This window comes from Tepidimonas sp., from assembly GCF_036824975.1.
Classification (GTDB): Bacteria; Pseudomonadota; Gammaproteobacteria; order Burkholderiales; family Burkholderiaceae_C; genus Tepidimonas.
Genome location: NZ_DAISZC010000004.1, coordinates 1 through 53,537, shown reverse-complemented (window position 1 = coordinate 53,537; position 53,537 = coordinate 1). Strand labels below are relative to the sequence as shown.

Genomic DNA, 53,537 nt, shown 5'->3' with positions numbered 1-53,537 from the left:
GCCAAGCGCGGGATGCAGCGCTCCGGCGCGAACGGTCGTTCGCAAAACCGCGCTTTGGTGCAGAATGCAGCCCAAAGGGAAGGAAAAGTCTAGGCGTGCATTCCAATCCGTGAGCCGCTGGCGCCGCCAAACGAGGAGACCCATGCCACCGATGAACCCGCCCGCTGTCTCCGGAACCGACGTACCCCACCTGCACTGGCGGGATGCATTGCAGCAAGATTACACGCTGGCCGTGATCACCTTGGGTGGCGTCGTGGCCGCGCTGTGGTTGGCGCCGTTTGCCGTCTGGCGCGCCCTGCAGGGCAACTGGATCGCCATGGCCAACGACGCCATCCTCACCGTGGTGTTGGGCGGCGCGGCGATCTACGCCTGGCGCACGCGCCAGACTCGGGTGCCGGGCTGGATCATGGCGGTATGCGTGGTCGGCGGCATCTGGGCCATCGGCGTGTCCGCGCAGTTTGCGGCGTTGTTTTGGGTCTACCCCGGCGTACTGATGCTGTTTTTCCTGGTGCCGCCTTTGGCCGCCATCACGCTGGGGGTGACGGCGGTGGCGGGGGCAGCGGCGCTGTCGTGGCAGGAGCTGGGTGGCACCGAGGGCTTGCCGTTTTTCGTCATCACCAATGTGCTCACCGGCGTGCTGGGCTTCATGGTGTCGCAGCAGGCGCATCGGCGCATAGGGCGCTGGCAGGCGCTCAGTCTGCTGGACCCACTGACTGGCGTGGGCAACCGGCGTCTGATGGAGGTGGAGTGTGCGCAGGCCTTCGGCGGCGCACGCTCGGCCGGGGCGCTGGCCGTGCTCGATCTGGACCACTTCAAGTCCATCAACGACCACCACGGCCACGATGTCGGCGACGCCGTGCTGCGCGACGTGGCGGCGGTGATGTCGGCCGTCCTGCGCAAGACCGACCGCCTGTATCGGTTGGGCGGCGAGGAGTTCGTGCTCTGGCTCGCGCCTGGCGAAGCCGAGGCGGCCGCCGCGGTGCTGGAGCGGTTGCGGCAGATGGTGCGTCAGCGGGTGCGGGCGGGCGACACGCCGGTCACCTTCTCGGCGGGCTTAGCGACGCACCAGCCCGGCGAGTCGTGGCAAGCGTGTTTGGCGCGCGCCGACGCGGCGCTGTACCGCGCCAAACGCGCCGGCCGTGACCGCGTGTGCTTGGCCGACCCCAGCGACCCGCCACCCCGTCAGTGAACCGGCTCCGGCCGCACCTCGCAAACCTGTCGCGCCGTGCGCCATCTCCCGCAGGAGGAGAGGGGCTATCGGGGTCGGAGCATGGTGCTTGGCGCCGGCGGCGTCGTTCAGGGGCGGCAGGGTGCGTCACTGCGCCGCCGTGCTGGCGGGTGTTGTTCGTAAAAGCGCACCTTGTCGCCGTACATGGCGCGGTCGGCCGCTTGCAGCGCGGCTTCCAGTGAGCCACCCGCCGGACACACCGCCAGGCCCATCGACAACGACAGCGTGCGCCCGGGATAGAACTGGTTGTTGAGTTCCAGCACCTGCTGGATCTGTGCCTGCACATCGTGGGCGGCCGCCTCGTCGCAACCGGGCAACAGTACCACGAATTCGTCGCCACCAATGCGTGCCGCCACCCCAGGCGGGTCGACCGCTTTGGTCAGCACCTCGCCGGCGCGGCGCAGCAGGGCGTCCCCAGCGCCATGACCCAACTCATCGTTGGCCAGCTTCAAGCCGTTGACGTCGATCGCCAGCACCGCCACGGGAAACGGCCCCTTGCGCGCCAAGCGCGCCAGTTCCTCGTTGAAGAAAGCGCGGTTGCGCAGCCGTGTCAGCACGTCGTGCTTGCCCAGATATTCCAGATACGCCTCGGCCTTCTTGCGCGCCGTGATGTCCACCAGCGACACCAGCACCAAGTCCCAACGCTGCAGTCGGTCCTCCAAGATGGCGAACTGCATGTGCAGGTGCAGCGGATCGCCTTTGAGCGAGTAGTTGACCACCTCGCGCTCCTGCGTGTAGTGTCCAGCCCACAGATCGCGCAGCTGCTCGGCGAACGACTCGCGCATTTCGTCGCGGAATATTTCGTGCAGACGGGCCAGCAGGGTCGCCTTGTCGGAGGCGCCGAAGAGCGTCAGTGTCTGTCGGTTGACGTCGATGACGCGGATTTCTTGCAGGCAGCGATCGATGAATTCCGGGTGCACCTTCAGGAAAACCGTGAAGTCGTCGATCCCGCTGGCGCGCACCTCGTCCAGCAGCGTTTTGACGGCAGAGAAATCTTCCACCCATAGCGAAACCGGCGAGCGCTCGAACAGATCGCGCGCATAGCGCTCGCTGGCGCTCAAGTTCGATTCGGCGCGCACCCGCGCGGTCATGTCTTCCAGCGACACCAGCACGCGGTCCCAGGTGTGCTCATGCCCAGGCAGGATACGAATGCGCACCAGCACGTCCAGCCGCTGACCATCGAGCGCATAGTTGACGGTCTGGTTTTCCACCAGAGAGGCGCCATGCCACAGCGCCAGCAGTTCACGCACCACGTTGTCGCGCATGTCGTCGCGAAAGACCTCGCCCAGGCGTTCGCACAACGTCATCTGGTCAGGCGCCCTGAACAGTGTCAGTGTGCGCTGGTTCACGCGCAGCACGCGCAGGCAGCGCATACAGGCGGCGATGCGTTCGGGGTCGGCTGCGAGGTGAGCCGCCAGGTCGGTCACGCCTTCGGTGCGCCAGCGCTCGAACAGCGCGCGCAGAGCGCTGAAATCTTCCAGCCACAGCGACACCGGAGCCAACTCAAAGATGGTTTCGAAATCGGCGTCGGCCGTGTGGTGGGGCGTGGGGCCGGGTGGCAGGCGGGACGGCGTCATGGTCGAAGATCGCACAGCTCGGATGGGGTCGCCGCGGCGCACGAACAGCGGCGTCCTGTTCGACATCCGAGGGGGGCAATCGCCACGCTGTCCACTGTCGGCGGGCATCGGCGCGAGGGCACGCGTGCAGAGATCGACACGAGGAGCCGCGCGAAGGGCGCGTCATCGCGCACAATAGCTCCCATGACGACGACCCCGTCCCCCACTTCCCCGGCCCCGTCTCAAGCACTCAGCGGCGTGCGTCTTGCGTTCATCGGTGGCGGCAACATGGCCGGCGCTTTGCTGGGCGGGCTGATGGCTGCAGGAGGGCGCCCGGCCGACGTGATGGTGGTTGACCCCAACGCCGACGTGCGCGCCCGCCTGCAGCAGCAGTGGGGGGTGCGTGTGCTGGCAGCGCCCGACCCTGCGCTGGCCGAGGCGGCACTGGTGGTGTGGGCGGTCAAGCCGCAAACCTTTCGCGACGCGGCGCTGGCCGCCGCGCCCTACGTCAGCGCGGCGTTGCAGATCAGCGTCGCCGCCGGCATTCGCTGTGCTGCCATGCAGGCGTGGCTGGGCACTGCCCGCATCGTGCGCACCATGCCCAACACGCCGGCGCTGGTAGGCCGCGGCATGACGGCGCTGTACGCGTTGCCTGCGGTCGGCGCCGACGATCGCGCGCGGGCGCAGGCGCTCATCGCCGGCACCGGCCGTTGGTTGTGGGTGGAGGACGAGGCGGCGCTGGACGCGGTGACGGCACTGTCGGGTTCGGGGCCGGCGTACGTGTTCTACGTGCTGGAGGCGATGCGCGACGCCGGGGTGGCGCTGGGGCTGCCGCCCGCGGTGGCGCTGGAGCTGGCGCTGGCCACATTCGACGGCGCCGCGTATTTGGCCGCGCACAGTGGCGAGCCGCCGCAGGTGTTGCGGGAGCGCGTCACCTCTAAAGGGGGGACTACCGCGGCGGCGCTGGCGGTGCTGCACGAGCGCGGCGTGCGCGACGCGTTCGTGGCGGCCATTGCGGCAGCGCACCACCGCGCCCGGGAGCTGGGCGAGCAGTTCGGGGCCGATACGGTCGGCCCAGCCTGAGCGCCGATGCCGCGGCGTCAGCGCGAGGCCAGCTGCAGCGCCAGCCCGGCAAACAAGCTGGCCCCCAGCCAGTGGTTGAGTCGAAAAGCGCGGAAGCAGCCGGCGCGCGAGCGGTCGCGGATCAGCCGTGCGTGCCACAGCACTTGCAGGGCGGCGGCCAGCAGACCCGCAGCGAACCACGGTCCACCGGCGAGCGGCCACAGCAGCGCCGCCCACAGCAGCAGGTGCAGCGCGTAAAACACCAGCACCGCGGCCACGTCCCACCGCCCCAGCGTGATGGCCGAGGTGCGAATGCCGATGCGCAAGTCGTCGTTGCGGTCCACCATCGCGTATTCGGTGTCGTAGGCCAGCACCCAGAATGCATTGGCTAGCAGCAGGCCCCACGCCAGCGCTGGCACCTCGCCCTGCACCGCGGCAAACGCCATCGGGATGCCAAAGCTGAAAGCTACGCCCAGCACCGCCTGCGGCATGGCAAAGAAGCGCTTGGTGTAGGGATAGAACACCGCCACGCCCAGCGCCGCGAAGGACCATGCCACCGCTTCGCGCCGTGTGGTCAGCACGAGTGCAAACGCCAGCAGCGCCAGCACCGCGCCTACGGCCAGTGCCTCGCGTGGCGTGATGCGGCCGCAGGTCACCGGCCGCTGCGCGGTGCGCTCGACGTGGCGGTCGAAGTCCCGATCGGCCACGTCGTTGACGCAGCAGCCCGCACTGCGCATCAGGATGGTGCCCAGCACGAACACCGCCAGCAGGTGCCAGCCGGGCCAGCCGCCCGCAGCCAGCCACAGGGCCGACAGGGTAGGCCACAGCAGCAGCAGCCAGCCGGCCGGGCGGTCCCAGCGGATCAGGTCCAGGTACAGCCGCCAGCGCTGGCGCCAGGGCGACAGCGCAGGGGGACGAGTAAGAGGCAGCTGTGCAGACATCAGCGATTCATTCTCCGGTCAGACACGACAGCAAGCCGCAGCCCACCGCCCGCCAGGGGCGAGCGTGGCGCAGCCATCCGCGTCGCCGGATGCCTGCCTGCGGTCATGAGCATGGCGTTCCTCGCTCCAGTCTCCCGAGGCGCCGGCGTCACGTCAGGCGCTGACAGCCCGGCAGCTCGCACGCGTAGACGGCATTGCGCAACGCGGCGATGGCTTCGTAGCGGGTGAAGCTGCGCCGCCACACCAGCACCACCCGCCGCGTCGGCGGCTCACCGGTGATGGGCACATAGCGCAGGTGTTGAGCGTCGCCGCCCAGACTGGCCGCCACCGCTTCGCGCGTGGCGGCATCCAGCGCCCCGCGCGGCACCGCCAGCCGCGGCACCAGCGTCACCCCCATGCCAGCGGCCACCATGTGCTTGATGGTCTCCAACGACGAGCCCTCGAAGCTTTTCTGGATGCCCTCGGCACTGTCCGACAGGCGCGCGAACTCGGGGCACACCTGCAACACGTGGTCGCGAAAGCAATGCCCGGCGCCCAGCAGCAGCATGGTCTCGCGCTTGAGCTCGTCGATACTGACCGCCTCGCGCGCCGCCAGCGGGTGGCTGGCCGGCAGCACCGCCACGAACGGCTCGTCATACAGCGGCGCCACCGCCAGGTTGGTGTCGGGGAACGGCTCGGCCAGGATGGCGGCGTCGATCTCGCCCACCCGCAGCTGCTCCAGCAGCCGGGCGGTGAAGTTTTCCTGCAGGATCAGCGGCATCTGGCGCGCGCGCTCGATGACCTGCTTGACCAGATCTGGCAGCAGGTACGGCGCGATGGTGTAGATGAGCCCCAGGCGCAGGGGAGCCGCCAGTGGATCTTTACCCCGCTTGGCGATTTCTTTGATGGCGGCGGCTTGCTCCAGCACCACCTGCGCTTGGCGCACGATCTCCTGCCCCAGCGGCGTGACGGTGACCTCGCTGGCGCTGCGCTCGAAGATCTTGACATCGAGCTCCTCCTCGAGCTTCTTGATCGCCACCGACAGCGTCGGCTGCGAGACGAAGCAGGCTTCGGCGGCGCGGCCGAAATGGCGCTCGCGCGCCACGGCAACGACGTATTTGAGTTCGGTCAGGGTCATGGTGATCGCGGCACGAACTACGAACGGGCCGATGAGACCCAACCCACCGCCCGTCGGCACGCGTTCGATTATCGGCTCAAGCCTTCAGATAGTCCAATTTTCCGCCCAGCCAGCGCTGAACGTGCCGCTGCGCCAGCTGCGGGTGGTGCTGCCACAACCGGGGTGCCCAGCGGCGCGCCCACTCGATCAGCGGTTCGTCGCGGTCGAGCTCGGCGAAGCGCCACAGGGGCGTGCCCGACTGGCGCGCGCCCAAAAACTCGCCCGGGCCGCGCAGCGCCAGGTCACGGCGCGCGATCTCAAAGCCGTTATGGGTTTCGACCATCGCGCGCAGGCGCTCGCGCGCACCGTCACTCAAGCGGCCAGACTCGCCCGGGCTGTACAGCAGCAAGCACACCGACGCCACCGTGCCGCGCCCGACGCGCCCGCGCAGCTGATGCAGCTGGCTCAGGCCGAAGCGCTCGGCGTGCTCGATCACCATCAGCGAGGCGTTGGGCACGTCCACGCCGACCTCAATGACCGTGGTGCTGACCAGTACCGCCAGCTCGCCGCGCGCAAAGGCCCCCATGATGGCTTGCTTGTCGGCGGCCGGCAGACGGGCGTGCAGCAGCCCGGCGCGCAGCGGGCGCCCCTGGGGGTCGCACGCCCCCTCCAGCGCCGCCTGCAGCTCGGCATGGGTAGCGGTAGCCGCGCGCAAATCCAGCGCCTCGCTGTCTTCGATCAGCGGGCACACCCAGTACACCTGGCGTCCCTGCGCTGCCTGGGCGCGGATGCGCGCGATCACCTCGCCGCGGCGCTGCGCGCTGATCAGCTTGGTCACCACCGGGGTGCGCCCGGGCGGCAGCTCATCCAGTGTCGAGACGTCCACGTCCGCGTACAACGTCATGGCCAGCGTGCGCGGAATGGGCGTGGCGCTCATCATCAGCAGATGGGGCTCGACCGCCTGCGCGCCTGCCTTGTGGCGCAGTGCCAGCCGCTGCGCTACGCCAAAGCGGTGCTGCTCGTCGACGATCGCCAGACCCAGCCGGGCAAAGGCCACGCGCTGCTGGATGACGGCATGCGTGCCCACCACCAGCGCCGCCTCACCGCAGGCGATGGCCGCCAGTGCCGCCGCCCGTTCGGCGCGCCGCTGACTGCCGGTTAGCCACACCACCCGCCGACCCAAGGGCGCCAGCAGCGGCTCCAGCCACTGCGCCAGCTTGCCGAAATGCTGCTCGGCCAGGATCTCGGTGGGAGCCATCAGCGCGCATTGCCAGCCGGCATCGATGACGTGCGCCGCCGCCAGCGCCGCCACCACTGTCTTGCCGCTGCCCACGTCGCCCTGCAGCAGGCGGTGCATCGGGGTCGGGCGGGCCAGATCGGCCGCCACTTCGGCCACGGCGCGCTGCTGCGCTCCGGTGAGCGCAAACGGCAGGGCCTGCTGCAGTCGTGCTGGCAGCCCGTCAGGGTGTGCGCGCAACACGGGCGCGCGGCGGGCGTGGCGCTGGCGGCGCGCCTGTTCCTGTGCCAGCTGCTGGGCCAGCAGCTCCTCCGCCTTGAGCCGTGTCCAGGCCGGGTGGCGGCGATCCTGTAGCCGTTGCGGTGCGACGTCTGGGGGCGGCTGGTGCAGGAACGCCAGTGCCGCCTGCAGCGTCCAAGCGGTGCCGCTGCCGCCGGGCAGCTGTGCCAGCGCTTCGGGGGGGATAGTCTCGCTCAAATCGGCCTGGGCCAGCGCGCGCGTCACGGCCGCTCGCAAGTAGGCTTGCGGCAGCCCCGCCGTGGTCGGGTACACCGGGGTCAGTCCCGTCGGCAGCGGGGCATCGGGCTTGAGCAGCCGCGGATGTACCATGGTCCAGCCGGCCCAGCCGCCGCGCAACTCGCCGTGGGCGCGCACCCGCGCCCCCGGGGCGAGCGCCTGCAGGTGCGACGGGTAAAACGTGAAAAAGCGCAGCGTGCAGCGCCCGCCGCCGGTCACGGCCAGCGTGGCCAGCAGCTGCCGCCGCGGGCGGGTCTGTACTTCGCGCACGATCACCTCGCCCTCGATCAGCGCCTCGTCGCCATCGCGCGCATCGGTGAGTGTGCGCACGCGCGTCAGGTCTTCGTACCGTAGCGGCAGGTGCAGCGCCAGGTCGATGGGCCGCGCCAGCCCCAGGCGGCGCAGCGCGCGCTGTGGGCCGCTGGCGCGCCCGGTGCCGCTGTCCGGTGTGGACTCTTCGGTGGGAGGGGGGGCGACGCCGCTCATCATCACGGGCGCGCCGTGGGGGCGGCGTATCGTGCCCGGCGTCGCGGGTCACTGCGTCCGCGCGCGCCCCGCAGGCGCAGCGGGATGCCATAAACCGGGCGCAGGTAGCGACGGGGCATGGTGTCCATTGTACGCAGGCCGTGCGCTGCCCCGCCGCAACCCCGTCGTCGTGCCGCTAAACAGGCGCTGTGTGCCCCCGTTGTCGCCGTGGAGCACTAGGTGTTGACACGCGGGATGCAACGTGTCACAATGATGAGCTTCGCCCGATAGGGTGAAGCCATCTGCCCACCGAAGCACGGGCAGTGTCCTGTGGCAGTGCAGCGCGCCCAGCATGGGGCGCAGCAAGGCTGCAGTCGCTGCGCCGGCAACGACGGGCCCAAGACTGATCGCCTCGGCCATGGTGGCCCTGGGAATCAAGTTGGGACGACACAATCATGATCCAAACGCAAACTCGACTCGATGTTGCTGACAACACGGGTGCTAAGTCCGTGATGTGCATCAAGGTGCTGGGCGGCTCCAAGCGCCGCTACGCCAGCGTGGGCGACATCATCAAGGTCAGCATCAAGGAGGCTGCGCCGCGCGGCCGCGTCAAAAAGGGCGAGGTCTACAACGCGGTCGTGGTGCGCACGGCCAAAGGTATCCGTCGTCCGGACGGCGCGCTCATCAAGTTCGACGGCAATGCGGCCGTGCTGCTCAACAACAAGCTGGAGCCGATCGGCACCCGCATCTTCGGCCCGGTCACGCGTGAGCTGCGCACCGAGCGCTTCATGAAGATCGTGTCCCTGGCGCCCGAAGTTCTCTGAGGTACCGTCATGAACAAGATCCGTACAGGCGACGAAGTCATCGTCATCGCGGGGCGCGACAAGGGCAAGCGCGGCCGCGTGCTGCGCCGTGCCGATGAGCAGCGCGTCGTGGTCGAAGGCGTCAACGTGGTCAAAAAGCACGTGCGCCCCAATCCGCTCAAGGGTGTGCCTGGTGGCATCGTCGAGAAAACCCTGCCGATCCACCAATCCAACGTCGCCATCTACAACCCCGCCACCGGCAAGGCCGACCGCGTCGGTATCAAGGTGCTGGCCGATGGCAAGAAGGTGCGCGTCTACAAGTCCAGCGGCGAAGAAATCAAGGTGGCATGACCATGGCACGCTTCCAACAGCTCTACCGCGACAAGATCGCTCCCGCGCTGAAGGCGCAATTCGGCTACCGGTCCGTCATGGAGGTGCCGCGCATCACCAAAATCACGCTCAACATGGGTGTGGGTGAGGCGGTGGCCGACAAGAAGGTGCTGGAAAACGCCGTTGCCGATCTGACCAAGATCGCTGGCCAAAAGCCCGTGGTCACGCGTGCCCGCAAGGCGATTGCCGGCTTCAAGATCCGCGAAGGTCAGCCCATCGGCTGCATGGTCACGCTGCGCGGTGCGCGCATGTACGAGTTTCTCGACCGCTTCGTCACCATCGCGCTGCCGCGCGTGCGCGACTTCCGCGGCATCTCGGCGCGCGCTTTCGACGGGCGTGGCAACTACAACATCGGGGTCAAAGAACAGATTATTTTCCCCGAAATCGAGTACGACAAGGTCGATGCGGTGCGTGGGCTCAATATTAGCATCACGACGACGGCCAAGACCGATGAGGAGTGCAAGGCGCTGCTCGCCGGTTTCCGTTTCCCGTTCAAGAACTGAGGTGGTCCGTGGCTAAGCAAGCTTTGCTCCAGCGTGAACTCAAGCGCGACAAACTGGTCGCCAAGTTCGCGAACAAGTACAACGAGTTGAAGGCCATCGCCAAGGACGCCAAGCGTTCGCCCGAAGAGCGTGAGGCCGCCCGTGCCGCGCTGCAGAAGCTGCCGCGCAACGCCAACCCGACGCGCCAGCGCAACCGCTGCGGCATCACCGGCCGTCCGCGTGGCACGTTCAAGCAGTTCGGTCTGGCCCGCACCAAGATTCGCGAGCTGGCCTTCGCCGGTGAAATCCCCGGTGTCATCAAGGCCAGCTGGTAAGGCGCGAAGGAGAACCCCAAATGAGCATGAGTGATCCGATCGCCGACATGCTGACCCGCATCCGCAATGCGCAGATGGTGGAGAAGGCCGTCGTGACCATGCCCGCCTCGAAGCTGAAAACCGCCATCGCGCAGGTTCTCAAGGAGGAAGGCTACATCGATGGCTTCCAGGTCAAGGAAGAGGGCGGCAGGAAAGAGCTGGAAATCGCGCTCAAGTACTACGCCGGTCGTCCGGTCATCGAGCGCATCGAGCGCGTCAGCCGCCCGGGTCTGCGTGTCTACCGCGGTGCTAAGGCCATCCCCCAGGTCATGAACGGTCTGGGCGTGGCCATCGTCACGACGCCCAAGGGCGTCATGACCGACCGCAAGGCGCGCGCCGCCGGCGTCGGTGGCGAAGTGTTGTGCTACGTCGCCTGACGCGGGGCAGGAAGGAGCAGGACAAATGTCTCGTGTAGCGAAAGCCGCTATCACCATCCCGCAGGGGGTGGAGGTGGCCATTGGTCAGGACAGCATCCAGGTCAAGGGTGCGTTGGGGGCGCTGTCGATGCCGCTGAACCCGCGCGTCACCGTCGCGCAGGACGGCGGCAAGCTCACCGTCACGCCGGTCGATGCCACGCGCGAGGCCGACGCCCTCAGCGGCACGGTGCGCCAGCTGGTCAACAACATGGTCGTCGGTGTCAGCAAGGGTTTCGAGCGCAAGCTGACGCTGGTGGGCGTGGGCTACAAGGCTGCCGCCCAGGGCAACAAGCTCAACCTGAGCGTGGGTTTTTCTCACCCAGTGGACATCGAAATGCCCGCCGGCATCAAGGTCGAGACGCCGAGTCCGACCGAGATCGTGATCAAGGGGGCCGACCGCCAGCGCGTTGGCCAGATTGCCGCCGTGGTCCGTGCGGTGCGGCCACCCGAGCCCTACAAGGGCAAGGGCATCCGGTATGCGGATGAGACGGTCGTCATCAAAGAGACCAAGAAGAAGAAGTAAGGACTGCGAACATGTTGAACAAAAAAGAACAGCGTTTGCGTCGCGCGCGGCAAACCCGCATCCGCATTGCCCAGCAAGGCGCCGTGCGCCTGGCGGTGCACCGCACCAATCTGCACATCTACGCCAACATCATCTCGCCCGACGGCGCGCGTGTGCTGGCCTCGGCCTCGACGCTAGAGCCCGAGGTGCGGGCCCAGCTGGGTGGGCAGGGCAAGGGCGGCAACGTGGCGGCAGCGGCGCTGATCGGCAAGCGCATTGCCGAAAAGGCCAAGGCCGCTGGCATCGACAAAGTGGCGTTCGACCGCTCGGGTTTCGCGTACCACGGCCGTGTTAAAGCCCTGGCCGAAGCCGCGCGTGAAGCCGGCCTGCAATTCTGACGAAGCGGGTGACGCAAATGGCAAAAATGCAAGCGAATGTGAAAACCGAGGCCAACGACGACGGCCTGCGGGAAAAGATGATTGCGGTCAACCGCGTGACCAAAGTGGTCAAAGGTGGCCGCATCATGGGCTTCGCGGCGCTGACCGTGGTGGGCGACGGCGATGGTCGCATCGGCATGGGCAAGGGCAAGGCGCGTGAAGTGCCGGTGTCCGTGCAAAAAGCCATGGACGAGGCGCGCCGCAGCATGTTCAAAGTCGCGCTCAAGGGTGGCACCCTGTACCACGAGGTCAAGGGCCACCACGGTGCCTCCACCGTCATCATGATGCCGGCGCCCAAGGGCACGGGCATCATCGCCGGTGGCCCGATGCGCGCGGTCTTCGAGGTGATGGGTATCACCGACATCGTCGCCAAGAGCCACGGCTCGACCAACCCCTACAACTTGGTGCGCGCGACGCTGGACGCCCTGCGCAAGTCGACCACGCCGGCCGAAGTGGCGGCCAAGCGCGGCAAGTCGGTCGAAGAGCTCGTGGGCTGATCGGGAGAGAAGCGATGACCACCCCCAACAAAGTCAAAGTCAAGCTGGTGCGCAGCCCCATCGGCTGTAAGGCATCGCACCGCGCTACGGTGCGCGGCCTGGGCCTGCGCAAGCTGGGTAGCGTGCGCGAGCTGCAGGACACCCCGGCCGTGCGCGGCATGATCAACAAGGTGAGCTACCTGGTGCAGGTGCTCTGAGCGGAGTCTCGTGATGGAACTCAATACCCTCAAGCCCGCTGCGGGCTCGAAGAAGCCGCGCCGCCGTGTCGGTCGTGGCATCGGTTCCGGTTTGGGCAAGACCGCCGGCCGTGGCCACAAGGGGCAGAAGTCGCGCTCCGGCGGCTTTCACAAAGTGGGCTTCGAAGGCGGCCAGATGCCGCTGCAACGCCGCTTGCCTAAGCGCGGCTTCAAGTCGCAGACGCTTAAGTTCAACGCCGAAGTCACGCTGGCCGACCTGCAGGCGCTGGGTCAGGCCGAGGTCGACCTGCTGACGCTCAAGCAGGCCGGGCTCGTGCCCCAGCTCGCCAAGAAGGTCAAGGTCATCAAGACCGGTGAGATCAGCATCGCCGTCAAGCTGACCAACGTCGCCGCCACCGCGGGTGCCAAGGCCGCCATCGAGGCGGCGGGCGGCTCGGTGGCCTGATCGGTCGGACCCTGCATCCGGATTCGCTCGTGGCCAGCAACGCAACGACCCTCGCCAAGACCGGCAAGTACGGCGACCTGCGTCGCCGCTTGACGTTCCTGCTCCTGGCACTGGTGGTGTACCGCATCGGCGCGCACATCCCGGTGCCGGGCATCGACCCAGCGCAGCTCGAGCAGCTGTTCAAGGGCCAGCAGGGTGGCATCCTGAGCCTGTTCAACATGTTCTCGGGCGGGGCGCTCTCGCGTTTCACCGTCTTCGCGCTCGGGATCATGCCGTACATCTCGGCGTCGATCATCATGCAGCTGATGACCTACGTCGTGCCGACGTTTGAGCAGCTCAAGAAGGAAGGCGAGGCTGGGCGCCGCAAGATTACGCAGTACACGCGCTACGGCACATTGGTGCTGGCGATCTTTCAGTCGCTGGGCATTGCGCTGGCGCTGGAAGCATCGCCGGGGTTGGTGATCGACCCGGGGCTGGCTTTCCGGTTCACCGCGGTGGTCAGCCTGGTGGCCGGCACCATGTTCCTGATGTGGCTGGGTGAGCAGATTACCGAGCGCGGGTTGGGCAACGGCATCTCGATCCTGATCTTTGCCGGGATCGTGGCCGGCTTGCCCAATGCGATTGGCGGCCTGCTGGAGCTGGTGCGCACCGGTGCGATGAGCATTCTGGCGGCGATTTTCATCGTCGCCTTGGTGGTGGTCGTGACCTACGGCGTGGTGTTCATTGAGCGCGGCCAGCGCCGCATTCTGGTGAACTACGCGCGCCGCCAGGTCGGCAACAAGATCTACGGGGGTCAGTCGTCGCACCTGCCGCTCAAGCTCAACATGGCCGGCGTCATCCCGCCCATTTTCGCCTCGTCCATCATCCTGCTGCCCACCACGCTGGTGAGCTGGATGAGTACGGGCGAGGGCACGCGCTGGCTGCGTGACCTGGCCTCGGCGCTGTCGCCGGGACAGCCGATCTACGTGTCGCTGTACGCCGCCGCCATCGTATTCTTCTGCTTCTTCTACACGGCGCTCGTCTTCAACAGCCGCGAGACCGCCGATAACCTGAAGAAGAGCGGGGCGTTCATCCCGGGGATCCGGCCGGGGGATCAAACGGCGCGCTACATCGACCGGATTCTGATGCGATTGACGCTGGTGGGCGCCATCTACATCACGCTGGTGTGTCTGTTGCCGGAATTCCTCATCCTGAAGTACAACGTGCCGTTTTACTTCGGGGGCACATCGCTGCTGATCATCGTGGTGGTGACGATGGATTTCTGGGCCCAGGTGCAGAACTACCTGATGTCGCAGCAGTACGAGTCGCTGCTGAAGAAGGCCTCGTTCAAGGCTTCGGGTGCGTAAGAATGGCGAAGGACGATGTCATCGAGATGCAGGGCGAGGTGATCGAGAACCTGCCCAATGCCACGTTCCGGGTCAAGCTGGAAAACGGGCACGTCGTGCTGGGACATATCTCGGGCAAGATGCGCATGCACTACATTCGTATCTTGCCGGGGGACAAGGTCAAGGTGGAGCTCACGCCCTACGACCTGACGCGCGCCCGCATCGTGTTCCGCGCCAAGTGAGCGACCGGTTTTCGTTTTTAGGAGAGCAACATGCGAGTTTCGGCTTCGGTCAAGAAAATGTGCCGCAACTGTAAGATCATCCGTCGCCATGGCGTCGTGCGCGTGATTTGCACCGACCCGCGACACAAGCAGCGTCAAGGCTGATTCGAGTAGAGGACCACCATGGCACGTATCGCTGGTATCAACATTCCGCCGCACAAGCACGCCGAAATCGGCCTGACGGCGATCTACGGCATCGGCCGCAGTCGGGCGCGCGAGATCTGCGACGCCTGCGGCATTCCGTACTCGAAGAAGATCAAAGACCTGACTGACTCCGAGCTGGAGAAGGTGCGCGAGCAGGTCGGAAAGTTTACCATCGAGGGCGATCTGCGCCGCGAGGTGACGATGAACATCAAGCGCCTGATGGACATCGGCTGCTATCGTGGTTTCCGCCATCGCCGGGGCCTGCCGGTGCGTGGTCAGCGTACCAAGACCAATGCGCGCACGCGTAAGGGTCCGCGCAAGGCCGCCCAGCCGTTGAAGAAGTAATCTGCCGCATAAAGGACAGTCATGGCCAAGTCTCCCACCGCCAACGCCGCGGCGCGCGTGCGCAAAAAAGTCCGCAAGAACATTTCGGACGGCATCGCGCACGTACACGCGTCGTTTAACAACACCATCATCACCATCACCGACCGCCAGGGCAACGCGCTGGCCTGGGCGTCGGCCGGTGGCCAGGGCTTCAAGGGTTCGCGCAAATCGACCCCGTTTGCCGCCCAGGTCGCCTCGGAGGCCGCCGGCCGCGCCGCGATGGAGCAGGGCATCAAGAACCTCGATGTCGAAATCAAGGGCCCCGGCCCGGGACGCGAGTCGTCGGTGCGCGCGCTGGGCGCGCTGGGCATCAAGATCACGTCGATTTCAGACGTGACGCCGGTGCCGCACAACGGCTGCCGACCCCCCAAGCGTCGGCGCATCTGACTCCGCGCTCTGTTGTGGCGCGGATTTGTGGTTCGCGCTACAATAAAAAGCTTTGTCTAGTGGGCCTTGCCTCATGGTGCGGCCCAACCCGTTAGACCACCGCCAGCGCGGGCTGGCGTGAGGCGGCAAGCAAGACCAAGCGGTCTGCGCCGCCATCAGGCCCACCCGCTGGCTCCCGCAATGGCTCATCCTGAGTCGGTTGCGGCAGTACGGAAAGGATAACCAGTGGCACGTTACCTCGGCCCCAAGGCCAAACTCTCCCGCCGCGAAGGCACCGACCTGTTCCTGAAGAGCGCGCGCCGCTCCATCAGCGATAAGGCCAAGTTCGACTCCAAGCCAGGCCAACACGGCCGCACGTCAGGGTCGCGCACCTCCGACTTCGGCTTGCAACTGCGCGAAAAACAAAAGGTCAAGCGCATGTACGGTGTACTGGAGCGGCAGTTCCGCCGTTACTTCGCCGAAGCTGACCGTCGGCGCGGCAACACCGGTCAAAACCTGCTGTCGATTCTGGAGTCGCGCCTGGACAACGTTGTCTACCGCATGGGCTTCGCTTCCACCCGTGCCGAGGCGCGTCAGTTGGTGTCGCACAAGGCCATCAGCGTCAACGGCCAGACCGTCAACATCCCGTCGTACCTGGTCAAGCCCGGTGACGTGGTGGCGGTGCGCGAGAAGGCGCGCAACCAGACCCGCGTCAAGGAAGCGTTGGAGTTGGCCAAGCAGATCGGCTTCCCCGGCTGGGTCGAAGTGGCGGCCGACAAGTGTGAGGGCGTCTTCAAGAAGGTGCCCGACCGCGATGAGTTCGGTGCCGACATCAACGAATCGCTGATCGTCGAACTGTACTCGCGTTGATCCTTGGGTGTGCTCTCTTAAGAGCCCGGATGCCGCAATGGCGGTGTCCGGGATTTTGTGCTCCATCGACCTGGATCGGCTCACGAGCCGAGGGTAGTGAAGGAAGTCCGAATGCTGAATAACCTGCTCAAACCCAAGACCATCCACGTCGAGCGCCTGTCGGCCAATCGCGCCGAGGTGACGCTCGAGCCCTTCGAGCGGGGCTATGGCCACACGCTGGGCAACGCCCTGCGGCGCGTGCTGCTGTCGTCGATGGTGGGGCACGCCCCGACCGAGGTGACGATTGCTGGCGTGGTGCACGAATTCTCCACCATCGAAGGCGTGCAGGAGGATGTGGTGCACATCCTGCTCAACCTCAAAGGCGTGGTGTTCAAGCTGCACAACCGCGACGAGGTGACGTTGAGTCTGCGCAAGGAAGGCGAAGGGGTGGTCACCGCCGCCGACATCCAGACGCCGCACGACGTCGAGATCATCAACCCCGAGCACCCGATTGCGACGCTCGCCCCCGGCGCCAAGCTCGACATGCAGATCAAGGTCGAAAAGGGTCGCGGCTATGTGCCGGGTAACGTGCGCAAGGGCGACGATCACCGCAACAGCATCGGCCGCATCGTGCTCGATGCGTCGTTTTCGCCGATCAAGCGCGTCAGCTACGCGGTCGAAAATGCCCGCGTGGAGCAGCGTACCGACTTGGACAAGCTGGTGCTGGACATCGAGACCAACGGCGCCATCGGGCCGGAGGAGGCGGTGCGTGCCGCCGCCAAGATTCTGGTGGAGCAGCTGTCGGTGTTCGCGCAGCTCGAGGGCGGTGCAGCGTTCGAAGGGGCGGCCCCGGCCAAGAGCGGCACCCCGGCGTTCGATCCGATCCTGCTGCGTCCGGTCGACGAGCTGGAGCTGACGGTGCGCTCGGCCAACTGCCTCAAGGCCGAAAACATCTACTACATCGGCGACTTGATCCAGCGCACGGAAAACGAGCTGCTCAAGACGCCGAATCTGGGCCGCAAGTCGCTCAACGAAATCAAAGAAGTGCTGGCTTCGCGCGGCCTGACGCTGGGCATGAAGCTTGACAACTGGCCCCCCGCCGGGCTGGAAAAGCGCTGACCGGCTCTGTTTTCATTTCCTCCCAGTGACCCCCGGCGGTACCTGATCCGGCCGCCGGTGACAAGACAGAAAGGAACTCATCATGCGTCACGGACACGGACTGCGCAAACTCAACCGCACCAGCGCCCACCGGCAGGCGATGCTGCGCAACATGGCCAACTCGCTGCTCAAGCACGAGGCCATCAAGACCACGCTGCCCAAGGCCAAGGAGCTGCGGCGCGTCGTCGAGCCGCTGATCACGCTGGCCAAGAAGCCGTCGCTGGCCAACCGCCGCTTGGCGTTCGACCGCCTGCGCGACCGCGAGACCGTGGTCAAGCTGTTCAATGAACTGGGGCCTCGCTACGCCAACCGCCCCGGCGGCTACACCCGCATCCTGAAGATGGGCTTTCGCGTTGGCGACAACGCCCCGATGGCTTACATGGAGCTGGTCGACCGTCCCGAAGCGACGGCGCAAACGAGCGAGCAGGCCGGTCAACAGTCGGAATGATCGTGCTATAATTGCATTTTCTGACGCGCGGTGGAGCAGTCTGGTAGCTCGTTGGGCTCATAACCCAAAGGTCGGTGGTTCAAATCCACCCCGCGCAACCACATGCCTAACCCGCTGGCCTTTGCCAGCGGGTTTTTTGTTGGCGCGCAACGGCGCCGTGCCATCATGGCCGAGCCCGGCCCGGGCAGAAACGGCTGAAAGCGGCGGCTGCCGGCGCGACCAGCGCCGCTGTGGCGCCGCGGCAGCCGCCGCCCCGCTCAGTCGGCGCGCGCCGGCCAGTGCGGGGCCGCGCGCACGTCGGCGTCGTGCTCACCCAGGCGCGGGGCCGGGTGGCGCAGCGCCCCCGGCGTGGCGCTGAGTTTGGGCACGATGCCGGGCACCTTCAGCGGTCGGCCTTCGCGGTCGGTGGTCTGCACCACCATCTCGCGCGCCAGGTACTGTGGGTCGGTGGCGATGTCGGCGGCGGTGTAGATCTTGCCCACCGGCACGTCGGCAGCGTCCAGTGTGGCGATGACCTCGTCGACGGTGCGTTGGCGGGTCCAGTCCTCGATGGCTGCGTCGAGCTCGGCGGCCCGCCGCGCGCGGCCGTCGTTGTGGGCCAGTTCGGGGTCGTGCGCCAGGTCATCGCGGCCGATGGCGTGCATCAGGCGGCGGAAAATCCCGTCACCGTTGCCGCCGATCAGCACGTAGGCGTCCTGTCCTTCGGCGTCGGGCCGGCAGCGGTAGGCATTGGACGGCGCGATGCCGGGCAGGGCGCTGCCGGCGCGCTCGCGCACCACGCCGAAAGCGTCGTATTCGGGCAGCAGGCTCTCCATCAGGTTAAAGACGCTCTCGTACAGCGCCACGTCCACCACTTGGCCGGTGCCGCCGCGCGCGTCGCGGTGGTACAGCGCCATCAGCACGCCAATGACGCCGTGCAGCCCCGCTATGGAGTCGCCGATCGACACCCCGGTGCGCACCGGCACGCGTCCCGGCTCGCCGGTGAGGTAGCGCAGGCCGCCCATGGCCTCGCCCAAAATGCCAAAGCCGGGTTTGTGCGCGTAGGGCCCGGTTTGCCCGTAGCCGGACAGACGCAGCATGATCAGGCGCGGGTTGAGGGCGTGCAGCGCCTCCCAGCCCAGCCCCCAGTCCTCCAGTGTGCCGGGCTTGAAGTTTTCGATCAGCACGTCGGCCTCGGTCGCGAGCCGCCGCACCAAGGCTTGGCCGTCGGGCTGGCGCAGGTCGGCCACCACCGAGCGCTTGTTGCGCGACTGCACCTCCCACCACACCGAGGTGCCGTCACGCAGCAAGCGCCACTTGCGCAGCGGATCGCCGGTGCCGGGCGGCTCGATCTTGATCACGTCGGCGCCAAAGTCGGCGAGGGTCTTGGCCGCAAAGGGGCCAGCGATGAGTTGCCCCAGTTCCAGCACTCGAATGCCGGCCAGGGGGCCGTGGCGCGCCGCGGGTGGAGCGTCGGTGCCCGCAGCGCCACCATCAGCAGGTGGGAGGGAGGGTTGGCGATGAGCGGGGCGGTCGTTCATGGTGGGCAGGATCGGTAATCAGGGCTAGAGGCGGGCAGACGCGGTGCCACCACAGCCACCGCTGTCGCGCCGTACCCCGGAGCAACACCAGCGGGTGCTGCGGGCGCCACACGGAGGAGGTGCCCATGCTGCGGCGCGCTGGCGGTTAGGAATGCGACGCGGGCGGCACGGCCAGCCCGCGCTGGGCCAACACGCGCCCGATGTGGTCCAACAGTCCTTCGGTGGCGTCCTCGACCAGGTCCAGCACGTGCTCGAAGGCGTCGGCCCCGCCATAGTAGGGGTCCGGCACGATGGGGCTGTCATGGTGGCGGCAGAATTCGGCCAGACGCCGGATTTTGTGCCGGTACGCCGCAGGGCAGGCGGCTTGGGCCAGGGCCAGGTTGTCCCAGTCCATGCCCAGCAGCAAGTCGGCGTGCTCAAAATCAGATGCCGAGAGTTGGCGCGCCCGCAGATCGGACAAGTCGTAGCCGCGCAGACGTGCGTGGTGCTGGGCGCGCGGGTCGGGCGCATGGCCCACGTGGTAGGCGTGCGTGCCGGCCGAGTCCACCGTGACCCAAGTGTGCCAGCCGCGCTGCTGCACGCGTTGGCGCAGCACGGCGTGCGCGGTGGGGCTGCGGCAGATGTTGCCCATGCAGAAGACGACGATGTGGTAGGGGCGGCTGGCGATCATGTGCGGATTGTGCCGCGGCGTCGTCAAGCTGCGCCCAACGCGGGAAACAGCCTTACCAATCCGCTGGCCATCACCTCCACCGCCAGCGCGGCCAGGATCAGTCCCATCAGGCGCGTCATCACGTTGATGCCAGTTTTGCCCAGCACGCGCGCAATGGGCTCGGCCAGCGTAAAGCACACCCAAGTGGCCAGCGCCACCACCAGTCCGTAGCCCACCAGCGCTGCGTGCTGCCAGAAGGTCTGCGCCTGGTCGGCGTAGATGACGACCGTGGACATGGTGGCTGGGCCGGTGAGCAGCGGTATCGTCAGCGGCACTACCGCAATAGAGGCGCGCCCGGCAGCATCATCCACTTCGTCGCGCGTGGCCTTGGCTTCGGCCGGCTGCGCGTTGAGCATCGACAGCGCCGACATCAGCAGCAACATGCCGCCGCCGACCTGAAAGCTCGCCAGCGAGATGCCGAAAAAGTCCAGAATCTGCAGTCCGGCTAGCGCGGAGACGGCGATGACGAGGAAGGCGGTGGTGGCCGAAATGAGCACCGTGCGCCGCCGCTGCGCGCGGGTAAAGCCCACCGTGTAGTGGATGAAAAAGGGCACGATGGCCAGTGGGTTGACGATGGCCAGCAGCGTGATCAGCGGCTTGAGGTTCATGGCGCGATGGTAGCGCCTGGGCGCGCGCGCAGGCAGTGGGCGCCGGCGTGTGTCCAGCGTCGGGATCGGAGAATGTCACGCGCCGCTGGCCGCCACCGGCGCCTGGTGCACCCGCAGCCAAGCCAACAGGTCCTCGGGTGCGAGCGCGCGCGCGTACAGCCAACCCTGCACCGCATCACAACCGTGGCGGCGCAGGAAGTCGCACTGCGCGGGGGTCTCGACCCCCTCGGCCACCACGGTCAGTTCCAGGTCGTGCGCCATCGACAGTGTGGCGCGTACGATGGCGGCATTGTCGGCGTCATCGGGGATGCCAGCGATGAACGAGCGGTCGATCTTGAGTTGGCTGATCGGCAGGCGTTTGAGGTAGCCTAGGCTGGAGTAGCCGGTGCCGAAATCATCCAGGCACAGCCGCACACCCATGGCGGTCAGGGTATGCAGCCGCTCGATGAGCTCGTCGTCGGCGTGCAACAGCAGGCCTTCGGTGACCTCTAATTCCAGCCCCTCGCCGCGGCCGTTGAAGGGCTGCAGCGCGGCGCGCACCTGGTCCACGAAGCCGGGTCGGGTAAATTCGATAGGCGAGACATTGACCGCCAGGGTGAGTGAGGCAAAGCGAGCGCCGAGCGGCCCGCTGCGCCACGCAGCCAGTTGGGCGCAGGCGGTGCTCAGCACCCAGCCGCCCAGCCGGTCGATGAAGCCGCCCTCTTCGGCCAGCGGAATGAATTCGACGGGCGAGATCGCGCCCAGCGCGGGGTGCGTCCAGCGCAGCAGCACTTCCAGCCCGCGCACCTGGGTGCCGCTGGCGTCGAGTTGCGGCTGGTAGACCAGCGAGAGCCCCCCCTGCTCGGGGTCGTCCAGCGCAGCACGCAGCGCGTTTTCCAGCGCCAGCCGGCGCGCCGCCTCGGCCTGCATCGACGCGTCGAAAAAGCGCCACTGGTTGCGCCCAGCCGCCTTGGCGGCGTACATCGCGGTGTGCGCCTGGTGCAGCAGCTCCTCGACGCTGTCGCCGTCGTCCGGAAAGACCACCAAGCCCTGGCTGGCGTTGAGGCGCAGCGCCTGCCCCTGTACCTCAATGGGCTGGTCGAGCGACGCCGCGAACTTGCGCGCCACGGTGGCGGCGCCCTCGCGGCCGCGCACGCGCCGCAGCAGCGCCACGAATTCGTCGCCACCGAAGCGCGCCAGCGCATCGCGCTCGCGCAGCGCATCGCGCAGCCGCTGCGCCACGGTTGCCAGCACCTGGTCACCGCAGGCGTGGCCGAAGCTGTCGTTGACGCGCTTGAAGCGGTCCAGGTCGAGCAGCAGCACCGCAAACGCTTCGCCACGGGCGCGCGCGTGCTGGATTTCCGCCTGCACCAGAGCCGTCCAGCGAGTGCGGTTGAGCAGGCCGGTGAGCGGGTCGTGGTGCGCCAGGCGCTCCAGTTCGGCCTGCTGCTGGATGAGCTCGGCGGTGCGCTCGCGCACCATGGCCTCGATGCGCCGCCGCTGCCCGGCGCCCACGAGCAGGAAGGCGCCCAGCATGCCCACCGCTACGAAGCCGGTCACCGCCATGGTGTGCAGGCGGCTGGCGGGTAGCGCCTCGCGCCAAAACGCCGGCTGCGGCGTCACGCGCAGCTCCCACTCGCGCTGGGCGAAGCGCAGCGGCCAGACGGTGCGCGCGCCGCTGGGTGCGATGGCCTGGGGCTCGTTTTCGCACCCCGCGGGGCCGACCAAACGCTCCGCGCCGCGGCGCGCATGCCGATCAATAAGGCACAGGGTCAGCCCGGCTAACGGCAGCCCGTCCCAGGCGGCACGCGTCAGATCGTCCATGCGGAACGCCGACGCCACGATCCCCAGCGGCGCGTGCGGAGGCTGCGGCTGGTGCACCGCATGGTAGGCGACGACCCCGCGTTGTTCTCCGGTTTCCTGCACCAGCCGCACCGGCTCGGTAGCCTGTGGGCGTCCGGTGGCGACGGCGCGTTCCACCGCCTGCCGCAGCGGTGCGTAGGACAAAACGTCCAGGCCCAGCGCCCGGCGGTTGGACTCCAGCGGCGCCAGGCGCGTGATGACGATGTGCTCCGGTGCAGGCGGCGCCGGGAAGGTCTGTCCCTGGGCGTCGCGCCCCAGGATGGGCCAGCCGGGCTCGCAGCACTCGTAGCGGGCGCGACCGGCGGCGTCGACGCGCCAGTTGAAGCTGAAATTCTGTGTGCCTGGGTAGCGCCGCAGCCACACTTCGGTGACCCGCTCGAAATCTGCCTGCGTCATCCAGGGCTCGCGCGCCATCACCAAGCCCAGCGCCTCCACCGTATCGAGCTGGGTGTGGAGCCGACGCTGCAGCGCGCGTGCCGCCTGTTCGCTGATCTGGTCGAGCCGCACCGCCATCTGCTGTTGCTGGCTGTCGATGGCGATGCGCACCGCGGCCACCACTGCCAGTAGCCCGGCCAGCAGCGGCAGCCCTACGCTCGTACGGCGTGATCGCCACGCCGGGCGCGGCTCGCCCAGCAGCAGCAGGGCCAGGGGCAGCACCAACACGGTGCCCAGCGCATCGCCTATCCACCAGATTAGCCATTGGTCCAGCGCGTCAGCCGCAGGCACGACGCCCCGCCACACCAAGGCCGGGATCATCAGGCTGGCTTTGACGACGGCGGTGGCGGGAAGCACCACGAAGAGCAGCTGTGCTACGGGTGCAGGCGCATCAAATGCCGAGGGGTAGCCGACCCAGCGACGCACGGCCCACGCCGTCAGGGCAGCCATCAAGGTCGAGCCGAAAGCGGCGTACAGGACGAGCCCGTCAAGCCAGGGCAATCCCAAGGAGTGTTGGTAGGAGGCGTTGAAGATCGCCGTGCCGAGAAAAACCCCGGGCCAGGCGAGGCGCCCGTAATGCAGGGCCGCCGCTGCCGCTACCCCGGCCGGAAAGAATACGATGAGCGCATAGTCCTGCGGTGTACGCAGCCAGGTGGCCAACTCGCCCGCCACGACGTAAGCACCGGCGGTGGCCAGCGTCACGAGGGCGGCGCGCAGCAGCAGCATGCGGGCGTCGCCAGTGGCAAAGAGAGAGGCCATGATGTACCGAGACCCAACGACTTCAGCAACTGTAACACCGCGCGCCCGAGTCTGGACGGAAAATGGACACGAGGGGTGCGCAGGTGCGCACCAGATGCGGATTTACCCGCAGTGAAGCCCTTGCGGCTGGCGCGGCGCGGCAACCCTCCGTACACTGTGGGCCGTGTGCGGACGGTGCCCCGTGGGGCGTGCGGTGCGCCGGTGATCCCGGTGTGGCGCAGTGGGCGATGCTGGCAGGCCCGCCGTCCGGTATCCGTGGCTTACCGGCCACTTGTCCTGACGAGGAGACCCTGCCATGACTGCTCCCCTGCCCGAGCATGTACAGCATGCGCTGCAGACGCTGTCGCTCGACGACAAATATGCGCTGGAGCGCGGCCGCGCCTTCATGAGCGGCATCCATGCGCTGGTGCGCCTGCCGATGTTGCAACAGCAGCGCGACCGGCTGGCTGGCAAACGCACCGCCGGCTTTATCAGTGGCTACCGCGGCTCGCCGTTGGGCGGCTACGACCAGGCGCTGTGGAAGGCGCGCGAGCATCTGAAGGCGCACGATATCGTCTTTCAACCCGGCGTCAACGAGGAACTGGCCGCTACCGCCGTGTGGGGCACGCAGCAGCTGGGCTTTGCACCGCCGGGCAGCGCCACGTTCGACGGCGTCTTTGGCCTGTGGTATGGCAAAGGGCCGGGGGTGGACCGCTGCTCGGACGTCTTCAAGCACGCCAACCTGGCCGGTACCACGCCCTGGGGCGGGGTGATTGCGGTGGCCGGCGACGACCATGTGGCCAAGAGCTCCACCGCCGCGCACCAGAGTGACCATATTTTCAAGGCGTGTGGCCTGCCGGTATTTTTCCCCGCCAGTGTGCAGGAGATTCTGGACCTGGGCCTGCACGCCTGGGCCATGAGCCGCTACGCCGGCGTGTGGACCGGCATGAAGACCATCCAGGAGATCGTCGAGTCTAGCGCCACGGTGGAGATCGACCCCGAGCGCGTGCGTATCGTGCTGCCTGAGGACTTCGAGATGCCGCCGGGGGGCGTGCACATCCGCTGGCCCGACGCGCCGCTGGAGCAAGAGGCGCGTCTGATGGACTACAAGTGGTACGCCGCGCTGGCCTACGTGCGTGCCAACCGGCTCAACCACAACGTCATCGAGGGACCCAATGACCGCTACGGCATCATCGCCAGCGGCAAAGCCTACAACGACCTGCGCCAGGCGCTGCACGACCTCGGGCTGGACGACGACACCTGCCGCCAGCTGGGCATTCGCGTCCACAAGGTGGCGGTGGTCTGGCCCCTGGAGGCGCAAATCACGCGCGCGTTTGCCACTGGCCTGCGCGAGATCCTGGTGGTGGAGGAAAAGCGCCAGGTCATCGAGTACCAGCTCAAAGAAGAGCTGTACAACTGGCGCCCCGACGTGCGCCCGGACGTGCTGGGTAAGTTCGGTGAAATCGAGGGCGACCACAGCGGGGGCGAGTGGTCGATGCCCAACCCCAGCGCCAACCAGCTGCTGCGTGCCAACGCGGATCTGACGCCGGCCATCATCGCACGCGCGCTGGCCAAGCGGCTGGGCAAGCGCGGCCTGTTGCCCGAGGGCAGCGACGTCGCCGCGCGCGTGCAGGCCCGCCTGGCCCTGATCGAGGCGCGCGAGCGCGCGCTGCAGACGCTGCAGGTGCGCACGCTGGATGCGCAACGCCTGCCGTGGTTTTGCTCGGGCTGCCCGCACAACACCTCCACCCGCGTGCCCGAGGGCTCGCGCGCCATGGCCGGCATCGGCTGCCACTACATGGCCATCTGGATGAACCGCAATACGGTCGCGTTTACGCAAATGGGCGGCGAGGGCGTACCCTGGGTGGGGCAGCAGCCGTTTTCGCGCGAAAAGCACATTTTTGCCAATTTGGGCGACGGCACGTACTTCCACAGCGGGCTGCTGGCGATCCGGCAAGCGATTGCCGCCGGGGTCAACATCACCTACAAGATTCTGTACAACGACGCGGTGGCGATGACCGGTGGCCAGCCGGTGGGCGAGCGGCCCGAGGGTCACTCGGTGCTGCAGATCGTGCACAGCCTGCGCAGCGAGGGCGTGCGCAAGCTCATCATCGTGACCGATGAACCCGGCAAATACACCCACGCCCGCCACACCACGCTGGGCGGTGTGACGCTGACGTTGCCCACCGATGTGCCCGTGCTGCACCGCGACGAGCTGGACCGCGTGCAGCGCGAGTGCCGCGACACCGAAGGCGTGACGGCCATCATTTACGACCAGACCTGCGCTACCGAGAAGCGCCGTCGGCGCAAACGCGGCCTGATGGCCGAGCCCGACCGGCGGGCCGTCATCAACGAGCGCGTGTGCGAAGGCTGCGGCGACTGCGGGGTGCAGAGCAACTGCCTCAGCGTGGAGCCCCTGCAGACGCCGCTGGGGCGCAAGCGCAACATCAACCAGAGCACTTGCAACAAGGATTTTTCCTGCATCAAGGGCTTCTGCCCCAGTTTCGTTACCGTCGTGGGCGGCACGCTGCGCAAGCCGGTGCGCGACGCTGGCCTGCCCGAGGGGGCTGCGCCTTCGGCGCTGCCCGAGCCGACGCTGCCCGAGCTGCAGCCCGGTGCCGGCACCTGGGGCATCGTGGTGGCCGGCGTCGGCGGCACGGGCGTCATCACCATCGGGCAGCTGTTGGGCGTGGCGGCGCACATCGAGGGCAAGGGCATCGTCACGCAGGACGCAGCGGGCCTGGCGCAAAAGGGGGGTGCCACTTGGAGCCACGTGCTGATCGGCGCGCGCCAGGACGATATTTTGACCACGCGCGTCAGCACGGGTGCCGCCGATCTCATCTTGGCCTGTGATCCCATCGTTGGCGCCAGCGCCGAGACGCTGGCGCGGGTGGCGCCCGGTCGCACCCACGTGGCGCTCAACGCCCAGGCCACGCCGACGGCGGCCTTTTTGATGGACCGTCAGTGGGAAAACCCGGCGCAGCGCTGCGTGGCCGCGATCACCGAGGCCGCAGGCGCCGACGCGGTGGCGGCGTTTGACGCGGAAGCGCTGGCGTTGCGCGTGCTGGGCGACACCCTCTACGTCAACCCGATGGTGCTGGGCTACGCGTGGCAGAAGGGCTGGATACCGCTGCGGCGTGAATCGATCGAGCGGGCCATCGAGCTCAACGGGGTGGCGGTGGCGGCCAACCGCGCCGCGTTCGACTGGGGCCGACGCGCGGCGCACGATCCGGACGCCGTGCGGCGGGTGCTGCAGCCGACGCAGGTGGTGGTGCTGCACCGCCGCCCGACGCTGGAGAGCGTCATTCGCGCGTGGAGCGAGCACCTGCGCGGCTACCAGAACGCCGCTTACGCCGAGCGCTACGAGGCGCGGGTGCGCCGTGTGCAGCAGGCCGAGGCGGCGCTGGGCGGCGGCAGCACCGCGCTGGCGCTGGCGGTGGCCGAAAACCTGGGTGCGCTGATGGCGTACAAGGACGAGTATGAGGTGGCGCGCCTGTACACCGATGGAGCTTTCTTGCAGCGGCTGCGCGAGCAGTTCGAAGGCGACTTCATGTTGCGCTTCCATTTGGCGCCACCGCTGCTGGCGCGTCGCAATGCACGCGGCGAGCTCATCAAGCGCGAATTCGGGCCCTGGATGATGCCGGTGTTTCGCCTGCTGGCTCGCCTCAAGGGGCTGCGCGGCACCCCGTTCGATCCGTTTGGCTACACGCAAGAGCGGCGCACCGAGCGTGCCCTGATCGCCGAGTACGAGGCCGCCATCGAGGCGGTGCTGCGCGACCTGCGCACCGAGCGGCTGCCGCTGGCGCTGGAGATTGCGCGCTGGCCAGCGCGGGTGCGGGGCTTCGGGCACGTCAAGGAGCGCAACCTGCAGGCGGCCCGGCCGCTGTGGGACGAGCTGCTGCGGCGCTGGCAAGCCGGCGACAACACCGCGCAGCCGCCAGCGGCTGCGCGGGCGGCCTGACACTGCTGGCCGGCACGCCGGCCTGTCGTGCGCGAGACGGCCCCGGCGCGCCGGGGCGCTGCGGATGCGTACACTCCAGGGTTTTCCGGTCATCGTGGGAGGCGCAGTGCAGTCAGGGGGTAGCGTGGCATGGGCGGGCGGGCGCATCGGCAGCGGGTTGGCATGGGCACTGGGGGCCGGGGCCCTGTGGGGCCTGGTGTTCGTGGTGCCGCTGATGCTGCCGGAATATCCGGCGCTGTTGCTGTCCGTCGGGCGCTACCTGGCGTTTGGCCTGCTGTGTCTGCCGCTGGCGTGGTTCGACCGTGCCGAGCTGCGCGCCCTGTCGCGCGCCGACTGGTGGCACGCGACCAAGCTGGCCTTCGTCGGTAACCTGCTGTATTACGCGCTGTTGGCCAGTTCCATCCAGCGCACCGGTGGGCCGCTGTCCACGGTGATCATCGGCACGCTGCCGGTGGTGATCGCGCTGGTGGCCAACCGGCGCGATGCCGCGCGCGATGGTCGGCTGCCCTGGGCGCGTCTGTGGCCGGCACTGGCGCTGATCGGCCTGGGCATCGGGCTGGTCCACCACAGTGAATGGCAGGCGCTGCATGCCGACCCGGCGCGCGATGCGGCCGCCTATCTGTGGGGGGCGCTGTTGGCGGTGGGCGCGGTGGCCTGCTGGACCTGGTACCCGCTGCACAACGCCGACTGGCTGCGCGCGCACCCGCAGCGCAGCGCGCGCGCGTGGTCTACTGCCCAGGGGCTGGCAACCCTGCCCCAGGCGGCGCTGGGCTTTGCGCTGGCGCAGGCTGGGCTGGCCTGGGCAGGCGGCAGCGGCTTTACGCTGCCGTTTGGGCCCCGCCCCGAGGTCTTCGTGGCGCTGATGATCAGCGTCGGGCTGCTGGCGTCGTGGCTGGGCACGCTGTGCTGGAATGCGGCCAGCCAGCGCCTGCCCAGTGCGCTGGCTGGGCAGCTCATCGTGTTCGAGACGCTGGCCGCGCTGCTGTATGCGTATCTGTGGCGTGGCGAATGGCCCGCCGCGGCGTCGGCGCTGGGGGTCGCGGCGCTGGTAGCGGGCGTGTGGTGGGGGGTGCGCGTGCGCCCGCAGCGGGAGGTGGCGCAGGCGCACCCGGGCCGAAGCCGACGGGTGCGCTGCGCCAGCCAGTGCAGCGGGAACAATGCACCCTAGGGGGTGGCTGCTCAGCCCCAGTGGCGCGGCTGTGGGCAGGCGCCCTCTGCTGCGCAGTATTGACAGCCGGTGGTGCACGCGTGGGTACAATGGCCGTTTGACGTGCCGAGGGGGTAGTGCGGGCTGGCGTGCAACGCCGGTTGTACGTGGCTCCGACCCGCCCCGACATTTTTCAGCTTTGATTCGCTTGAGGAATCGACGTGTTCATCTCCACTGCCTATGCCCAGGCCGCCGCTGGCGGCGACGCGCCTTCCACGCTCATGAGCCTGCTGCCGCTGGTGCTGATGTTCGTGGTGCTGTATTTCGTCATGATCCGGCCGCAGATGAAGCGCCAGAAAGAGCATAAGGCGATGATCGACGCGCTGGCCAAGGGGGATGAGGTGGTGACCGCCGGCGGCCTGCTGGGCCGGGTGTCGCGCCTGGGCGATCCGTACATCGGCATCGAGCTGGCCGACGGCGTCGAGGTGCAGCTGCAGCGTACCGCGGTGGTGCAGGTGCTGCCCAAGGGTACGCTGAAGTCGGTGTCGTGAGCGTCGTGCCGGTCCGGCCCGCAAGCGTGCGGCGCGCGCTGCAGCAGAAAGCCTCGTCATGAACCGCTACCCCTGGTGGAAGTACGCGGCCCTGGTGGTCGTGCTCGTCGTTGCGGCGTTGTACACGCTGCCCAACTTCTTTGGTGAGGCGCCGGCGGTGCAAGTCTCGTCGGCTCGGGCCGGGCAGCGGCTGGACGATGGCGTGGTGGCGCGTGTCGAGCAGGCCCTGACGGCAGCGGGTTTGCGTGCCGAGGCCGTGCAATTCGACGGCCAGACGCTGAAGGCACGCTTCGACAGCACCGACGCACAAATCAAGGCGCGCGACGCCATCGAACGTGCACTCAACCCGGACCCAGCGCAGCCGACCCACGTGGTGGCGCTGAACCTGCTGCCGCGCACGCCGGCGTGGCTGCAGGCACTTCACGCGCAGCCCATGTATCTGGGGCTGGACCTGCGTGGCGGCGTGCACTTTTTGTTGCAAGTGGACATGGCGGCGGCCGTGGACAAGCGGCTTGCCGCGCTGGTGGGCGAGGTGCGCACCGTGCTGCGCGACCGCGGCGTGCGTCATGGCGGGGTGCGTCGCGAGGGCTCGGCCCTGATCGTGCGTGCGCGCGATGCCGACACCGCGCGTGCGGCCGCCGACACGCTGGCGCGCGAATTCCCCGATCTGGCCAGCACTGAGCGCGCCGATGGGGCCGAGACGTTGCTGGTGCTGACCCTGCGTCCCGAGGCGGTGCGCCGCGTTCAGGAGCAAGCGCTCAAGCAAAACATCCTGACGTTGCACAACCGCATCAACGAGCTGGGCGTGGCCGAGCCGGTGATCCAGCAGCAGGGGCTGGACCGGGTGGTGGTGCAGCTGCCGGGTGTGCAGGACACCGCCAAGGCCAAGGACATCCTGGGCCGCACCGCGACGCTGGAGGTGCGCATGGTCGATGAGAGCCCGGAAGGGCTAGCGGCCGAGCGCGGCGACGGCCCAGTGCCGTTCGGCTCCGAGCGCTATCCAGACCGCAACGGGCACGCCGTGATCGTCAAGCGTGAGGTGATTTTGACCGGCGAAAACCTCACCGACGCGCAGGCTGGCTTTGACAGCCAGACGCAAGAGCCGGTGGTCAACCTGACGCTGGATGCCAAGGGGGCGCGCATTTTCCGTGATGTTACGCGCGACAACGTCGGGCGGCGCATGGCCATCTTGTTGTTCGAGCGCGGACGCGGCGAGGTGGTGACCGCGCCGGTGATCCGCACCGAAATTGGCGGCGGTCGGGTGCAGATTTCCGGCCGCATGACGACGCAAGAAGCCAACGACGTGGCGCTGCTGCTGCGTGCCGGCTCGCTGGCGGCGCCCATGGAGATCGTGGAGGAGCGCACGGTGGGCCCCAGCCTGGGTGCGGACAACATCCGCATGGGCTTCAACAGCGTGGTGTGGGGCTTCGCGGTGGTGGTGGCCTTCATGTGCGTGTACTACCGACTGTTTGGCGTGATCTCCAGCGTGGCGCTGGCGGTCAACCTGATGCTGCTGGTGGCGGTGCTGTCGATGCTGCAGGCCACGCTCACTCTGCCGGGCATTGCCGCGATGGCGCTGACGTTGGGTATGGCCATCGACGCCAACGTGCTGATCAACGAGCGCGTGCGTGAGGAGTTGCGCAACGGCTCGGCGCCGCAGACGGCCATCCACAAGGGCTACGAGATGGCGTGGGGCACGATCGTCGACTCCAACCTGACCTCGCTGCTGGCGGGACTGGCGTTGCTGACGTTTGGCTCGGGGCCGGTGCGCGGGTTTGCCGTGGTGCACTGCATCGGCATCCTGACCAGTATGTTCTCGGCCGTGTTTTTCTCGCGTGCGCTGGTCAATCTGTGGTACGGCCGACAGCGCAAGCTGCGCTGGGTGTCGATCGGCATCGCGCCGCCGCGCGCCGACGGTCAGGCCCGCTGAAGGGGCGCTTGAGGGGGTTGCATGGAGCTGTTTCCCATCCGCAGGGACATTCCCTTTACGCGCCACATGCTGGTGCTGAACCTGCTGTCGGCGCTGACCTTCGTGGCGGCGGTGTTTTTCCTCGTCACACGCGGGTTGAACCTGTCGGTGGAGTTCACCGGCGGCACGGTGATCGAGGTGGCGTACGACCACAGCGCCGATCTGGCCGAGGTGCGCGCGGTGGTGGCCGAGCTGGGCTACACCGATGTGCCGGTGCAACACTTTGGCAGCGCGCGCGAGGTGATGATGCGTCTGCCCCTGCGCGAGGGGCTGTCGTCGGGCCAGCAGTCGGAGCAAGTGCTGGCAGCGCTGCGCGCGCACCACCCGCAGGTTGAGCTGCGCCGCACCGAATTCGTGGGCCCGCAGGTGGGGCGCGAGCTGGTGGAAAACGGGCTGCTCGCGCTGGCCTTCGTCATCGGCGGCATCATGGTCTACCTGGCCGTGCGCTTCGAGTGGAAGTACGCGGTGGCGGCGATTGTGGCCAACCTGCACGACGTGGTCATCATTTTGGGCTTCTTCGCCTTCTTCCAGTGGGAGTTTTCGCTGGCGGTGTTGGCCGCGGTGCTGGCGGTGCTGGGCTACTCGGTCAACGAGTCGGTGGTGATCTTTGACCGTATTCGCGAGACCTTCCGCCGCCAGCGCAAGATGACGGTGCGGCAGGTCATCGATCACGCCATCACCTCGACCATGAGTCGCACCATCATCACCCACGGCTCCACCGAGGCGATGGTGCTGTCGATGCTGCTGTTTGGCGGGCCAACGCTGCATTATTTTGCGCTGGCGCTGACCATTGGCATTCTGTTCGGCATCTATTCGTCGGTGTTCGTGGCCGCGGGCGTGGCGATGTGGCTGGGCATCAAACGCGAAGACCTGGTCAAGCCGACCCAAAAAGCCGCTGGCGGTGGCGACGACCCGAACGCCGGCGCGGTGGTTTGAGCCGCGCGGGGGTGCAGGCGGCCGTCTCCGCTGTCTGTCATCACATATCGAATCCTGTGGGAGCCGCAGCCAGGTTGGTGTCCATCCAGGGCCATGCGCGGGAGCGATGGCGACAGCAGCGGCGCGGCTGGGGTGGTGCCTGCGACGGCCCCCCTGCCGCGGTCAGGCGCGGGCGCAGCGCTGCAACAGGCCGCCGGGCAGGCGCTGCACGCGACCTTCCAGCTCCAGGGTCAGCAGATGCGCCTGCAGGCGCGCCGTGTCCCAGCCGCAGCGTACCTGTAGTACATCCAGCGGCGTCGGGTCGAAGCCCAGGGCGGCGAGGATCGGGTCGCGCTCCTCTGCCGGTGCGGGGGCGCTGTCGGCCGCGCGCGGCGACCGTGTTCCGCGTGTGTCCGCCGCGCCCACGTGGGGTGCGGCGGCAGTGTGTGCGCCATGTGCGTCATTCGGCACGGCAGCCGCCGGAGATGTCCCCGTGTCGGCTCCAGACGGCTGAGCAGCCGCAGGGCGAGGCATCCCCCACAGCGCCTCTAGCTCCTCGGTGATGTGCTCCACCGTCTCCACCAGCTTGGCCCCCTGGCGGATGAGGGCGTGGCAGCCGCGCGCCAGGGGTGAGTGGATCGATCCGGGGATCGCAAACACCTCACGCCCCAGCTGGGCGGCCTGCCCTGCGGTGATCAACGAGCCCGAGCCCAGCGCCGCCTCCACCACCAGGGTGCCGTGACCAAGCGCCGCAATCAGTCGGTTGCGGCGCGGAAAGTGCGCGGGCAGCGGTGGTGTGCCCAGCGGCCATTCGCTCAGCACGCAGCCCTGTGCAGCGATGGCATGCGCCAGTGCCCGGTGCCGCGCCGGGTATACCCGGTCGACGCCGGTGCCCACCACCGCCACCGTCGGCCCAGCGGCCGCCAGCGCGCCGCGGTGGGCGGCCGCGTCGATACCGCTGGCCAGGCCGGAGATCACACTCACGCCCGCAGCAGCCAGCGCACGCGCAAACGCTTCGGCGTTGTCAAGCCCCTGCGGCGTTGGGTTGCGGCTGCCGACGATGGCCAGCCGCCGCGGCGCGGCAGCGGCCCGCACGTTGCCCACCGCGTACAGCACGGGCGGCGCATCCGCCAAGTCGAGCAGGGCGGTCGGGTAAGCGGGGTCGCCCAGCGTCAGCAGGTGGTGGTTGTCGTCGGCTAGCCAGGCGCGCAGCCGCTCGCGTTGGGTCGGCCAGTCCGGTGGGGTACCCACCAGGCGCGCCGCCAGCGTGTCTCCGACGACGCGCGCCAACGCGACAGGACGTTGCGCGAAGACCGCCGCTGGCGGGCCGAACGCGCGCAGCAACTGGTGCGCGGTCGTGGGGCCTACGCCCTCGGTCGCCATCAGGCGCAGCCACGCCTCCCAGTCGTCGGGTCGCATTGCCACGGTCGCTAAGGTCAGGGGTTGCCGAAATGGTCGCCCACGCGTACAGCGTCGGTGATGTGCAGCACCAGGGCATAGGAGACGCGCTCGAAGGTGCGAAACACCATCATCACGCCGTTGCGCTCGGCAGGCAGCAGCAGGTCGGGTTGCCGTTCGTCGGTACGGTCGACCACCCGGGTACGCCCCTTGAACAAGGCCAGTACGTGGCCGGGCTGCAGCCCGTCGGCGGCACCCCGGTTGAGCACCACGATCTGGTTTTGTCCTGCCATCTGCACCGCGTCGCCATGTACCTTGACGATGCGGCCGGTGAGGACGGTGCCAGGCGCATGCGGAACGTAGGTGCGGCTTTCCTCGGTGGTGGGCTGTAGCAGCCGGTCACCGATGCGCACTTCCTCACGTGTCTGCACGATGTCGATGGTGGCGGGCACCAGCGCCGCGGTGCCGTCGCGCTCCTCGACGACGCTCTCTCCGCGTACCAGCGTGGCACGGCCCACCGCGTAGGTTTCGTAGCCCAGCAGCTCGCCCGTGTCGGGGTCACGCAGCGGCTGTGCATGGCGGTAGATGGTCAGCCGCTGCTGCTGCCGTGCATCGGCCTCGAGTGCATCGCCGCTGAGCGCGGCCGCTGGTCCGTACTGGCTGCGCGCGTAAGCGCGGTCTCCGCGCGCCAGCAGCACACGGTTTTCGGGGCCGGCCACGATGCGCGGGGCCTGTTCGTGCCGCTGTGCATCCACGATGGTGACGTCGACCAAGAACGGTTCGATGGCGCCGGGCGGCAACGGGGGAATGGCGGTCTGCGCCAGCGGTTCACTGCGCACACGGGGCGAGAGTTTGACCGTGGGCAGCTCCTCGTCGGCCAGCTGCAGGAAGGCTCGGTCACCCACTCGCGTCAGCACCAGCACCTGCCCGGGGTAGATCAGGTGCGGGTTGCGGATCTGCTGCAGGTTCATGCCCCACAGTTCGGGCCAACGCCAGGGACGCTTGAGGTACAGCGCCGAGATCGCCCACAGTGTGTCGCCACGTTTGACGGTGTAGCGCTGCGGTGCATTGGGGGCGAGCTCGGCCAGGGGCACGCCGGCCTGCGCTACCTGTTCGGCGGTGCTGCGCTGCTCGGGGGTGATGGGATAGTTGGGGAATGCCCCAGCGGCGCCAGCCGTGGCCGCGGCGGCAGCGATCAGTACCCGAACCAGCACGCGGCCCGAACCCGGCAGGACTGCGCCAGATGGCTGGGGCGGACGGCGGCGGAGGCGTGGCGTGGTCATGTGTCAATCCCCTCCCTTGGCATTGTGCAGGGTGTCCCCACTTCTGGCAATGGCAACTGTGGCGGCAAACGGCGGCACTAACCAAAAGTGACGACAATACCGACATTCTATGAACACCCACGCCGAACCTTACCCGATCCTGCGCTACCCCGACCCCCGCCTGCACACCGTCGCCAAGCCGGTAGCAGTGGTGGATGAGCGCGTGCGCCACATCGTGCAGCGCATGTTCGTGACCATGTACGGCGCCAACGGCATCGGTCTGGCGGCCACGCAGGTGGATATCCACGAACGCATCGTCGTCATCGATGTGAGCGAGACGCGTGACCAGCCGCTGGTGTTGATCAACCCCGTCATCGAATGGGCCAGCGAGGACAAGCGCCGCGGCGACGAGGGGTGTCTGTCGGTGCCCGGCATCTACGATGGCGTAGAGCGTTCGGTGGCGGTGCGGGTGCGCGCGCTCGATGAGCGGGGCGAGGAGCGGATCCTGCACGCCGAGGGGCTGCTGGCGGTGTGTATCCAGCACGAGATGGACCACCTGATGGGCAGGGTCTTCGTCGAATACCTGTCGCCGCTGAAGCGGGAGCGTATCAAGATGAAGCTGCTCAAGGCGCAGCGCGAGGCGCAGCGCCAGCGGCGCTCGCCGCAGCGGGCAGCGGGCATGCCAGCTGGGGCGGAGGTGCGGCTTTGAGCGCCGCGGCCACCAATCCGTTGACTGCGTCTCCCGAGTCTGTCGCCCACAGCCCCGATGGCGCGGCGGCGTCGCTGCGGGTTGCGTTTGCCGGCACGCCGGCGTTTGCGGCGCAGGCGCTGGAGGCGATTGGCCGCGCCGGTTTTCCGGTGGTGCTGGTGTTGACCCAGCCCGATCGCCCAGCGGGGCGCGGGTTGCAGCCGCAGCCTTCTGCGGTCAAGCAGCTGGCTCAATCCCGCGGTTGGACCGTGGTGCAGCCGCGGGGGCTGCGGCTGGATGGGCGCTGGGCAGAGGACGCGGCGGTCGCGCAGGCTGCGCTGCAGTCTGCGCGGCCGGATGTGCTGGTCGTAGCGGCCTACGGTCTGCTGTTGCCGCGCTGGGTGTTGACACTGCCGCGCCTGGGCTGCCTGAATATCCATGCGTCGTTGCTGCCGCGCTGGCGCGGGGCGGCACCGATCCAGCGGGCGATCGAGGCCGGCGATGAGAGCACCGGCATCACGCTGATGTTGATGGACGAGGGGCTGGATACCGGCGATATCGTGGCCGCGCAGGCATTGCCGATCGGGGCGCAGGAGACGGCCGGGCAGCTGCATGACCGCTTGGCCGCGCTGGGCGCGCAGCTGGTGGTGCGTGCGCTGCGCGCCGCCGCGCAAGGGCAGCCCTGGCCGCGCCGGCCCCAGCCTGCCGACGGGGTGATCTACGCGCACAAAATCGACAAGGCCGAGGCGTTGCTGGACTGGACGCAGCCGGCGGTGGTGTTGGCTCGGCGGGTGCGGGCTTTCAACCCGGTGCCGGGGGCCGCCACCCGGCTGCAGGGCGCACCGCTGAAGGTATGGACGGCGCATGCCGTAGCACACCCCGACGCTGGGGCCGCGCCGGGCACCGTCGTGGGCGCCGACGACGGCGGCATTCGCGTGCAGACGGGCGAGGGCGTGCTGGTGCTGACCGAGGTGCAGCGTGCGGGGGGGCGGCGCCTGCCGGCCGCGGTGTTCCTGCGTGGCAGTCCGCTGCCCGTGGGCACCCGCTTGGGCGTGGGGGCGTAATGGGCGTGGCAGCGGTGGCGACGCCGTTTTGGCGCGCTTCGTTTCTGGATCCGGCGCTGTGGCGGCAACCTGCGTTCCGCCAGGGTGCGCGCGAGCTGCTTGGGGTAGCCACCGGTATCGGCGCTTGGGGTCTGATGACTGGTGTGGCGATGGTCCAGGGCGGACTGTCTCCGCTGGAGGCCCTGTTGATGACGCTGCTGGTGTATGCCGGCAGTGCCCAACTCACCGCAGTGCCTCTGATCGTGGGCGGTGCACCGCTGTGGGTGGTGCTGGCGGCGGCGTTTTGCGTCAACCTGCGCTTCGTCGTGTTTTCGCTGCATCTGCGCCCGTATTTGCGGCATTTGCCGCGCGGGCAGCGGCTGCTGACGGGCTACCTGACGGGGGATTTGAGCTACGTCTTTTTCGCGCGCCGCTACCCGTATCCGGGCCGCAGCGAGGCCGAACGGCGCGAGCAGGAGGCCTACCTGGCCGGCAGCTGCGGCATCAACTATGCGTTCTGGATGGCGGCCAGTATTCTGGGCATCGCGTTGGCGAACGTGATCCCGGTGGCGTGGGGACTGGGGTTTGCCGGCACGCTGGCGCTGCTGGGGGTTGCGTGTTCGCTGGCCACGTCGCGCTTGCGGGTGCTGTCGGCGCTGGTGTCGGGTCTGGCGGCGGTAGCGGCGTGGGCGCTGCCCCTGCGGCTCAACATTGTGGTGGCGATCGCGGCGGCCGTGGCGGTGTGCCTGGTGGCCGAGGCCGGCACCGCCGCGTGGCGCCAACGCAGGGGGGCGTGATGGAGCTGGATCCGTGGCGGCTGCTGGTGTTCGTCGCGCTGGGGGTGGTGACCGTGGTCACACGCGGCTTTTTTTTCCTGTCCGACCGCACCTGGCACCTGCCGCGCTGGGCCGAACGGGGCCTGCATTACGCGCCGATCGCGGCGCTGTCGGCAGTCGTGGCCCCGGAGCTGTTGCTGCAGCAAGGAGTGTTGCTGTCCACCTGGCAGGACGCGCGGCTGTTTGCCGCAGCGGCCGGCGCTGGCTGGTTTTTCTGGCGCGGCGGCGTGCTGGGCACCATCGTCACGGGGATGGCGGTGTATCTGCCGCTGCATCTGGGGCTGGGCTGGTGATGCCGCCGTCGCGCTCTGCCCGCACCGCCGCCAGGGCGGCACGCAGTGGCGCGGCCTGCACCGGTTTGGGCAGGAAGCTGTCCATGCCGGCCGCGCGTGCCTGCGCGACCGCGTCGTCCATCACGTCGGCGCTGAGCGCCACGATGGGCACGCGGCCACGCAGGCCGGGCAGCGCGCGGATGCGCCGTGTCGCCTCCAGTCCGTCGAGCTGGGGCATGTGAATGTCCATCAGAATGACGTCGAAGTCCTGCGCTGCCGCGCGCTGCACGGCCTGCAGCCCGTCTTCGGCGAATTCGACCTCGTGGCCGAGCCGCTGCAGCAGGAGTCCAACCACCTTGCGGTTGACGGGGTGGTCTTCGGCCACCAGCACGCGCAGGGCCGCCGGGGTTGGCGCTGCCGCTGCGGCGGCGTGCGGGTTGGCCGGGGTGGCGTCACCGGTCGCCGCCAAAGGGGCGACCGGCTGAGCGTCGGTTTGCGCACCGGTGGCGGCGGCGGTGCTTACCGGTGGTGCCCACGGGGCCACCGCATCAGGCGCCGCGCAGAGGCTGGTCAGCCAGGTGGCGGTGAAGATCGAGCCCTCGCCGGGGGTGCTGCGCACGGTGATGTCGCCGCCCATCAGTCGCGCCAGCGTGCGTGCAATGTCCAGCCCCAGCCCGCTGCCGCCGTAGCGGCGTCGGATCGAGGGATCGGCCTGCTGAAAACGCTGGAATAGCCGCGCCTGCGTGGCGGCGTCGATGCCGATGCCGGTGTCGGTGACGCGCAGCCGCCAGCGGATCTGTGTCGGGCCGACCGGTTCGGCCCGCAGCTGCACGTCCACACTGCCGCGTTCGGTGAACTTGATGGCGTTGCCGATCAGGTTGAGCAGAATCTGGCGCACCCGCGTGGCATCGGCCTGCACCCGAGACGGAGCGTCGGCATCGATTTGCAGCGTCAGCCGCAGCCCCTTGGCGTCGGCCTGGGGCTGCAGCCAGCGCAGCACGTCGCGCGCCAGTTGGGGCAGGTCGACGGCGGCGGTCTGGATGCGGATCTGTCCGGCGTCGAGTGCCGACAGGTCCAGGATATCGTTGAGCAGGCTCAGCAGGTGCTCGGCTGACGCACGCGCCGTGTTCAGCTGCTCGCGCTGATGGGCGTCCAGCGGGCTGTCGGCCAGTACGTCGAGCATGCCGAGCACGCCGTTGAAGGGGGTGCGCAGCTCGTGACTCATGTTGGCCAGAAACTGGCTTTTTGCGCGGCTGGCGGCTTCGGCGGCGTCGCGCGCCTGCGCCAGCGCGGTGTTGAGCGCGTGCAGCTGCTGCTGTTCACGCTGCTGGCGCTGGTGGCGCCACCACAAGGCGGCGGCGGCCGTCAGCAGCAGCGTGACCTGGGCCGTCATCAACCAGACCACGTAGCCGCGCAGGCGTCGCACTTCGTCCAGCTTGCTGTCGATCAGGGTCGCCACGCGGCTGTTGGCGGCGAGGGTGAGCGCCTGAACCTCCGGTCCCAGCGCCATCATCTCCTCGAGCCACGTCGCCAGCCCGGTGCGGCGTTGCGTGGCCAGCACATCGTCGGCGCGGGCCACCAGCGACTGCAGGCGCGGCAGCAGCGCCACGAAATTCGGGTCCGCCTCCAGCGGGCGGGTGGAGGGGCTTTGGCGCAGTAGCGCCAGCCGGCCGGCATAGATGTCCAGCCGCAGCGCCAGCGCATGCCAGTCCGGCGGCCCGGGGCGGGCGATTTCGAGGTGCAGCTGTTCGCGCAGGCGCAGGAATTCGCGCTCGTGCTGGGACAGCAGCGCGGTGATCGAGTCGTTCTGCTGCAGCTGCGCGGTTTCCTCGGCCGACTGGGTCTGGCGGATGAAGGCCACCAGCAGTACCGCCAGGCCGAGCGCCAGCAGCGTGGTCGTGAGTGCAAGTGCGACCAGGAAGCGGCGTCCCTCGGCCGGGTGCGAAGGAGGAGAGGGGGCCGGCGTGGCACCGTCGGTCGGTGGACTCATTCGACCTCGATCGACTTGAGCTGCCAGATCGACCGTTCGTAGTAGCGCTTGTCCCTGAGCACCGGATCGCTGTCGAAGGGGTAGACGATGAACAGTGGCCCCTTGTCGCGCACGGCCATCGGCTTGCCATCCCGGCGGGTGGCAATGACGACGTCGAAGCGCTGCGCATCTTCCGCCGGGATGACGATGCGGTAGTCGTTGAGTGCGGTGGCGCGCAGCTGGCGTCCCTGTACGCGCACCGCGGCCAACACGTCGCGCAGCCGCGGTCCACTGAAGGTGACGGGGTGCTCATCCCATGGCGTGCGGGTGGTGAAGCGGTGCTGTGGCAGGCGCTCGAGCATCGGCAGGTCGAAGGCGGCGTGCGGCCCCTGGTTGCGCACCCCGATCTGGCCGCTGATGGTCAGCACCACGCGTTCGGTAGGGGGTGGCAGCGGTGTGTCCTGCGCCGACGCGCCCATGGCGCCAAGCAGACCGAGTGCACATACCGCCAGCATGGCAAATCTGCGCAAAATGAGCTGATTCATGCAGTCGCGCGCAAAAGTATCAAAATAGGTATGATCTTAAGCGACGGCACGCGGCCATGTCCAGGTGCCCAGGCACCGTGGCCCCGAGGCTTGCGCGCGCGTCAGCGCACCGCCTGCACCGCCGCCCGTGCGGCAAATTCGGCGCGCAGCGCGCGCAGCTTGGCGCGCGGGTCCTCCTGTGTGGTGGCCGGGTCGAGCTGCATTTCGGCGATGAAGCGGCTGGGCTGTGCCGCCACGCGCTCGCGCCCCTGCTTGCGCTGCTTGAGCCAGCTCACCACCAGCGTGCGCTGCGCGCGCGTGATGCCGACATACATCAGTCGGCGCTCTTCCTCGATGCGCGCCGCCAGCGCCTGTGGGTCGCCGTCGGCGTCGGGCTTGAATGGCAGCAACCCCTCGTTGACGCCGACCAGCATTACGTGCGGCCACTCCAGTCCCTTGGCGGCGTGCAGTGTCGACAGCGTCACGACGTCCTGGTCCTGCTCGCGTTCGGACAGGGTACTGATCAGGGCTACCGTCTGCGCCACTTCCAGCAACGGACGCGGCTCGCGCACCGCGCTGGTACCCCCCATGTCGTCGATCTGCCCGCCGCAGCGCTGCGCCATCCAGTCCACGAAGTCGAGCACATTGCCCCAGCGTGCGCTGGCTTGCTGCTCGCTGTCGGCGTGTTCGTGCAGGTGTGCTTCGTAGCCGATATCGCGCAGCCAGTCCACGAGCACGGCGCGCGCCGCCTCGTGGCCCACGGCGTGACGGGCCCGGTACTGCAGCTCGTTGACGTAGCGCCCGAACTCGTGCAGCGCCGCCAGCGCACGGGCGGGCAGCGTGGCCGCCAGCGTGTGCGAAAACAACGTCTCGAACAGGCTCAAGCGCGCGCTGGCGGCCAGCTGGCCGAGCTGCGCCAGGGTCTGGTGGCCGATGCCGCGCCGGGGCGTGGTGATGGCGCGCAGAAACGCCGGGTCGTCGTCCTCGTTGGCCAGCAGACGCAGCCAGGCACACAGGTCCTTGATTTCGGCGCGATCGAAAAAGCTGGTGCCGCCCGAGACCTTGTAGGGGATGCCGGCGCGGCGCAGCGCCACCTCGAAGGCGCGTGATTGGTGGTTGGCGCGATACAGGATGGCGCAGTCGCGCCACGCCGCGCCCTGCGCGCGCAGCCCCTGCAGGCGCGCCACCGCACGCTCGGCCTCGTGCTCCTCGTGATCGCAGGCCAGCACACGCACTGGCTCGCCCTCGCCCAGCGCGCTCCACAGCGTCTTGGGAAACAGCTTGGGGTTGGGGCCGATGACGGCGTTGGCCGCGCGCAGGATGGCGTTGGTGGAGCGGTAGTTTTGCTCCAGCTTGATGACCTTGAGGGTTGGAAAATCCTGTGGCAGGCGGCGCAGGTTGTCCAGGGTGGCGCCGCGCCAGCCGTAGATGGACTGGTCGTCGTCGCCAACGCAGGTCAGGCGCGGATTGTCGCGCTCGCCGTGGCCCACCAACCGTTTGAGCAGCTCGTATTGGGTGGCGCTGGTGTCCTGGTATTCGTCCACCAGCACGTGGCCCAGGCGCTGCTGCCAGCGCGCGCGTACGTCCGCGTGTTCGCGCAGCAGCTTCAGCGGTAGCGTGATGAGGTCGTCGAAGTCCACCGCCTGATAGGCGTTGAGGCGCTCCTGGTAGCGCGCCATGACGAGCGCGATCTGCCGCTCGGCGTCGTCGCGCGCCTGTGCCAGCGCGGCGGCGGCGTCCAGCCCCGCTCCTTTCCACTGGCTGATCACCCACTGCCAGTGGCGTGCGGTGGTGCGGTCGGTGGTGCCGCCGCAGTCTTTGAGTAAGTTGACGATGTCGTCGGTGTCCAAAATGGAAAACTGCGGTTTGAGTCCGATGGCGGTGCCGTCTTCGCGCAGGATGCGCACCCCCAGCGCGTGAAACGTGCACAGCAGTACCCCTTGTGCCGCCTTACCGACCAAGGCGCGGGCGCGTTCGCGCATTTCGGCCGCGGCCTTGTTGGTGAAGGTGATGGCGGCGATGCGCTGCGGTGCCAGCCCGGCCTGGATCAGGCGCGCGATTTTGTGGGTGATGACGCGTGTCTTGCCCGATCCGGCGCCGGCCAGTACGAGCGAGGGTCCATGCAAGTGGCAGACGGCTTCGAGCTGGGCGGGGTTGAGGGTGTCGTGCATCGGTCGTGAAAGGGCGAGACACAGCGGCTGCAGACGTGCCGCCGCGTCGGGCCACAATGCGGGCGGGGCGCAATCATAGTTCGGTTGCCCGGCATGGCCTTGGTCGGTATGGGGTGAGGCGGTGGCTGAAACCCGATGTGGGTGCCAGCGGGCTCCCACTGAGTCGATGTTGCGGACGGGTCGTTCGGTTGGACGCCCTTATCAGACACCCGGTAACGCAAACGACACACGGGGACCGCGCCCCGGCAGCGGCCCGCTACCATGGAGGTGATGGGCGCAATATTGCTGGTTACGTTTCCCTTCTTTGCGCTGGTGGCGGCGGGCTATCTGGCGGCGCGGCGGCGCTGGCTGCCGCTGGACGCCATCCCTGGCCTCAACGGTTTCGTGCTGTTTTTTGCCCTGCCGGCGATGCTGTACCGCTTTGGCGCCTCCACCCCCATTGCCCAACTGCTGGATGCGGCGGTGGCTGGCGTGTGGCTGCTGTGCGCGCTGCTGGTGGTGGGGTTTGCGGTGGCGATCAGCTTGGGCCGTCGCATTCGCTGGAACGACGCGGCGTTCGGTGCCCTGGTGGCAGCGTTTCCCAATTCGGGCTTCATGGGCGTGCCCCTGATCGCCGCGCTGCTGGGGCCCCCAGCGGTGGGGACGGTGATCGTGGTCATCGTGGTGGATATGGTCATCACCAGTTCGCTGTGTATTGCGCTGTCGCGTCTGGATGCAGGCGAGGGTGGCGCGCGCGCAGCGCTGAAACAGGCCCTGTTGGGGGTGCTGCGCAACCCCATGCCCTGGGCTATCGGTTTGGGAGCAGCCGCATCGGCATGGCGCGTGACGCTGCCTGGCCCACTGGACAAAACGGTGGCCTTGCTGGCCGACGCCGCCAGTCCGGTGGCGCTGTTTACCATCGGGGCGGTGCTGGCGCGCTCGCAGCTGCAGGCCGACCATCCGATGCCGCTGCGCGACTACGTGCCACTGGCGCTGGTGAAGCTGTTCGTGCATCCGTTGCTGGTGTTGCTGGTGGGGGCGGCTGCCATCCAGTTGGGGGTGGGGCTGCAGCCGGCCGCCCTGCAGACGCTGGTGCTGACGGCGGCGCTGCCCAGCGCCAGCAATGTGTCGCTGCTGGCCGAGCGCATGGGCGCCGACAACGGGCGCGTGGCGCGTATCATTTTGGTGTCCACGGCGCTGGCATTCCTCACCTTTTCGGCGGCAGTGGCCTGGCTGCGCTGAGTCGTCGTGGTCGCCCACGCCATGCTGCCGGCGGTAGGCGCTGTCGCGCAGTCCGTGCTGTTTCTGAACGCCACAGCCTCCATGGCCGAACCCGGGCGTGTCGTTAACAGGCGGCAAGGCACTTGAGCACAGCAACGAACCCGTGGTTGCCCTGCCAACCCACAGCAGTGGCATCAGCCGCCGCGGTGGCTCAAAAATGCAGCGGATCGACGTCGATGGCCCAGCGCAGCAGGCCGCGCCCCGTGGGGCCGGCGCGCAGCGCGTGCAGGCGCGGCAACCAGGCAGCCAGAAAGGCCTGTAGCGCCGGGCGGTGGCTCGACTCCAGCAGCAGCTGGGCGCGTTCGACATCGGCCACCCGGGTCAGCGTCATCGGTACCGGCGCATACAGCGTGACGAGGGCGGCGCCAGGCAAGTCCGCCGCGGCGGCGCGTGCCTCAGTCAGCCACTGCAGCGCCACCGGCAGCTGGCGCGCTTCGGCCCGCAGCAGCGCCTGGTGACTAAACGGCGGCATGCCGGCCTGTCGGCGTTCCTGCAGCTGCCGCGCGGCAAAGGCCGCGAAGTCGTGTCGCGCCAGCGCGGCAAACAGCGGATGTCCGGGGTGCGCCGTCTGCACCCACAGCTCCACCGCGCTGTCCTGCGCGGCTACGAATGCCGCGTCGCGCCCAGCGCGCCCGGCGGCCTGCATCAGCAGGGTAAACAGCCGTTCCGGCGCGCGCCAGTCGCTGGCAAACAGCGCACCGTCGGTGTTGACGCTGGCCACCAGCGTGATGCGCCGGAAATCGTGCCCCTTGGCGATCATTTGGGTGCCCACCAGCACGTCGATGTCGCCCTGGTGCACCGCCTGCAGCGTGTCCTCCAGCGCACCGGCGGCGCGGGCGCTGTCGGCATCCAGGCGGCCAACGCGCACCGGCGTCCCATCGGAGCGTTGCAGGCTGGCCAGCTCCATGGCCAGGCGTTCCTGTAGCTGCTGCGTGCCCTGGCCGAGCGCGTGCAGATCGGGGTCGCCGCAGGATGGGCAGTGCTGGGGTACCGGGGTGCGATGGCCGCAGTGGTGACAACGCAGGGCGCGTTCGGTTTTGTGAAAGACCAGATAGGCGCTGCAGTGCGGGCAGGCGCTTTTCCAGCCGCAGTGGCCGCAGCCGATCACCGGGGCGTAGCCGCGGCGGTTGAGCAGCACCAGCGCCTGCTCACCACGCGCCACCCGCGCGGCAATGGCCTGCAGCAGCGCCGGGGCCAGCACCGTGCCGCGCGGCAGCTGTCGCGTGTCCAGCAGGCGCAGGCGCGGCCACCGCGCACCGCCCATGCGCTCGCCCATTTCGACGCGCAGATAGCGTCCCGTCTGGGCAGCGTGCCAGCTCTCCAGCGATGGCGTGGCCGACCCGAGCACGACCCGGCAGCCGTCGGCGGCGCCCAGATGAGCGCGATACACCGCTAAGTCGCGTGCCGAGTACCGCGCCCCCTCCTGGCTTTTGTAGCTGGGGTCGTGCTCCTCGTCCACCACGATCAGGCGCAGCCGCGGCAGGCTGGCGAAGATGGCCATGCGCGTGCCCAGCACGATGCGTGCGTGCCCCTGGTGGGCCGCCAGCCACGCCCGCAGCCGCTGCGCGGGCGTCAGTCCCGAGTGCAGCGTCACCACCGCGTCGCCGAAACGCTGCTGCAAGCGCGCCAGCAGCTGCGGCGTGAGGTTGATCTCCGGCACCAGCACCAGCACCTGCGCGTGCGGGTCGCGGCGCAGCAGGCGCTCGGCTGCCTGCAGATACACCTCGGTTTTCCCGCTGCCCGTGGCCCCGAATAGCAGCACCGGGCGGTCGCTGGCCTCGATGGCTTGCAGCGCCTGACGCTGGGCGGCGGTCAGCACTGGGGGCTCGGCGGCGCCAGCGCCGGGCGCTGGCGTGGGACCAGCACCCGGGCGGGCCAGGCGTCGCTGCAAGCGGGCCGCGTCGCCTGCGCGCAGCGTCGGGGGAAGCGCTGCCAGGGCGATCTCCCCAGGGGCGCGCTGGTAATAACGCGCGGCAAAGCGCACCAGCGCGCGCCAGTGGGCGTCCAGCGGCGGCAGCGCCGTCCACACCTCTTCCACCGGGCGCAACGCGGTGGTGGGCGCGGGGGCATCCTCTGCCGGCGCGTCCCACACGATGCCCAGCACCCGCCGCCGCCCCAGCGGCACCCGCACCAGTGTCCCGGGCGGCAGGGAATGTCGGCTGAGGTAGGTCAGGCTGTCGGCCAACCCGCTGTGGGCAGGGGTGGCGACGACCACCTCAACGGGGGTTGCGGGCTCGGTGGGCTGCGGTGTCCCGCTTGGCATGGCGGCGTCCCTGGCCTCCCCGTTGGACGTCGGTGCGGTGGCCACTCCAAGCGCCTGAGCCATCAAGGGTTTTGCACGCTGTCCCACGATACTGTGGATAACTTTGTTGGCAACCTGCGGATGTCAAGCGTAAAGCCTTGAGGGTTAAGACCAGCAACAGATTGCCCAAAAAATCAGCAAAGCTGAAAAAGTATTACAAAACAAAATGTTACGATGATTCGTCGAGGTCGCGCCGAAAGATCTGTGGCCAGCTGCCACTTTGACGTCGCCCCTCGTTTCGTGTGCATAAGCCGCACGCCTTGACGAATGTGCGGCTCGATCGCGTGTGATGTTACCCCCCATGAGGTGGGTATCGTGGGAATAAACCCCGGGCTGGCGCTTGCCGCCAGGGATCGCCCGCTGCGGGCCCGGCCGTCGTGCCGGGTGGCGTGTGCGCCCGCGGCAGACCTCCCGGCGGCGCACCGGTGGCTGTCATGACCGGCGCCCGACGGCGGCCTGCCGCATGTGGCGCGAGTGCGCATGCACGGTCTCCACCAGCGCATGGACGTGTTCCGGCGGCGTGTGCAGGCCGATGCCGTGCCCCAGGTTGAAGATGTGCGTGGGGCCGCGGCGGGTGGGGTCGGTGTGCGGCATGCCAAACGACTCCAGCACCGCCACCGCCTCGCGCGCCACCACGTCGGGTGGGGCCAGCAGCACCGCGGGGTCAAGATTGCCCTGCAGGGCCTTGCCGGGCTCCCCGGGCTGGCCGCCCACCCGCGCGCGCGCCCGCCCCAGATGCACCGTCCAGTCCACTCCCAGCACATCGCAGTCCAGCTGCGCCATATCGTCCAGCCACAGGCCGCCGCCTTTGGTGAAGACGATGCGCGGGATGACCTGTCCCTCGTGCTCCCGGGGCAGTTGCTGCAGCACGCGGCGCGTGTAGGCCAGGCTGAAGGTCTGGAACGCCCCGTCGGCCAGTACCCCGCCCCAGCTGTCGAAGATCATCACCGCCTGGGCACCGGCGTGGATCTGCGCCGTCAGATAGGCTGCCACCGCATCGGCATTGACGGCCAGAATACGGTGCATCAGGTCGGGGCGGCTGTAGAGCAGGGTCTTGACCAGCCGGTAGTCGTCCGAGCCGCCGCCTTCGACCATGTAGCATGCCAGGGTCCATGGGCTGCCGGAAAAACCGATCAGCGGCACTTGGCCATTGAGTGCACGCCGTATCGCCGCCACGGCGTCGAAGACGTAGCGCAGGCGTTCCAGGTCGGGCACGGCCAGTGCCGCCACATCGGCCTCGGTGCGCACGGGGCGCTCGAATGTTGGGCCTTCGCCGCTGACGAAGCGCAGCCCCAGTCCCATTGCATCCGGCACCGTCAGGATGTCGGAAAACAGGATGGCGGCATCCAGCGCATAGCGCTGCAGCGGTTGCAACGTCACTTCGGTGGCAAAGTCGACGTTTGTCGCCAGCCCCATGAAGCTGCCGGCGCGCTCGCGCGTGGCTCGGTATTCCGGCAGATAGCGCCCTGCCTGGCGCATCAGCCAGATGGGCGTGTAGGGTGTGGCCTGCCCCAGGCAGGCGCGCAGAAAAGTGTCGTTGTGCAGCGGCGCGAAACTCATGCGGGGATTATCGTTGCCCCACTGCCTGGAAGGCGGCGCGCACGTCGGCCGTGCGCAGGATTTCGCGCATCACCTGCGGTGGCCGGCCGGGGACGTGCAGCACGTACACGGGCACCCCGTTGCGGCCCAGCGCCGCCAGTGCCTCGGCGATCACGGGGTCGCGCCGCGTCCAGTCGGCGCGCAGCAGCGCGATGCCCGCTGCCGCAGCATCCTGCAGCACCCCTGGGTCCTCCAGCACCGCCGCTTTGTTGACTTGGCAGGTGACACACCACGCAGCGGTGAAGTCCACGAACACCGGTCGCCCCTGGGCGAGCAGTTCGCTTTGACGCTGTGGGGTCCAAGTTTCCCACTGCGCGTTGGATGTACTGGTCGGGGCACTGGCGGCCTCACGCGTCACGTACGGCCCCAGCGCAACGAGGGCCGAGCCCAGCGCCAGCACGCCCGGCACCAGCAGTACGGTGCGCGCGCGTCCGCGACGACCCAACGCCCACAACACCCACGTCAGCGCCAGCACAATGAGCAGCAGCGCGCCCACGCCGTCGATGCCGCTTTGCTGGCCCAGCACCCACAGCAGCCAGATGGCGGCTGCTCCCATCGGGAAGGCCATCGCCTGCCGGAAGGTGTCCATCCACGGCCCGGGGTGCGGCAACCGTCGCGCCAGGCCTGGCCACCAGCTTGCGGCCAGGTAAGGCAAGGCCATTCCCAGGCCAAGCGCCGCAAAGACCGCCAGCGCCTCGCCTGCGGGCAGTGTCACCGCCAGTCCCAGCGACGCGCCCATGAACGGTGCCGTGCAGGGGGATGCCACCGCCGTGGCTAGTACACCCGTCAGGAAGGCGTCGGCCAGCGGGTGGCGCAGTCGCAGGCCCGCCAAGCCCGCCGGCGCCAGCTGACCGACGTCGAACACCCCCGCCAGGTTGAGCGCGATGACCACGAACAGCGTGGCCAGCGCCGCCACCACCAACGGATTTTGCAGCTGAAAGCCCCAGCCCACCGCTTCTCCAGCCGCACGCAGCGCCAGCAGCAGCGCCCCCAGCGCCAGGAACGACACCAGCACGCCCGCGGTGTAGGCCAAACCGCCCAGCCGGTGGGCACGGGTGTCCGCCCCGTGCGCCTGAAACGCCATCACCTTGATGGCCAGCACCGGGAACACACAGGGCATCAGGTTCAGGATCATTCCGCCCAGCAGGGCACCCAGCAGAGCCAGACCCAGGCCCAGGCGCGGCGCCGACGGCGCGGGCGTGCCCGCAGGCGCCACTTCGGCGGGCGCCACCGCGCTGGGCGGCTGGGCCACGGGCGGCCAGCTGCCCTGCACCGGCCAGTCGAGCCGCACACCGGGGCTGCCAGCACCTTGTCCGGGCGGATGGGCAGGTGCCAGCACGAAGGCCAGCCGATCCGGAGCGTCGGAGCGGTAGGGGTTGAACGGCACGGTGGCGTGCCACGTATCGCCCGCCCAGCGCTGCTGCCAGGGGGCACCCGGGGCGATCAGGTTGCCCATCTCTGGGAAAAACTCCAGAACCTGCCCCTGCCACGGCGCCGGCAGCCCACGCACCTGCAGGTGCAGGCCCTCGGTGTCCACCATCAGGCTGCCGGTGGCAGACGACGGCTGCGGCGCGGCCGCCCAAGCGGCCTCGAAAGCCGCCGCATCGGCGACGATGGCGGCCTGGCCGGGCAGACGCAGGCTCAGCTGCGCCTCCTCGGGTACGCATTCGCGCCGACAGATCAGCCAGGTCGCGTGCAGGCGCACCTCCACCGCGCCGCTGGGCGCTGCCGCGACCATCACCGGCACCGGCAGCAGTACCGTGCCGTCGTAGCCGTAGTTGGCCAGATCGCCAAGCGGAAACTTGCGCGGAGTCGGCCATTGAATGTCACCGGCTTGCCAGCCGGCAGGCAGCGTCCACTGCAGTTCCACCGGCAGGCCGGAGTCACCGGGGTTTTTCCAGTAGGTGTGCCATTCGGGGGCGTGCTCGATGCGCAGCCCCAGCCATAGCGGCTGCCCCGGCTGGATGCCGTACGGCGCGTGAGCCAGCAACGTCACACGGGAAAACTCGCTCTGCGCCACGGCGCCGGAGGGGGTGGCCGCTGCTGCGGGCAGGGCCACGGCCAGTCCCAGCCACGCCGCCAGGCCAAGACTGACCCCGCGCGGCCCCGCGCGGCGGCCCAAGGGGTATGCCGCATGCCACACCAGCGCCGCGAACGGGGGGGCGGGCTGGGCGCCGCCCAGCAGCGCCCGGCGTGCCCACGCGCAGCCCCACGCCGCCGCGGCGGCCAGCCCTACAACATAAATCAGCCAGAGATCGAACATGATGCACAGGCACAGAGAGGGCTTGGTGGCCCCAGGTTCCCGGATTGTCGATCATCGTCTATGAATTGACAAAATCTATCGCTCCCATCGCAGGCCCCATCTTGGCAGCGCGGCGACGATCGCCAACAATGATCGTGGTCGACTCAGAGAGGAGACGCGGGATGCTGGCGATCGACAAACCGCTGGAGGGTTGGGTGCGCCGCTGGCGTGAGCGGGTGGACCTGCCGCTGCGGGTCTGCTGGGGAGTGGGTGAGGGTGAGCCGCGCTGCTGGGACTTGGGTCGGTTCGAGCAGCCGCGGGTGACCATGACCGTACGTGACGCGGCGGCGCTGACAGCACTGCTGGCCCCCTCGCTGGATACCCTGGGCGAGGCCTACGTTGAAGGGCGTATCGACGTCGAGGGCGATATCGCCGATGTGCTGGCCATCGCACACACGCTGGTGGCTGCCGGGCGCGACGCCCCGCAATCGGAGGGGGGTGGCACGCTGCATCGTCTGGTCAAGGCGTTCACCCACAACCGCAAGCTCGATCGCGAAGCCATCCAGTACCACTACGACGTCTCCAATGCGTTTTATGCCGAGTGGCTCGACCCGGCCATGGTGTACTCGTGCGCCTATTTCGAAAATGGCAACGAGGATCTGGCCACCGCGCAGCGCAAAAAAATCGACCACATCCTCACCAAGATCCGGCTGCAGCCCGGGCAGACCCTGCTCGACATCGGTTGTGGCTGGGGCGCGCTGGTCATCCGCGCCGCGCAGGCGTTTGGCGCGCGCTGTGTCGGCATCACCCTGTCGCAGGCGCAGTACGAACTGGCGCGCGAGCGCGTGGCAGCGGCCGGGCTCAGCAACCGCGTCGAAATCCGGCTGCAAGACTACCGCGACCTGGAGGGGACGTTTGACCGCATCACCAGTGTTGGCATGTTCGAGCACGTCGGGCTCAACCATCTGGCCGAGTATTTCGGCATCATCCGCCGCCACCTGGCACCCGACGGCTGGGCGATGAACCATGGCATCACGACCACGGACGCCCACGACGGCGAAACGCCGGACGGTGGTGGCCGCTTCATCGACAAGTACGTTTTTCCCCATGGCGAGCTGCCGCATATCTCGACCGTGCTGCGCACCATGCAGGAAGGTGGCCTGGAGCCATTCGACGTCGAGAGCCTGCGCCGCCACTACGCGTTGACGCTGACGCACTGGAGCCGGGCGTTCGAGGCCAAGTCTGAGCGCCTGCGCACCATGGTGCCCGAGCGCATCTGGCGCATCTGGCGTGTCTATCTGGCCGGGTGCGCCTGGGCGTTCGAGCACGACCAGATTTCCCTGTTCCAGGTGCTGTGTCACCCGGCGGGCCGCTCGGCCCAGGAGCTGCCGTGGTCGCGCCGCTGGATGTATGAGGGCAGCGCCGCCTCCCGGTGACCTGACACCCTGCAGACCGCTGCGGCCGACGCTTGCCGCGTGCCCGCTGTCTGGCGACGCTGGGTTTGCAGCTCCGAAGGCGATCCGGTGTGCGCTCGCCACATCGCCTGCGGGCAGGCGCACCGCGTGCCGTTAGGGGTGACTATCATGCGGGCATGAACGATTCAGGTATCACCGGTGGCATGCAGCGCTGGGTCGATCTGCGCTGGCCCGACTTTGCCGCGCTCGATGGCGCGCGCACTGTCGCCATCCTGCCCGTGGGGACGACCGAGCAGCATGGCCCGCATCTGCCGCTGGGCGTCGATATGGCCATCGTGGAGGCGGTGCTGGCGGCGGCGGGTCCGCACGTTACCGCCGACGTGCCCGCTCTGGTGTTGCCCCCGCTGCCGGTTGGCCTCAGCCCGGAGCATGCGCGCTTTCCCGGCACGCTGACGCTGGCGCCCGAGACGGCGCTGGCCCTGTGGCGCGACGTGGGTGCCTCGGTGGCACGTGCCGGTGTGCGCAAACTGGTGTTCTTCAATGGCCACGGCGGCCATGTCGGCCTGATGGATCTGGTCGGACGCCAGTTGCGTGCGCAGCACGATCTGCTGGTGTGGGGCATCAATTGGTACGACCTGCCGTGGCATGATGAGGAGGGCGACCGTCTGATGGCGGCCGTCGACGCGCGCGAGCAGCGGTTTGGCGTGCATGCCGGGCAGGTCGAAACTGCCGTGATGCTGGCGCTGGCGCCGCAGCACGTCAGGCAAGCGGCGCTGCGGGTCTATCCCTCGTCGTCCGAAGCGCGCGCGCGCGACTACCCGCTGCTGGGCAATGGGCGCAGCGCCAAGTTTTACTGGCAGATGCAGGACATCCACCCGGCGGGTGCCGCCGGCGACGCGGCTGCCGCCGACGCCGTTTGGGGGCGCCGGGTGATCGACGCCGCCGGTCGCGCGCTGGCGCGGCTGCTGCAGGACATCAGCGCGGTGCCGCTGGATGCCGCCGTCTCGCAGCCACGCGCCTGACGCGGCGGCAGCGCCCGGGCTTGTGGGGCCCCGAACAGGACGGCGCAGCTGCCCGGGCGCAGCTGCCCGCTTCGCGCAGCCGCTGGCGCCAACGTCACAGGGTGCGCTCGCAGGTCCAAAAAGCATTCAGGGTGTTTAGGCCCAGCCTGTCTCCGCACTGAACGGACGCGAGTTGTTTGGGGTCGTTTTTGTGGGGCAACGGCCCAGGCCATTCGGCCGCTACCCGGTCGGAGCCCGGTCGAAGAATTCTGGATGCGAACGCCGGTGTGCTGCATGGGCACGGCGCGCGTTTCGCGCCCAGGCAGTGCCAAGGCTGTTCAAACACCTCCCGGTGGTGGGTATCCAGCCCCATCAGGCGTGTGTGATCCAGTCGCGGTACTCGGGGGCCGTCAAATGCGGCAGCGTGTTGAAGCTGACCAGCGCGCAGCGCCTGGGCGTGTGCGCCACTTCGGACACTGCCGTGTTGCGCAGCCGCAGGTTGAGTTCGATCGACGCTTCCGGGCTGGTCCCCAGCAGGTGGCCCACCAGGGAGGCAATCGGGCCGCCACTGCTGATTACCAACACATCGCCCGTGTGCGCATGGCGTATGTGCTCCAGCAGCGACACCGCAGCACTGCGAAATGCCTCATAGTCCGGCATGCCGCGCGGTGAAATCACGCCCGCCATCCACTGGCGCAGCGCGTCGCGCAGCAACCGGAAGTGGGCGCGGTAGCCCTCAGGCGTGTGCAGGTCCCCCGGCGGCGGGGCTTTGAGCGCCTCGATCAGGGCTGCACTGTCGTATTCGTCCAGTCCCGGCCAGACCTGCGCGTCCCGTGCCGCTTCCCAGCCCGTGCGGATCGCCAGCCACGTTTCGTGATGCCGGCGCAGGGTACCGGTAAAGACGGCGTCAAAGTGTAGACCATGGGCGCGCAAATGCTCTCCCAGTCGCTGGCCCTGGCGCCAGCCCAGTGGGCTGAGTCGGTCGTAGTCGTCCGAGCCGAACGAGGCCTGCGCGTGACGCACCAGGTAAATCGTTCCCATGAGCGGCATTCTGGAGTGCACGCGCGCGGCACGCAGTCGCCCCGGCGACCGCTGGTGCAACCGCGCACCACCCACCCGCGAGCAGGAGGGGATCGAGGACATGCTTGACGATCTAGCGTCTTCGAGTGCTGCCGGGCTTGCATTAGCTTGGCCTTAGCGGCGACATGCCTCGAGGCCCATGCCCGCAGCGATTCGCGTCCCTAACACGTGCCATCCGCCAGTTCGGCTGCGATGGCACGCGGCTCGCTCTGCACGGCCTCGGTGCAGACCTGCAGTGCTACCCGTGTGCGCCGTTGCCGGTTGGGCCGCCACCGTGGCCAAAAGGCCGACGTGCAGGCCGTAGCCGGAGGCGAGCGTTTTGCTATTCGATTTTGGTGTATACTAGCGGGCTCCTGTGAACGCGGCAGGCCACTCAACACCAAGTCACAAACACGGTGACGAGAGGTGGGTGATGGTTGTGCCGCTGGCTCTGGGGTAGCGGTGTGTGGTGGTGTGCTGCTGAGGCTGCTCTGGGTTTTGT

49 protein-coding genes and 1 tRNA gene are annotated in these 53,537 nt (G+C 68.4%); 33 read left to right on the top strand and 17 right to left on the bottom strand.

What is annotated here, in order from left to right; translation table 11 throughout:
* Window positions 1-151: 151 nt before the first annotated feature.
* The gene (locus tag V7Z54_RS01245) at window positions 152-1,189 is read left to right on the top strand and encodes a GGDEF domain-containing protein (RefSeq protein ID WP_334133751.1); all 1,038 of its coding nucleotides are present in this window, start codon (window positions 152-154) and stop codon (window positions 1,187-1,189) included.
* Window positions 1,190-1,296: 107 nt separating this feature from the next.
* Here the strand turns inward: V7Z54_RS01245 and V7Z54_RS01240 are convergent, their stop codons facing one another.
* Complete coding sequence (locus V7Z54_RS01240; protein ID WP_334133750.1) at window positions 1,297-2,805, bottom strand: sensor domain-containing diguanylate cyclase; 1,509 nt, start codon at window positions 2,803-2,805, stop codon at window positions 1,297-1,299.
* Between the two features lie 183 nt (window positions 2,806-2,988).
* On the opposite strand from V7Z54_RS01240, the gene proC reads away from it, so the two are divergent.
* On the top strand, window positions 2,989-3,867 hold the full coding sequence (gene proC / locus V7Z54_RS01235) for a pyrroline-5-carboxylate reductase (protein WP_334133749.1): 879 nt from the start codon (window positions 2,989-2,991) through the stop codon (window positions 3,865-3,867).
* A 17-nt stretch (window positions 3,868-3,884) separates the two neighbouring features.
* On the opposite strand, the gene ubiA is transcribed toward proC, so the two are convergent.
* The 3 genes from ubiA to recG form a co-directional block, all read right to left on the bottom strand.
* On the bottom strand, window positions 3,885-4,787 hold the full coding sequence (gene ubiA, locus V7Z54_RS01230) for a 4-hydroxybenzoate octaprenyltransferase (protein WP_334133748.1): 903 nt from the start codon (window positions 4,785-4,787) through the stop codon (window positions 3,885-3,887).
* A 148-nt stretch (window positions 4,788-4,935) separates the two neighbouring features.
* Entirely contained in the window at window positions 4,936-5,904 is a 969-nt protein-coding gene (locus tag V7Z54_RS01225; RefSeq protein WP_334133746.1) for a hydrogen peroxide-inducible genes activator, read from the bottom strand.
* Between the two features lie 76 nt (window positions 5,905-5,980).
* On the bottom strand, window positions 5,981-8,122 hold the full coding sequence (gene recG / locus V7Z54_RS01220; protein ID WP_334133756.1) for an ATP-dependent DNA helicase RecG: 2,142 nt from the start codon (window positions 8,120-8,122) through the stop codon (window positions 5,981-5,983).
* Between the two features lie 434 nt (window positions 8,123-8,556).
* On the opposite strand from recG, the gene rplN reads away from it, so the two are divergent.
* The 19 genes from rplN to V7Z54_RS01125 all read left to right on the top strand — a co-directional run bounded on the left by rplN (window position 8,557) and on the right by V7Z54_RS01125 (window position 17,700).
* Entirely contained in the window at window positions 8,557-8,925 is a 369-nt protein-coding gene (gene rplN, locus V7Z54_RS01215; protein WP_043700216.1) for a 50S ribosomal protein L14, read from the top strand.
* Window positions 8,926-8,934: 9 nt separating this feature from the next.
* The gene (rplX, locus tag V7Z54_RS01210; RefSeq protein WP_334133744.1) at window positions 8,935-9,255 is read left to right on the top strand and encodes a 50S ribosomal protein L24; all 321 of its coding nucleotides are present in this window, start codon (window positions 8,935-8,937) and stop codon (window positions 9,253-9,255) included.
* Between the two features lie 2 nt (window positions 9,256-9,257).
* Window positions 9,258-9,797: a 50S ribosomal protein L5 gene (gene rplE, locus V7Z54_RS01205; protein ID WP_334133743.1), complete on the top strand. Its 540-nt coding sequence runs from the start codon at window positions 9,258-9,260 to the stop codon at window positions 9,795-9,797.
* 8 nt (window positions 9,798-9,805) lie between these two features.
* Window positions 9,806-10,111 carry a 30S ribosomal protein S14 gene (gene rpsN / locus V7Z54_RS01200; protein WP_334133741.1) on the top strand — a complete coding sequence of 102 codons (306 nt, stop codon included), beginning with the start codon at window positions 9,806-9,808 and terminating at the stop codon, window positions 10,109-10,111.
* A 20-nt stretch (window positions 10,112-10,131) separates the two neighbouring features.
* On the top strand, window positions 10,132-10,527 hold the full coding sequence (gene rpsH / locus V7Z54_RS01195; protein WP_334133740.1) for a 30S ribosomal protein S8: 396 nt from the start codon (window positions 10,132-10,134) through the stop codon (window positions 10,525-10,527).
* Window positions 10,528-10,552: 25 nt separating this feature from the next.
* Window positions 10,553-11,089: a 50S ribosomal protein L6 gene (gene rplF / locus V7Z54_RS01190; RefSeq protein WP_334133739.1), complete on the top strand. Its 537-nt coding sequence runs from the start codon at window positions 10,553-10,555 to the stop codon at window positions 11,087-11,089.
* A gap of 11 nt (window positions 11,090-11,100) precedes the next feature.
* On the top strand, window positions 11,101-11,466 hold the full coding sequence (gene rplR, locus V7Z54_RS01185; protein ID WP_334133737.1) for a 50S ribosomal protein L18: 366 nt from the start codon (window positions 11,101-11,103) through the stop codon (window positions 11,464-11,466).
* A 17-nt stretch (window positions 11,467-11,483) separates the two neighbouring features.
* Window positions 11,484-12,002: a 30S ribosomal protein S5 gene (rpsE, locus tag V7Z54_RS01180; protein ID WP_334133735.1), complete on the top strand. Its 519-nt coding sequence runs from the start codon at window positions 11,484-11,486 to the stop codon at window positions 12,000-12,002.
* Between the two features lie 14 nt (window positions 12,003-12,016).
* Window positions 12,017-12,199, top strand: a complete 183-nt coding sequence (rpmD, locus tag V7Z54_RS01175) for a 50S ribosomal protein L30 (RefSeq protein WP_334133734.1) — start codon at window positions 12,017-12,019, stop codon at window positions 12,197-12,199.
* A gap of 13 nt (window positions 12,200-12,212) precedes the next feature.
* Window positions 12,213-12,644 carry a 50S ribosomal protein L15 gene (gene rplO / locus V7Z54_RS01170; protein ID WP_334133733.1) on the top strand — a complete coding sequence of 144 codons (432 nt, stop codon included), beginning with the start codon at window positions 12,213-12,215 and terminating at the stop codon, window positions 12,642-12,644.
* A 29-nt stretch (window positions 12,645-12,673) separates the two neighbouring features.
* On the top strand, window positions 12,674-13,990 hold the full coding sequence (secY, locus tag V7Z54_RS01165; protein WP_334133731.1) for a preprotein translocase subunit SecY: 1,317 nt from the start codon (window positions 12,674-12,676) through the stop codon (window positions 13,988-13,990).
* A gap of 2 nt (window positions 13,991-13,992) precedes the next feature.
* Window positions 13,993-14,211, top strand: a complete 219-nt coding sequence (gene infA / locus V7Z54_RS01160; RefSeq protein ID WP_043700245.1) for a translation initiation factor IF-1 — start codon at window positions 13,993-13,995, stop codon at window positions 14,209-14,211.
* Window positions 14,212-14,241: 30 nt separating this feature from the next.
* Complete coding sequence (rpmJ, locus tag V7Z54_RS01155; RefSeq protein ID WP_072242940.1) at window positions 14,242-14,355, top strand: 50S ribosomal protein L36; 114 nt, start codon at window positions 14,242-14,244, stop codon at window positions 14,353-14,355.
* Between the two features lie 18 nt (window positions 14,356-14,373).
* Window positions 14,374-14,739: a 30S ribosomal protein S13 gene (gene rpsM / locus V7Z54_RS01150; protein WP_334133725.1), complete on the top strand. Its 366-nt coding sequence runs from the start codon at window positions 14,374-14,376 to the stop codon at window positions 14,737-14,739.
* 21 nt (window positions 14,740-14,760) lie between these two features.
* Window positions 14,761-15,165 carry a 30S ribosomal protein S11 gene (gene rpsK, locus V7Z54_RS01145; protein ID WP_334133724.1) on the top strand — a complete coding sequence of 135 codons (405 nt, stop codon included), beginning with the start codon at window positions 14,761-14,763 and terminating at the stop codon, window positions 15,163-15,165.
* 225 nt (window positions 15,166-15,390) lie between these two features.
* Complete coding sequence (gene rpsD / locus V7Z54_RS01140; protein WP_334133723.1) at window positions 15,391-16,014, top strand: 30S ribosomal protein S4; 624 nt, start codon at window positions 15,391-15,393, stop codon at window positions 16,012-16,014.
* 111 nt (window positions 16,015-16,125) lie between these two features.
* Window positions 16,126-17,112 (top strand): DNA-directed RNA polymerase subunit alpha, encoded by a 987-nt coding sequence (locus tag V7Z54_RS01135; RefSeq protein ID WP_334133721.1) that lies wholly within the window; start codon window positions 16,126-16,128, stop codon window positions 17,110-17,112.
* Between the two features lie 82 nt (window positions 17,113-17,194).
* The gene (gene rplQ, locus V7Z54_RS01130; RefSeq protein ID WP_334133719.1) at window positions 17,195-17,599 is read left to right on the top strand and encodes a 50S ribosomal protein L17; all 405 of its coding nucleotides are present in this window, start codon (window positions 17,195-17,197) and stop codon (window positions 17,597-17,599) included.
* A gap of 24 nt (window positions 17,600-17,623) precedes the next feature.
* A tRNA-Met gene (locus V7Z54_RS01125) sits at window positions 17,624-17,700 on the top strand.
* A gap of 156 nt (window positions 17,701-17,856) precedes the next feature.
* On the opposite strand, the gene V7Z54_RS01120 is transcribed toward V7Z54_RS01125, so the two are convergent.
* The 4 genes from V7Z54_RS01120 to V7Z54_RS01105 form a co-directional block, all read right to left on the bottom strand.
* Window positions 17,857-19,119 carry a CaiB/BaiF CoA transferase family protein gene (locus V7Z54_RS01120; RefSeq protein ID WP_334133718.1) on the bottom strand — a complete coding sequence of 421 codons (1,263 nt, stop codon included), beginning with the start codon at window positions 19,117-19,119 and terminating at the stop codon, window positions 17,857-17,859.
* A 145-nt stretch (window positions 19,120-19,264) separates the two neighbouring features.
* Window positions 19,265-19,789 (bottom strand): low molecular weight protein-tyrosine-phosphatase, encoded by a 525-nt coding sequence (locus tag V7Z54_RS01115; protein WP_334133715.1) that lies wholly within the window; start codon window positions 19,787-19,789, stop codon window positions 19,265-19,267.
* Between the two features lie 23 nt (window positions 19,790-19,812).
* Entirely contained in the window at window positions 19,813-20,436 is a 624-nt protein-coding gene (locus tag V7Z54_RS01110; RefSeq protein WP_334133713.1) for a MarC family protein, read from the bottom strand.
* 75 nt (window positions 20,437-20,511) lie between these two features.
* Window positions 20,512-23,472 (bottom strand): bifunctional diguanylate cyclase/phosphodiesterase, encoded by a 2,961-nt coding sequence (locus V7Z54_RS01105; RefSeq protein ID WP_334133711.1) that lies wholly within the window; start codon window positions 23,470-23,472, stop codon window positions 20,512-20,514.
* A 295-nt stretch (window positions 23,473-23,767) separates the two neighbouring features.
* On the opposite strand from V7Z54_RS01105, the gene V7Z54_RS01100 reads away from it, so the two are divergent.
* From V7Z54_RS01100 to secF, 5 genes are all read left to right on the top strand, one after another.
* The gene (locus V7Z54_RS01100; protein ID WP_334133709.1) at window positions 23,768-27,412 is read left to right on the top strand and encodes an indolepyruvate ferredoxin oxidoreductase family protein; all 3,645 of its coding nucleotides are present in this window, start codon (window positions 23,768-23,770) and stop codon (window positions 27,410-27,412) included.
* 145 nt (window positions 27,413-27,557) lie between these two features.
* Window positions 27,558-28,580: a DMT family transporter gene (locus V7Z54_RS01095; protein ID WP_334133754.1), complete on the top strand. Its 1,023-nt coding sequence runs from the start codon at window positions 27,558-27,560 to the stop codon at window positions 28,578-28,580.
* A 200-nt stretch (window positions 28,581-28,780) separates the two neighbouring features.
* Window positions 28,781-29,110 (top strand): preprotein translocase subunit YajC, encoded by a 330-nt coding sequence (gene yajC / locus V7Z54_RS01090; protein ID WP_334133708.1) that lies wholly within the window; start codon window positions 28,781-28,783, stop codon window positions 29,108-29,110.
* A 58-nt stretch (window positions 29,111-29,168) separates the two neighbouring features.
* Window positions 29,169-31,040 (top strand): protein translocase subunit SecD, encoded by a 1,872-nt coding sequence (secD, locus tag V7Z54_RS01085; RefSeq protein WP_334133707.1) that lies wholly within the window; start codon window positions 29,169-29,171, stop codon window positions 31,038-31,040.
* 21 nt (window positions 31,041-31,061) lie between these two features.
* The gene (secF, locus tag V7Z54_RS01080) at window positions 31,062-32,015 is read left to right on the top strand and encodes a protein translocase subunit SecF (protein WP_334133706.1); all 954 of its coding nucleotides are present in this window, start codon (window positions 31,062-31,064) and stop codon (window positions 32,013-32,015) included.
* Window positions 32,016-32,177: 162 nt separating this feature from the next.
* Here the strand turns inward: secF and dprA are convergent, their stop codons facing one another.
* Together dprA and V7Z54_RS01070 are read right to left on the bottom strand one after the other, a co-directional pair.
* Window positions 32,178-33,413 carry a DNA-processing protein DprA gene (gene dprA, locus V7Z54_RS01075; RefSeq protein WP_334133753.1) on the bottom strand — a complete coding sequence of 412 codons (1,236 nt, stop codon included), beginning with the start codon at window positions 33,411-33,413 and terminating at the stop codon, window positions 32,178-32,180.
* Between the two features lie 17 nt (window positions 33,414-33,430).
* The gene (locus tag V7Z54_RS01070; protein WP_334133704.1) at window positions 33,431-34,606 is read right to left on the bottom strand and encodes a LysM peptidoglycan-binding domain-containing protein; all 1,176 of its coding nucleotides are present in this window, start codon (window positions 34,604-34,606) and stop codon (window positions 33,431-33,433) included.
* A 178-nt stretch (window positions 34,607-34,784) separates the two neighbouring features.
* On the opposite strand from V7Z54_RS01070, the gene def reads away from it, so the two are divergent.
* The 4 genes from def to V7Z54_RS01050 all read left to right on the top strand — a co-directional run bounded on the left by def (window position 34,785) and on the right by V7Z54_RS01050 (window position 37,514).
* Window positions 34,785-35,363: a peptide deformylase gene (gene def, locus V7Z54_RS01065; protein ID WP_334133702.1), complete on the top strand. Its 579-nt coding sequence runs from the start codon at window positions 34,785-34,787 to the stop codon at window positions 35,361-35,363.
* A 74-nt stretch (window positions 35,364-35,437) separates the two neighbouring features.
* Window positions 35,438-36,406 carry a methionyl-tRNA formyltransferase gene (gene fmt, locus V7Z54_RS01060; protein ID WP_334133752.1) on the top strand — a complete coding sequence of 323 codons (969 nt, stop codon included), beginning with the start codon at window positions 35,438-35,440 and terminating at the stop codon, window positions 36,404-36,406.
* Between the two features lie 14 nt (window positions 36,407-36,420).
* Window positions 36,421-37,182: an AzlC family ABC transporter permease gene (locus tag V7Z54_RS01055; RefSeq protein ID WP_334133701.1), complete on the top strand. Its 762-nt coding sequence runs from the start codon at window positions 36,421-36,423 to the stop codon at window positions 37,180-37,182.
* On the top strand, window positions 37,179-37,514 hold the full coding sequence (locus tag V7Z54_RS01050; RefSeq protein WP_443082398.1) for an AzlD domain-containing protein: 336 nt from the start codon (window positions 37,179-37,181) through the stop codon (window positions 37,512-37,514). Before V7Z54_RS01055 ends, V7Z54_RS01050 begins: the two co-directional genes overlap by 4 nt.
* Here V7Z54_RS01050 and V7Z54_RS01045 read toward each other — a convergent pair.
* The 3 genes from V7Z54_RS01045 to V7Z54_RS01035 form a co-directional block, all read right to left on the bottom strand.
* Window positions 37,465-39,483 (bottom strand): ATP-binding protein, encoded by a 2,019-nt coding sequence (locus tag V7Z54_RS01045; RefSeq protein WP_334133698.1) that lies wholly within the window; start codon window positions 39,481-39,483, stop codon window positions 37,465-37,467. The two genes, V7Z54_RS01050 and V7Z54_RS01045, sit on opposite strands and share 50 nt — an antisense overlap.
* Entirely contained in the window at window positions 39,480-40,007 is a 528-nt protein-coding gene (locus V7Z54_RS01040; protein ID WP_334133696.1) for a molybdopterin-dependent oxidoreductase, read from the bottom strand. The genes V7Z54_RS01045 and V7Z54_RS01040 overlap by 4 nt, the downstream gene beginning before the upstream one ends.
* A 101-nt stretch (window positions 40,008-40,108) precedes the next feature.
* On the bottom strand, window positions 40,109-42,157 hold the full coding sequence (locus V7Z54_RS01035) for an ATP-dependent helicase (RefSeq protein ID WP_334133694.1): 2,049 nt from the start codon (window positions 42,155-42,157) through the stop codon (window positions 40,109-40,111).
* A 270-nt stretch (window positions 42,158-42,427) separates the two neighbouring features.
* On the opposite strand from V7Z54_RS01035, the gene V7Z54_RS01030 reads away from it, so the two are divergent.
* Window positions 42,428-43,378 carry an AEC family transporter gene (locus V7Z54_RS01030; protein WP_334133693.1) on the top strand — a complete coding sequence of 317 codons (951 nt, stop codon included), beginning with the start codon at window positions 42,428-42,430 and terminating at the stop codon, window positions 43,376-43,378.
* 190 nt (window positions 43,379-43,568) lie between these two features.
* Here V7Z54_RS01030 and priA read toward each other — a convergent pair whose 3' ends face one another.
* From priA to V7Z54_RS01015, 3 genes are all read right to left on the bottom strand, one after another.
* Window positions 43,569-45,680 carry a replication restart helicase PriA gene (gene priA / locus V7Z54_RS01025; protein WP_334133691.1) on the bottom strand — a complete coding sequence of 704 codons (2,112 nt, stop codon included), beginning with the start codon at window positions 45,678-45,680 and terminating at the stop codon, window positions 43,569-43,571.
* Between the two features lie 471 nt (window positions 45,681-46,151).
* Window positions 46,152-47,279: a uroporphyrinogen decarboxylase gene (gene hemE / locus V7Z54_RS01020; RefSeq protein WP_334133689.1), complete on the bottom strand. Its 1,128-nt coding sequence runs from the start codon at window positions 47,277-47,279 to the stop codon at window positions 46,152-46,154.
* A gap of 7 nt (window positions 47,280-47,286) precedes the next feature.
* Window positions 47,287-49,581, bottom strand: a complete 2,295-nt coding sequence (locus V7Z54_RS01015) for a protein-disulfide reductase DsbD family protein (RefSeq protein ID WP_334133687.1) — start codon at window positions 49,579-49,581, stop codon at window positions 47,287-47,289.
* A gap of 161 nt (window positions 49,582-49,742) precedes the next feature.
* Between V7Z54_RS01015 and V7Z54_RS01010 the strand changes: the two genes are divergently transcribed.
* Window positions 49,743-50,996 carry a cyclopropane-fatty-acyl-phospholipid synthase family protein gene (locus tag V7Z54_RS01010; RefSeq protein ID WP_334133685.1) on the top strand — a complete coding sequence of 418 codons (1,254 nt, stop codon included), beginning with the start codon at window positions 49,743-49,745 and terminating at the stop codon, window positions 50,994-50,996.
* Window positions 50,997-51,151: 155 nt separating this feature from the next.
* A complete protein-coding gene (locus tag V7Z54_RS01005) occupies window positions 51,152-51,997 on the top strand; it encodes a creatininase family protein (RefSeq protein WP_334133683.1) in 846 nt (281 codons plus the stop codon).
* Window positions 51,998-52,348: 351 nt separating this feature from the next.
* Here the strand turns inward: V7Z54_RS01005 and V7Z54_RS01000 are convergent, their stop codons facing one another.
* Window positions 52,349-53,017, bottom strand: a complete 669-nt coding sequence (locus V7Z54_RS01000) for a histidine phosphatase family protein (protein ID WP_334133681.1) — start codon at window positions 53,015-53,017, stop codon at window positions 52,349-52,351.
* Between the last annotated feature and the right edge of the window lie 520 nt (window positions 53,018-53,537).

Excerpts from the sequence above, each read along its gene's own strand:
- V7Z54_RS01245 (WP_334133751.1), top strand. The coding sequence starts at position 152 with ATGAACCCGCCCGCTGTCTCCGGAACCGACGTACCCCACCTGCACTGG.
- V7Z54_RS01240 (WP_334133750.1), bottom strand. The coding sequence starts at position 2,805 with ATGACGCCGTCCCGCCTGCCACCCGGCCCCACGCCCCACCACACGGCC.
- proC (WP_334133749.1), top strand. The coding sequence starts at position 2,989 with ATGACGACGACCCCGTCCCCCACTTCCCCGGCCCCGTCTCAAGCACTC.
- ubiA (WP_334133748.1), bottom strand. The coding sequence starts at position 4,787 with ATGTCTGCACAGCTGCCTCTTACTCGTCCCCCTGCGCTGTCGCCCTGG.
- V7Z54_RS01225 (WP_334133746.1), bottom strand. The coding sequence starts at position 5,904 with ATGACCCTGACCGAACTCAAATACGTCGTTGCCGTGGCGCGCGAGCGC.
- recG (WP_334133756.1), bottom strand. The coding sequence starts at position 8,122 with ATGAGCGGCGTCGCCCCCCCTCCCACCGAAGAGTCCACACCGGACAGC.
- rplN (WP_043700216.1), top strand. The coding sequence starts at position 8,557 with ATGATCCAAACGCAAACTCGACTCGATGTTGCTGACAACACGGGTGCT.
- rplX (WP_334133744.1), top strand. The coding sequence starts at position 8,935 with ATGAACAAGATCCGTACAGGCGACGAAGTCATCGTCATCGCGGGGCGC.
- rplE (WP_334133743.1), top strand. The coding sequence starts at position 9,258 with ATGGCACGCTTCCAACAGCTCTACCGCGACAAGATCGCTCCCGCGCTG.
- rpsH (WP_334133740.1), top strand. The coding sequence starts at position 10,132 with ATGAGCATGAGTGATCCGATCGCCGACATGCTGACCCGCATCCGCAAT.
- rplF (WP_334133739.1), top strand. The coding sequence starts at position 10,553 with ATGTCTCGTGTAGCGAAAGCCGCTATCACCATCCCGCAGGGGGTGGAG.
- rplR (WP_334133737.1), top strand. The coding sequence starts at position 11,101 with ATGTTGAACAAAAAAGAACAGCGTTTGCGTCGCGCGCGGCAAACCCGC.
- rpsE (WP_334133735.1), top strand. The coding sequence starts at position 11,484 with ATGGCAAAAATGCAAGCGAATGTGAAAACCGAGGCCAACGACGACGGC.
- rpmD (WP_334133734.1), top strand. The coding sequence starts at position 12,017 with ATGACCACCCCCAACAAAGTCAAAGTCAAGCTGGTGCGCAGCCCCATC.
- rplO (WP_334133733.1), top strand. The coding sequence starts at position 12,213 with ATGGAACTCAATACCCTCAAGCCCGCTGCGGGCTCGAAGAAGCCGCGC.
- infA (WP_043700245.1), top strand. The coding sequence starts at position 13,993 with ATGGCGAAGGACGATGTCATCGAGATGCAGGGCGAGGTGATCGAGAAC.
- rpmJ (WP_072242940.1), top strand. The coding sequence starts at position 14,242 with ATGCGAGTTTCGGCTTCGGTCAAGAAAATGTGCCGCAACTGTAAGATC.
- rpsM (WP_334133725.1), top strand. The coding sequence starts at position 14,374 with ATGGCACGTATCGCTGGTATCAACATTCCGCCGCACAAGCACGCCGAA.
- rpsK (WP_334133724.1), top strand. The coding sequence starts at position 14,761 with ATGGCCAAGTCTCCCACCGCCAACGCCGCGGCGCGCGTGCGCAAAAAA.
- V7Z54_RS01135 (WP_334133721.1), top strand. The coding sequence starts at position 16,126 with ATGCTGAATAACCTGCTCAAACCCAAGACCATCCACGTCGAGCGCCTG.
- rplQ (WP_334133719.1), top strand. The coding sequence starts at position 17,195 with ATGCGTCACGGACACGGACTGCGCAAACTCAACCGCACCAGCGCCCAC.
- V7Z54_RS01120 (WP_334133718.1), bottom strand. The coding sequence starts at position 19,119 with ATGAACGACCGCCCCGCTCATCGCCAACCCTCCCTCCCACCTGCTGAT.
- V7Z54_RS01115 (WP_334133715.1), bottom strand. The coding sequence starts at position 19,789 with ATGATCGCCAGCCGCCCCTACCACATCGTCGTCTTCTGCATGGGCAAC.
- V7Z54_RS01110 (WP_334133713.1), bottom strand. The coding sequence starts at position 20,436 with ATGAACCTCAAGCCGCTGATCACGCTGCTGGCCATCGTCAACCCACTG.
- V7Z54_RS01105 (WP_334133711.1), bottom strand. The coding sequence starts at position 23,472 with ATGGCCTCTCTCTTTGCCACTGGCGACGCCCGCATGCTGCTGCTGCGC.
- V7Z54_RS01100 (WP_334133709.1), top strand. The coding sequence starts at position 23,768 with ATGACTGCTCCCCTGCCCGAGCATGTACAGCATGCGCTGCAGACGCTG.
- secD (WP_334133707.1), top strand. The coding sequence starts at position 29,169 with ATGAACCGCTACCCCTGGTGGAAGTACGCGGCCCTGGTGGTCGTGCTC.
- secF (WP_334133706.1), top strand. The coding sequence starts at position 31,062 with ATGGAGCTGTTTCCCATCCGCAGGGACATTCCCTTTACGCGCCACATG.
- dprA (WP_334133753.1), bottom strand. The coding sequence starts at position 33,413 with ATGCGACCCGACGACTGGGAGGCGTGGCTGCGCCTGATGGCGACCGAG.
- def (WP_334133702.1), top strand. The coding sequence starts at position 34,785 with ATGAACACCCACGCCGAACCTTACCCGATCCTGCGCTACCCCGACCCC.
- V7Z54_RS01045 (WP_334133698.1), bottom strand. The coding sequence starts at position 39,483 with ATGAGTCCACCGACCGACGGTGCCACGCCGGCCCCCTCTCCTCCTTCG.
- V7Z54_RS01040 (WP_334133696.1), bottom strand. The coding sequence starts at position 40,007 with ATGAATCAGCTCATTTTGCGCAGATTTGCCATGCTGGCGGTATGTGCA.
- V7Z54_RS01035 (WP_334133694.1), bottom strand. The coding sequence starts at position 42,157 with ATGCACGACACCCTCAACCCCGCCCAGCTCGAAGCCGTCTGCCACTTG.
- V7Z54_RS01030 (WP_334133693.1), top strand. The coding sequence starts at position 42,428 with ATGGGCGCAATATTGCTGGTTACGTTTCCCTTCTTTGCGCTGGTGGCG.
- priA (WP_334133691.1), bottom strand. The coding sequence starts at position 45,680 with ATGCCAAGCGGGACACCGCAGCCCACCGAGCCCGCAACCCCCGTTGAG.
- hemE (WP_334133689.1), bottom strand. The coding sequence starts at position 47,279 with ATGAGTTTCGCGCCGCTGCACAACGACACTTTTCTGCGCGCCTGCCTG.
- V7Z54_RS01015 (WP_334133687.1), bottom strand. The coding sequence starts at position 49,581 with ATGTTCGATCTCTGGCTGATTTATGTTGTAGGGCTGGCCGCCGCGGCG.
- V7Z54_RS01010 (WP_334133685.1), top strand. The coding sequence starts at position 49,743 with ATGCTGGCGATCGACAAACCGCTGGAGGGTTGGGTGCGCCGCTGGCGT.
- V7Z54_RS01005 (WP_334133683.1), top strand. The coding sequence starts at position 51,152 with ATGAACGATTCAGGTATCACCGGTGGCATGCAGCGCTGGGTCGATCTG.
- V7Z54_RS01000 (WP_334133681.1), bottom strand. The coding sequence starts at position 53,017 with ATGGGAACGATTTACCTGGTGCGTCACGCGCAGGCCTCGTTCGGCTCG.